Here is a 57,671-nt window from a genome sequence, read left to right as displayed (position 1 = left end):
GATCGCTCGATTCGTCGCCGCGTTGCGCAACCGCGGCGCTTGCGGGATTGCGCGCGATGACGAACGTCGGCGTGCCGTCCAGATCGAGCGATTGCTCGACGTGCCGCACGACATCGACGTAGCCCGCGCGTGCGAGCGCCGCATCGAGATCCGCCGGCGCCAGCGGCACCGGCGCGTCGGCTTCCGTCGACGCAGCCTGCGCGCCGAATACGATGTCGGAGAAACGGCCGCGACGCGACTCGGCCAGCAGCAGCAAACCACCCGGCGCCAGCCATGACCGCATCGCGTTCAACGCATCGACCACATCGTGACGGCCGCTCAACGCACGGTTCGCGACGATCAGGTCGTAAGGGCCGGCCTCGTCGACCGCCAGAGACAGCCGCTCGCCCGACTGCAGCGCAACCGTGCGCACCGCCGCTTCCGCATCCGCGTCGAACCCGGCCAGTTGGCCGGCAGTCGCTGCGATCGTGTGATCGCAGCGCGCGGCCGCGAGATGCATGCCGAGCGTCTGCAGCACGTCGCCGTCCGTCGCGCCCAGTTCGAGCACGCGCAACCGGCGTGCCGGCTGCCATCCGTCGACCGCCTGCTCGACGCTTGCGGTCAGCAGCGCGTGCACGTGCTGCCACGTCGGCGATGCGGCCAGGAGTTGTTCAACCAGGCTGTGCCCGGTCGGCGACAGCAGACGGGCGCCGTCTTTCGCGCCGTTCAGTACGTCCGGCAATGCCGCGCCGCAATGCGCGAGCAGCGTCAGCTCGGCCACGTGCCCCGGCGATTCGGCCAGCAGCCCGCGCCACAGCTCGTCGAGCGGCGGCAACGCCGCGCACGCCGCGTCGTCGCGCACGAGCAACGCGCCATCGCGATGCGCGAGCCCATCCTCGACCAGCATGTCGGCGAGACGCGTGGCCAACGCCGCACGCCCGGCCGCCGGCTGCCACGTGCCGGCGAATGCGCCGAGCGCATCGAACGCGCGGAGCGCGTAGAGGCTCGCCAGCACATCGATCAGCGGCAGGATTTCGGTCAGATGCTGCGTCCGGCGGCCTTCGTGCCCGGTCGTTTCGAGCCGCGCGACGGCCTGCGCGAGCAGCGCATCGGGGGCCGGCAAACCGGCCGCGTCGACGTCACCCGGCAGTGGCACTTCTTCAAGGCGGTAGACGAAGCGCGCGGGCAGGTTCTGCCGACGGCCGACGAGATCGACGCGGCGGAACCGGCATGCGCCGAGCCGCGCGACGATCGCACCGCACGCATCGAGGAATTCGAAATGCGCGACGATCGAATGCGGGCTGCGCCGGTCGATCCGCACGAGCACCCGCTCGACCGTGTCGCCGCGCAGATAGTCGACCCGACCGATCTGCACCGGCACGTAAGCCGGATGCTCGCCTTCGCGCGCGTGCGCCGCAAGCAGTGCGAACAGCGGATGAAACCCGCTGTCCATCAGCGCCGGATGCAGCAGGTACGCGGACAACGCCCGCGCGTCGCCGCATGCGGCCGGCGCGGCGATGTCGGCCAGCGCCACGCCGTCATCCGCGGCGATCCGCACGGTGCGGACCCAGCGGAACGCCGGCCCGTAGCTGAGGCCGATTGCTGCCGTGTTTGCGTACAGCGTGTCGCCGTCGGCTGCAGGCAGCGCGAGCAGGCGATCGAGCGCGCCGGACGGCACGACGCTCGCATCGCCGAGCGCGTTGCCGCTTTCCAGCATCCGCCCCGTCACGTTCAGCGTCCATGCGCCGCCGGACATCCGGTCGCGCGTCTCGATCGTGAAGGTTGCCGTGCGCGGCTCGATCACGAGCCGGAACAGCTTCGCCTGCTGCGGCTGGAATACCACCGGCGTGCGGATCTCGACGTTTTCGAGCGCCGCATCCGGCGTATCGAAGAAGGTGCGTGCCGCGGCGAGCGCCATTTCCACGTACCCGGCCCCCGGGAACGCCACGCCGCCGTCGACGACGTGATCGGCCAGCATCGGCAGCTTCGCCGGATCGAGCTGGTTTTCCCACGCGAATGCGTGCTCGTGCAGGCGATAGCCGAGCAGCGGATGCTCGCGACGGCGATTGACGAGACCGTAGCCTTCGACGGTCGGCGTCAGCCAGAAGCGCTCGCGCTGCCACGGATAGGACGGCAATGCAGTGCGCGATTCGCCCGGCGCGAAGCGGTCGGGATCGACACTCGCGCCGTGCGCGATCGCCGTGAGAATCGCTTGCCGCAGCATTGCCGCGCTGCCGTGATCGCGCTTGAGCGTCGGCAGCGCCACGCCGGTCGCGCCGGCCGCCGCGAATGCCTGCTTCACGTAGGTGCGCAGGATCGAATGCGGCGAGACCTCGACGAACAGCCGGACACCCTGCTCGATCAGATGCGCGATGCCGTCGCCGAAGCGCACCGGCTCGCGAATGTTGCGCCACCAGTAGCGGGCATCGAGTTCGGTGCCGGCCAGCGCGCCGCCGGTCACGGTCGACACGAACGTGCCGTTGCCCGGCTGCGGCCGCAGGCTCGCCAGTTCGGCCAGCACGACCGGTTCGATGCGGTCCATGTGGCTGCTGTGGAACGCGTAGTCGAGATCCAGCATCTGGAAGAACTTGCCGCTGCCGCGCAACGCGGCCTCCAGTGCCTGCAGGCCCTGCAGTTCGCCCGCGAGCGTCACCGCATCGGGGCTGTTGATGCCGGCGATCTCGACGCGTCGCGCCAGCCCGTGGCGTGCGATCAGTTCGCGCGCCGCCGCGTCGCCGATGCCGACGGCCGCCATCCGGCCGCTGCCGCGCGTCATCGCCTGCGCGCGGCTGCGGATCTTGATCACGCGAACCGCGTCGGCGAGCGACAGCGCGCCGGTCACCCACGCCGCAGCGATCTCGCCGACGCTATGGCCGATCGCCGCGTCGTAACGCATCCCGCGCGCGTCGATCGCGCGGATCATGCCGACCTGGATCGCGAACAGCAGCGGCTGCGCGTTCTCCGTCGCGGCCAGCCATTCGGCGCCCGCACCGGCCAGCCATTCCGCGCTCGGGCCGCCGCGCATCACGTCGACGAGCGACGGGCTGCCGTCGGCGCACCACAGCGCGTCGACTTCATCGAGCGCCGCGCGGAAGACGGCGTTCTCGGCATAAAGCTCGTTGCCCATCCCGACCCACTGGCAACCGTTGCCCGAGAAGACGAGCGCGGTGCGCACCGCGTCGCCCGGAGCCTGGCCGGTCGCCACGCACGCCGGCAGCCCTTCCGACGCCGGCTGGGCCAGCGCCGCAAGCGCGGCGCGCCCTTCGGCCACGTCGGCCGGCGCGACGATCGCGCGATGCTCGAGCCATTGGCGGCGACGTGCGGCCGCGGCGGCAAGCGCCTGCCAGTCGCCGCCGTTGTCGAGCATCGCCAGATAGCGGCCCGCGAGCGCGCCGAGCGCGTTCGCGCTGCGCGCGGTCAGGACGAGCGGAGACAGTGGCGCGTGCGTCGGTTCGGGCGCGGCCGTCGGCGCCTCGTTTGCACCCGGCGCCTCCGTCAGCACGACGTGTGCGTTCGTTCCACCGAAGCCGAACGATTTGACGCCAACTGTCAGCGGCGCGTCGCCTGCGTCGAGCGGCATGTAGCGATCGACGACGCGCAGACGCCCGCCGTCGAAATCGATCCCGGGATTGGGCGTAACGAAGTGCAGCGAGCGCGGTACCGCGCGATGCTTCAGGCACAGCACGGCCTTCAGCAGCCCGGCCATGCCGGATGCCGTCTCGAGATGGCCGATGTTGGTCTTGACCGAACCGATGAGCAGCGGACGATCCGCCGGGCGCTCGCCCGACACGACGTCGATCAGCGCGCGCGCCTCGATCGGATCGCCGACCGCGGTGCCCGTGCCGTGCGCTTCGAGATAAGCGAGCGACCGCGGGTCGATGCCCGCGCGCTCGTATACGCTGCGCAGCAGCGATGCTTGCGCGGCCGCGCCCGGCACGCTGATGCCGCCCGGCGAATGGCCGACCGAGTTCACGCCGGAGCCGGCGATCACCGCATGGATCGTGTCGCCATCGGCGAGCGCGCGATCGAGCGGCTTGAGCAGCACGAACGCGCCGCCTTCGGAGCGGACATAGCCGTCGCCGGTCGCGTCGAACGCGCGGCAACGGCCACGCGGCGACAGCATCGACGCCTTGGAGAAGCTGACGAAGCCGAACGGGTGCAGCAGCAGGTTGACGCCGCCGGCAAGCGCCACGTCGGCTTCGCCGGACTGCAGCGCCTTGACGGCCTGGTGGAGCGCGACGAGCGACGACGAGCAGGCCGTGTCGACGGACATGCTCGGGCCGCGCAGGTCGAACAGGTAGGACACGCGGTTCGACGCGATGCTCAGGGTGTTGCCGGTCGCCGAATACGGATCGATCACGTTCAGATCGTCCATGTTGCGGTTGCCGTAATCCATGCTGGCGGCGCCGACGAAGACGCCGCAGTTGCTGCCGCGCATGTCGGCCGGACGCACGCCGGCGTCCTCGAAGGCTTCCCATGCGAGTTCGAGCAGCAGGCGCTGCTGGGGGTCCATCTGGGCCGCTTCGCGCGGGGAAATGCCGAAGAACGCGGCGTCGAAGCCGGCGACGTTGTCGAGCACGCCGGCCGAGAACGTGTAGCTCTTTCCCTGTTCGCGCTTGGACGGGTGCTGGTAGAAATCGGTGCCGAAGCGGTCGGCGGGGATTTCGGTGACTGCGTCGCGTTCGCTCTCAAGCAGTTGCCAGTATTCTTCCAGTCCGGAAACTCCGCCCGGAAATCGGCACGAGGCACCGATAATTGCGATCTTGGTGTTAATCATAGCTACGATGTTATCTCCGACGCGCCAGTCGAAACCGCCTGCCCACCCGTCGTCGTCATCGCACGAAGCAACGCGGTGCCAAGATCCTCGACCGCACGGTCCTGCCTTCGTGGAGAGTGTTCTCCGAAATTCCGCCAGATGACGTAATTGCTTTGGTCGGGTATGTTCCCGAACTTCTCGAATATATGCGACAACGCGGGAACATGATCACCGTAGAGACACAGAATCGTATCTCGGCGGCACTGGCGCAGATAGGCGACAAGCCGTCCGATCATTGCATTTGCGTTGGCCACGTGGCGGAGGTACGCCGTAAGGTCACGCCACCTGGAATCGTCACCAAGTGTATGGTAGCGGGCAGCCTCCCCGGCCTCCACCGACTCCAAATGCAACGGGCCATGGTTTTCCATCGTCATCGCAAATACAAAAGCCGGTTGCGTGCGCTTCTCGTCGAGCACCGAGATGATCTGGTCAAGAGTGGCCGCATCTGAAATATACGGTCCGGCACGCGGTGCGTCGCCGAAAGCGCGAATATCGAGGAAGCGGTCAAACTGGAGCAGTGGAAAAACTCGATTGCGGCCGAAAAAATCCGCGTAATAAGGGTGAACAGCCGTCGTTCGGTAACCCGCTCGGCGAAACCAGCCCGCCAGTGAGGCACAAGTGCGCCGCACGAATGCGTAGGGATAGAATCGCGCGTAACCAAGGCGCGATGAGGACAGACCGGTCAGGAATGCAAATTCCGATCGCATCGTGTTCGCCCCCCAGGCAGGCACTGTCAGTTGTCCATGTTCGACGGACTCACAACATACCCGATCGAAATGATCAAGAATCGACGGATCGATCGCAACTGACAACGGGCGCGGGTCGAAGAATGACTCGCTTTGGATCACTATCACGTCAGGATAACCAAGCAAGGCATCTTCACGAGCAAACGGACCAGAGGATGTCAGTCCTGCTATCAAGCGAAACGTAGCCGGTCGCATGCCGTTCAGTAAATATGCGACAAAGACGGCAAAGAATCCGTGACGGCGCTGGTCTTCGAGCGGATCGAGCGTGAGCGGTAAACGCGCGGCGCACAAGTAGCCCATCGCAAGAAAAATCAACGCCACCAGAGCACCTCGCGACGCTGTTTGCACCGATACTGCAGGATCGAGAATGAAACCGACCACGAGGGCAACCGCGCCGAGCACCATTGCCACGACTGTTATCGTACTCAAAAACGGCAAGTAAAGACGCGGGTGCGAAAACAACTGACCGAACAGACTCAAATCGGTAAAGACAAAAGGCTCGCGAAGGGATGTAAATTTCGCATTGCTGACTGCGCTGGCAAGAGCCACCAACGCTAGCGCTAGGAACGCAGCAAAATGCAGGCGACGGGTTAGCGCAAGGATGACACACGCGACGAACAACACGCTCGCGACGTGCAGCGCCAGCGCCAATGCGGGACGGCGAACAGCTGCGCGGGGAATGGCAATCGTATCTGCGGCAAATGACAGGGCAATGGCAAAGACGAACGTGATCGGCATCGACGACGCCACGCTATCGCTCCTCTCGCGGCAAATAGGACAATCGACCGAGAATCGCGTCGGCGATCACCGCAGGCAACAACGGAAGCAGCCGCATGCCCAGCGCGAGCAGACCGGGGAACGCAATTTCAGCCCGTCGGGCGGCAATGCCGCGCTGTATATACTGCGCTGCCTTGTCGGATGACCACAGGAAAGGCTTGTCTCCCGGAAAAACGTCGCTCATCGCTGTCTTGACAAAACCCGGCAAAACAACGGACAGACGAATACCGTCGCGTTTCAGCACCGGACGCACCGAGTCGCCCCATGCCTTCAACGCGGCTTTGCTCGCGCAATAGGCAGGTGAAATCGCCATGCCTCGTAGCGCCGCGAGCGAACTAATCAGCGCCACTTGGCCGTTACCACGCGTACGCATCCGATCTATTGTCGGCAGCACAGCGTTCATCGCGCCGTAGAAATTCGTATCGACGATTGCTGCGGTGCGTTCGCGCGTCTCCCAGTCGCCCACATGCGCGAGTGTACTGGCCGCGCCGGCGTTCGCGATCAACAGGTCGATCGGGTACGTGTCATCGAACTGTTCAAGCCACCGCTGCATCGCACCGGCGTCCCGGACATCAATGGTTGCAAGGAAAACGGTCGCGCCACGGGCACGGCAATCGGCTGCGCTTTCATCAAGGCGCGCCGCGTCACGCCCGCCGAGGCTCAATACCACCCCGGGTCGTGCGTAGGCTCGGGCCAGCGCTCGCCCAAGACCGGCGCTCGCCCCCGTAATAGCGATATGCCGCGGCCCAGCGCTGGCGCTCACGACACCGCCTCGAGCCGACTCACAGCACCGGTGACGCTCATCTCTATACCAGCACGCGTATAAAAGTCGCCGTTAATCTGAGTATGGTGCATCACGTAGTCGAGAAAAGCCTGATAGAGATTCATGTCCGGACCACTAGCCCCTGCCCAAAAGTCCGCCAGGCCTCCCTGCCAGGTCAGCCCCGGCATCGAATAGATCGCTGTGCCCAATGCAACGAGGGGACGTCGGTGGTGAACAGCGGACAGACCGACCGTACTGTTTATCACGACCACGCCACAACACCGATCAAGCAACGTCGGCAAATGGCCCGCATCAATAAAGACCACCCTCTTCTGGATACCGAGCTCGGCGGCAAGTGCCGTCGCAAATTGACGGTACCCGATCAGACCGGTGTCCAACGGGTGATTTTTGATCACGAGCCAACTATCGTCGGGCGCATTTTCGGCGAATGAGTGTAAAACAAACGCAATCGCGTCGCAAATGCCGCCAAAAGGGGAATGATCGACAATCTGGGAGTCGGAATTTAGCTGCAGCGGGAACAGATAGTACTTGCGATTTCTCTCCAGCAAGTCACGGGTAACGCTATCGGCCTCCCTATCGCGCGCTCGTTGCCGAATGGCACGATACGCCAGGCCCGCGTATTCCTCGAAGCCGTTTCTGGGACGGTGAGACTTGTAATGTGGGAAGCGGTGCGCATACAACGCGTTGGCCATGCGGTACCGGATATCGTGACAAGCACGCTCGTAAAGGTTGTAGCCGGTGGGCTTCCCGGGAACTACCGGCGGGATATGCTGGCGTGCGTCGAGATAATAGGCAGGGTCTCGCGGCAACAACGATCGCCCATTGACACCGTGCTCCTCCATCGTTATCCAGTGCGGTCGAACATAACCCTCTTCGAATACGTGGACACCGACCCCCGATGCGCGAGCGATCTCGTGCATCGGCCGATGGATCGCACGGCAATCCCCAAACAGGAGTACATCCGTCACGCCATTGGCCGCAATCACATCGCGATACCACGCGACAAGACCTTCGGTTTCGTCGCGATAGTTCCAAGCGCTTTCCGAACCTTGATACGCTAGATCTCCGCCGCAAAAGTTTACACGCCGAACCTGGTGACCTCGCTGGCTGAGACCGGCAGCAAGTCGACCAAAAAACGGGGAGGCCGTGCCTTGCAGGGCAAGGAAGAAGCGGGACATACAGTTCTTATCTAATTGAGTTACGAAGGCCCAACGCGCCCTAACAAGTCACAACAAGATGACAACGCCACCTTGCTGCTCGACACCCACACCCAAATTTCCGACACCCCGACCTACGGCACTGCGACTTTGGCGAGAATACACGCCATTCTCGGCTGCAACGATACGCATGCAAATACACCTTCGACAACTGTGTACAGCAATCCTCAACGCGAATTTCGGCGGCGCATGCGAGGTCTACCCGGCATCGATCAGGCCACGCACCTCAGGACGGCTTGACTTCCGATTCGCGCCCCGTCAAGAATTGAATGACTTCTCGCGGATTGCGGACGACAGCGTTTGCCATTGTTGTCGCCGCTGGCGATACGCTCTTCTCGCACACAAGGAGAGTCGTCCCGACACCTGCAGTCAATCCCGCCTGAATATCGGACTCCTTATCCCCCACGAGTAATGACGCCCCCAGGTCGAGATCGAAATCACGCTGTGCTGCAAGGATCATCCCCGGATTCGGCTTCCTAAACTCGGACTCGACCTTGTATCGGCCAACGCCGTGTTCAGGATGCGTCGGACAAAAGTACACGCGATCGATCGGAGCACCTTCGGTCGCGAACACGCCCTTCATCCAGTCGGACAAGCGACAAAAATCCGCTTCCGAGTAGTAGCCCCGCCCAATCCCCGCTTGATTCGTCACCACGACACCCAAGTACCCCAACGCCTTGGCGGCACGGGCCAGTTCGAAGACGCCCTCCAGAAAGACAAATTTCTCGATCTCGAAAACATAGCCATCGTCGCGATTGATGACACCATCGCGATCCAGGAACAACGCACGATTCTTCACTTGCAGATTCCAGAGAGCTCGCTTTGAGCGCGGTAAAAGTCCTCGGGGATTCCGATGTCGATAAACTGCCCGCGCGTTACGAAAACGTCAAACCTGCGAGACTGGACAGCGGACGACATGAAGTCGGCTTCGAACGAGAACCTCTCTGCCGTCTCGCCGGCAAGAATATTCTTCGGCAAAACATAGCAACCAGCATTAATCAGGCCTGGTCCCGATATTCCCTTCTCGGCGAACCCGGTCACTCGACCGTCGTCGACAACAAGGCTGCCGTATCGTCCTGTATCCGGCACGTGCCGAGCAACGATTGTCGGGAAGCCTCCTCGCTGCCAATCTGCATCCAACTCGTCAACTTCAAGATCCAGATACGTATCACCGTTGAACACGAAGGCATGATCCCCCTCGCAGTAAGGCAACGTTGCCTTCAGCGCCCCCCCGGTACCCAGCGGATTGAGTTCGATTGAATACGCGAGGTCGATTCCGGCAAAGTGATCACCGAAATAGTCCACGATTTTCTCCGCCATGAAGCCAACAGACAGAACCACCCGAGAAAACTTCTTTGCGCTCAAACGCGTCAAGAGAATTTCAAGAAATGGCCTGCCAGCAACAGGCGCCATCGGCTTGGGAACATCGGAAACAACCGCGCGCAAACGCGTACCGAATCCCCCAGCCAAAATGATCGCTTCCCTCATTTCACTGCTTCCCGAAAATGGCGTTCTCGACCAGCCCACAAACGATATGACCGAGAACCAGATGCCCCTCCTGGATCTTCGGGGTGTCCGGCGACGGGACTTCAAGCAGCAAGTCGCACAGCTCGCGCATTTCTCCACCACGATTGCCGGTGAAGCCGACGCACGTCATCCCTTTTGCTTTTGCTTCTCGAAAAGCCGCCAGTATGTTCGGTGACTTTCCGGACGTCGAATAACCAATCAGGACATCGCCCTTGTTGCCAAGCGCCTGGACCTGACGGGAAAACAGCTTCTCATAGCCATAATCGTTACCGATCGCCGTGAGAATGGACGTGTCCGTCGTCAACGCCACCGCGGCCAGCCCGGGACGGTCGAAAGCAAACCGGCTGACAAACTCCCCAGCAATATGCTGCGCATCCGCAGCACTTCCACCGTTACCAGCGAGCAACACCTTGCCGCCTTGCGTGATGGATGCTACGCAGGTATCAGCGACTTTCTGAACCGTCGCAAGCAACCTCTCATCCGCAAGCATCGCAGCCATTACCCGCTGCGCCTCTGCAATGCTGTCCGTGATGTACGTCAATTCGCGATTCTCCATGCCTGCGTCCCATTCTCCGTAAAGTGACAGTTACTAACTTGTCCGTCGTACTCGCCAAGCGTTCTGATCAAATCCATACGCCGTTCGGTGGGTACAAAAAACAGCATAAAGCCGCCGCCGCCCGCACCCGAAACCTTTCCGGCCTGCGCACCAGAACGCATGGCCGCGTCGTAAATTTCGTCGATATGGGCGTTGGAGACAGTTCGCGCCGAATTCTTCTTGTTATCCCATCCCAGTCGCATCGACGCAACAAAGGCCCTGAAATCGCCTTTCAGCAACGCCTCTTTCATAACTAGCGCTTCGCGCTTGATACCGTGCATTGCCTCGATTGCGGCGGTCTTCTGCGACACCACGTTGTCGCTCTGGTCCTGAATGATTTTTGCGGATTCCCGCGACACGCCGGTGTAAAAAAGAACCAGCGAGGCCTCCAACTCACAAAGAATCCAATTCTTGATTCGCAACGGATTCACGACCGTGCGCTCTTCCTCGTAGAACTCCATGAAATTGAAGCCCCCGAACGTCGCCGAGTATTGGTCCTGACGCCCCCCGGCCAACCCGCAATCGACGCGCTCAATCCGATAAGCCAGTTGCGCAATGGCGTAATCGTCCAGCGGTAGATTCAGCAATTCGACAAACGCCTTGATCATCACGACCACCAGCGTTGACGACGAACCCAATCCAGAACCTGCAGGAGCATCACAGAACGTACTCAATTCAAGCGGAATTGGCTTGCCATGGTTGTAGTTCCGGATCATGTAGTTGTACACCGCCTTATGCAGGTCCAGCGTACCGTTCAGTTCCAGCGGCTCCGAAATGAGCTTGTGTTTTTCTACCTGCTGATCCGTCGAGACGAAACGTACGGCGGGTATCGTTAGCGTCTTGATCACCGCGTATGCGTAGCGATCAATGGTCGCATTCAGGACGTAGCCCCCGAACGTATCGGCGTAGGGAGCTACGTCGGTCCCCCCTCCCGCCAGGCCCAACCGCAGCGGGGCCCGTGCGCGAATGATTGTTGGATTCATTGGTTGTTTATATTTCTATCGGGTCAAGAATTTCTCGCCAGCGGAAATCCTGGCGCGCCAGTAATTCAACAGATCCTCCATCGTCTTCTCGAACGAAATCTCGGGTTTCCAACCCGTGATGGCCTCGAATTTCTGCGTGTTGGGGACCTGCAAATCTGCATCGATCGGGCGCAGTCGCTCCGGATCCGTTTCGACTCGGATGACATCCTTGGAGGTCGACATCGAGACCAGCGTATCCAGCATCTGGCCAACCGTGCAGGAATACGTGCCGCCAATATTGTAATAGGCGCCAGGAATCGGGTTGATCGTCACGAGCATGTAATAAGCCCGTACCGCATCTCGCACGTCCGCAAACGTGCGCAGCGAGTCGAGATTGCCCGTCTTCACGACCGGCGGAATCATTCCGCGTTCGATCATCGCGATCTGCTTGGCAAACGTCGATTCAGCAAACACGTCGCCGCGACGCGGGCCGGTATGCGTAAACATCCGCGTGGTCATAACGGTCATGTTGTACGCTTCAGCGTAGTACCGGCCGATCAGATCTGTACCCACCTTCGAGATTGCATACGGCGATGCCGGATGGAACGTGCATTCCTCATCGATCGGCAGCTTTTCGCGCGGCACCCGTCCAAACACTTCCGACGACGCGCAGACATGCGTTACGGCATCGATATTGTTCTTGCGCAGCGCTTCCAGCACGTTGGCCGTACCTTGGACGTTGGTCTCCAGCGTGTCGAGCGGCGAGTCGAAGCTGGTCTTCGGGTAGCTTTGCGCGGCCAGATGGAATACGAAATCCGGCGTCGACTGCTTGACGGCCTCGTGAATGGAAAGGTAATCGCGCAAATCACCGTAGACAAGACGAATCCTGTTCTTCTCGTTGATACGCGGAAGCAGATGGGAAATATTATCAAGAGGGCTACGCCAACGGCACAGACCATAGATTTCCCAGTCCGTGTTCTCCAGGAGGAAATCGGCCAAATGCGACCCGACCATACCAGTAATACCCGTAATCAAAACACGCTTTGCCATATCACACCGTTAATTAGACAATTCAAGATTAATTGCTTCACCAAGACTGCAAGGACGTCGTCCAAGCAGCCTCTCGAAACGCGCAGAACTTACATTAATTACACGAGGTCGATTTACGAAGAAATCAGCCTCCGGTTCGCTGAACTCATAATCCAGCTCCGGCACCACAAGATTCCGGATCTGTTCGACGAAATTCTCGCGGGCAACCAGCTCCGGCCCGACGAAATTGATAATTCGCTCGTCGACCGCGTCCCAGCGTTCGATCAGGGCGACGACTCCTTCGACGACGTCGCTCATATATACGACACAGCGTGAAAATGGTTTGAATATGTCAGCCCGCCTTCCGTCCTTCGCGCAACCGAGAAGGTACTGCGTAAATCGGTCACGAAGCGAGAATACGTAAGAAAGCCGAATCACCTTAACAGCAGTGTTCTCACCAAGCTCTGCCTCCACCTGACGCTTCATCGCCCCATAAGCACCTGCCGGCGTCAGTTCCGCATCTTCGTCACGTACCTGCTCGCTAGCACCGTAAACCGTATCGCTGGAGAAAAAGATGACACGCGCGCCTCGAGCCGCGACGCCACGGATCAGCGCCAAGGTCCCAGTCACATTAACTTGGAATGCCGCCTCGTAGTCCTTTGCACACGCATCCGGAGACGATATAGCCGCAGCGACGACGACAACATCTCCCGCGCACACTTGCTCGTACGGAAACGCCTCCGCGCGGGCCAACGAGAAAACAATGTCAGCGCCATCTCGCGTCGACGTCCCCAGGGTTCTCCAGCGTCGGCCAAATGCGTCATGCAATACCTTGCCGATGTACCCCGTGCTGCCCACCAGGAATACGTTCATGACTCAAAGGCCCTGCGCAACGCCGTCCGGACCCATCCGCGATTTGCAGCAACACGCTCAAAGAACGCTGAAACTTCGTCCTTCGACGAGCGCCCAAACCACTCGAATTGCTCCAGAAGATATGGTTCGTATGCCTTCTTCTTGTAAAGCACCTGAAACTCGTTCATTCTATCTAATTCATAAAAATCGAAGCAATCTCGATATATCGGATACAAGGATATCTGGGTCACATCCAACGGATCGAGATTCTGATCAAAGCTAATATCCGAATAGGTATAACCAAGCGCCAACATGCATCGCGCCGCAATTTCGCGCATCAATACCGCAGTCGGATGATTCATTGTGTAGAATAGACGCTTCTGTCGGTAGTTAGCCAGAATGAAGTCCGTCACCAAAACATCGATCTGCCTTCCGCCATCATTTTCACCAGCCTCTCTGGACCTCAGCTCATCGGCACACCAATCTTCGATCTTGTCGATGTCGATGTGAAGCGACGCACCAATCTCCTCTAGGCGACGAACGTACGTCCCCTTGTCTACACCCATAACGACGGCCCCCGCGATCAAGACGTCAACGTAACTCTCCGGGTGTGGCGGCAGACCATATGGCATATTAACGGTAGGGTGATAGCCTTCCCAATGCATGTATTGCACAGACAAGGCGACACCGCTTGGCGACAAGCTATTCCGGAGAAATTCCGACGAGAACTTCTCTCCACGATATCCCTTCGAGACTGGTTGATAAAGAAATAGGTCGAGCTTCGGTATCGTTTCTACAAGATGACGATCCATTTGCTCTTCGCTGGCAGCAAAACACTCCTCCATTTCCAGCAACTCCCAGTCGCGGGCGAATGCCGGACAACTGTTCAGCATCTTAGCCAACGCTAACGCCTGACACGAGCCGTAAGCCGAATATTTCTTCCGATGTGCCATCCACCGATCTCCGCAAGTTAGGCGACTTGGGCATCTGCCCAGCGCGTAAGGTTGACGTAGTCGCTACTTTTCCGAATGTCCCCAAAGCGTTCCGCAAACTCTGTGGAGCGGAGCATGGCTAAAATCATTTCCTTCCTCGATATCGCTTCCGACGCCAACTTCTCTGCGTAGTCGCGAAGACCTGCCAGATCCGGATCGCGACACAGTAGCTTCTTGTAGCCGATATAAGCGAAGTGCTCGCTGACCGGGCATTCCAATTTTGTCCAGAACGAGGTATCCAGTACCGGAGCAGATGCGGTCGAATACAATGACATCCCGTCCGCCTCCAGTTCAGTTTCCTGAACATCGCTTGCAGACAATTCCAGCAGACTGTCGACCAACGGCCGATATGGTTGAGTCAAAAAGGACAGGTAATGATGTCGCGCATCCGCAGGGATCAGAGAAAGTGCCTGCGACGACGCGTGGGAAACGAAGCCGTCCAACACACCCCAGATGGATTGCGTCTTCGAATAGTTTTCGGGGTGCCGCATATCGACGGTAGCCCCGGAAACCCCCAATGGTCGCAATGAGTCGAAATTCCTTTGCTGGAACGCCTTCAAATACTCGCGATTCTCAAAGATGAACTCGAACAATTCACGTGCATAACGCGCACAATCATACTCCAATGCCGCCTTACGGCCTCGCAATCCCACATCTCGACGCTCGGCAACTCCGTTCAGGAGCTGCTCGAATACACGTTGAAGTTCGTTGAAATCAGCCGTACTGTGTACTTTATATGCAACATCTTCACTCAGATCGGCATAACAGCCCGTGTCGTAGCAGATCACCGGCTTTCCAGCTGCGAGCTGTTCGATTAATGACCCCGACTGTCCTTCGGTGTTGGGCAGTCGCAGGTTGATAAACACATCAGCTTCGACTTGAAGTGCATACAGTTCGGTATCGCTGACTGAACCGCGAAACTCGACGCAATGACCGAGATCACCATCAGCACACAAGCGTCGCAAATACTGATCATATTCGGGAGAAGCACTACCACAGAGAACGAGCCGCGCTTCCTTCTTGAGGCGCTCCGAATGACCAAAGACGCGGAGGACGCGGTCGATGCACTTGCTGGGCGACATATGACCGAACGCCGCAAAGACGACCTTGCCACCCGCTTTTTCGCGAACCTTGTAGAAGGTGTCAACCACTTCTTCGGAAGGTACGCGTTTGAGATCGTATGGATTCCGTGTCCTTAGAATCGGGCCTGCGAAATGCGGCTTCAACTGACTTTCGAAGAATTTCGAATGCACCACACACGCCGACGCAAGTCCGGAAAAGACTTCGAACATCGGGAACGAGGCCACAGCCGGCGCATCCCACCCGCCACGTACACCTCCCGCATAGCTCAGCGCGCTGGAGTGACACGCTCGAACACCATCCTTTCCGTACAGCGCTGCAAGCAACCAATAGTACAGGTCGGGGCTTTGCTTGCGATTGAAGAGGTCGTTGACGATGCCGTGCTGCATGACAAAATCGTGCAGCACGACGATACCCGGCAATCTCTTCAAACACTGAAATATAGAATAGTGATTCTCTTCGTTATTTCCGAGATTATAAATTACCGCATCGAACTCGCGCGCGACCGCATCCATATCCATATCACTTTCGATGATACGGACGCTGATGTCTTCAACCTCATAAGGCTGATGCACGGCATGCCATTGATAGAAAATCGTGACATCGAAATAGTTTTTCAGATATTCAACGACGGCCTTCGACATGAAGCCCGGGCCGCATGCCGAGTGAAACGGGGTAAAGAATGCAAGCTTCATTGCAGTGCGTCCATCAAAATTTGATCCGGGCTGTATCGTCTCATCTGATAAAGGTGCAGGCTTTCACCGAACGCCTCTGGCGGCAACACACCACTCGCGAACATCTCGGCAATCTGACCAAAATGATCAAGATCATCGGTTTCAAACCCGGTCACTTCGTTGACGAAGTAGCGCTCGTCAATCGACGACCGGTAGAGTACGACAGGTCGCAACAACGCCGCAGCCAAAGACAGGCGTCGAAAGCTGAGTCGCGCATCTAGACCAATTCCGGCGTATAATAGGCCACGAGACAACTCCGCCTCAAAAATGTCAAACTCCTGGATGATCTTCGGCTTCGAGGCGACACGCGCGCTAATTCCAATCAGGTGCTCGCGTACACGATGGTTGGCGGAAAATACCAGCAGATTTTCGATACCGGGTTGATCCAGCGCGTCGAGACAAACAATCAAGTCGTCATCCGTCATGTCGACATCGCCGACTTCCGCTACGATCGTGCGGCCATATTCGCCAGGCAATTCACCAATTTTTTGGGTCAATGGGAACGGCAATACATCTAATCGTTCCACACGGGTGGAAAGATCCCTCTTCGCAACGATGTCGTTCACAAATACCCGCTCGCCGCGAAGCGATCCGACGTTCATTGCACCGGCAAACAGATGTTTGAATCGAACAAACACGTTTGGCACTTCTTTTGCCGTACCCATACTCGATTCATCAAGCCAGTAGACAATCTTCTCCGAAGTCGATGATCGATAACTCGCCGTCAAGGAAATAACCGATTCATTCGATAGAATCGATCGCTCAGCAGCACGGGCATTTCTCGCTTCACTGAGCGAAATGATTCGCACTCGGTGCCCGCTGGCCATGATGCGACCCGCCAAATACGAGGCCACCGCCCCGGAGCCCTCAACGTCCTGGTCTATCACGATTTTTATCATTTTTTTACCTAAATGCTGTACGATTGCAAGCCCAATAGAAGCACTCCAACGTCGCGTGTTCCATCTTCCGCACGCACAAGCGGAGTAGTCAATTTCAGAGTGTGCAGCATTCTGCTGACACGCATGGCGCCGACAGTGAATACCATGCGCAGACGCTGGATCGAGCCCTCCGTGCTGAAGGTGTACTTCACGGCCGACATGTCATTTAACGTGAAGTGCTCGGGAATCAGAGCCTCAAACGATGCACTATCGATATAGTCAACTTCAACTACGACGTGACTGTCGCGCTCCGTGCGAAGCGGAATCTCCCATACAGCCCGAGGCTCAAGTCCTGTCCAACGCCCGACAACGTCCGCGCCGCATGGCAGCCGGATCGACTCGAGAAAGTGCAAACCCCTCGCACCCACTGCATTCGCCATGTCAAACACGTGGAAATCGCCAGCATTGCCATTGTCGCGCGTGTCCTTGTCCGCAAGATATTCAAAGGCACACTCGGCAAGCTTCTGGTAGCTCGCATCGAAACGGCGATTGAACTCCTTGACCGCGAACTCATACAACTCGATATCCATCAAGTTGAAGTCGCGCAAAACATCGGCTTCATCAGGCGTAATATTATAGCCGCTATTGAACGAAGCCTTCTTCGGATTCCGATTAGTCAGCAGCGCCTCGCTTCGCTCCCATGGGCGAATGCCGAGAGTATGCGCAAGGATCAGTAGAGAACGATCAAATTGCTCGGTCAAGCCGAAAAAATGAAAATACTCGACAAGATTCCGCTTTGCTTCCTCGACAAGGGCGGCGTCGTAGTATCCACGCTCCTTCTTCCATTCGACGCTAGGCGCGAGGTAGCGGGTCATCATATTCTGAGCGCTATCGGAAATCACGAGGTTGTCCGAACTGACAAACTCGCAAAGCGACATTTCAGACGCCATCCTCAACGCCTTGATCACATCCGGGTTGGTTTCATTACGACCAACCCAGGCATCCGAGTAACGTGAAGAATCATGCCAGTTGTAGTACTGCGAAATACACCGCTGAACCGGATCACGAAGAAAAGTCAAGCGCGTCGCGCCGTCGAAGTGCCGATGTAGAGCATCGAAACTGAAATGTCCGACAAACAGTCCATAGTGACGCGTCTCATCGGCCATCGCATCGTCGAGTTCGTAGTCCAACGCAGCGTTGCATACCTCGTCGTCGCGATATAGCGTACGAAGTATCTGATTGAACGACGATCCTGCCGTTTTGGGGATGTGATGAAACACAATCTGACCCGACAGGCGTTCACGACTGCCGGCCATCCCGCGAAACGAATAATCAACTGTACGCTCACGCATATATCATTGCCTTCTCGAACCTCAAGGGGCCGAACCAACGCTTTGTATAAACTCGTCCCACCGAGGCGAAATGGCCTCAGTCGTGTACCGGGCCGAAATTCGCTTCGCGCACTGACGGTACTTAGCAAATGTGTCGGCAACGTTGCGCAACGAGATCGCCTCACGTATTCCGCCAACAATCGATTCAACGGAATAGGGGTCGAAGTAGATACAGGCGTCCTCATAGACCTCCCGGTGCACCGGAATATCAGATGCAGCAACAACGCCACCGCTCATCATCGATTCCACGCCGGAATAATCAAAACCTTCCGCGTAACTCGGACAGACAGTTACCGCAGCGTGCTTGTAGAGATCCCGCAAATCCGTGGCTGCCACATTGCTCAACAGGAACAATTCTCCCCTCTCAACCCACGGCACGATTGAATCAACGAATTCGGCGTAGTCCCACCCGAGGTCTCCAACGAGTACAAGCTTCAACGATTCATTGTGACGGGATCGAAGTAATTCCCAGGCTTCAACGAGCGACGCGTGATTCTTTCGCGGCTCGACTGTTGACACCATGAGTAAGTATTCAAAATCCTGCCGATCTGCGCTCAATCGATTTCGTGTAAAAACGTCGACTTGGCCGCTACTAAGAGCCTTATACTTCTTCGCATGCGGCCTAAACAATCTAGAAGAAATAATATTTCCAATTAACTCCCTAGGGGAATCAATTTCGTTATAAATCGGTGATACCGTATTATGAATAACAACCGCACGATCTTCGATTTCGGGAAATATTTTCAGAAGATCACTTCTGGTAGCGGCTGACACGCAAGCAAAGTAAGCACCCGACCGCACATTGCGTGCAAGTGCGTCATAGTGAGCCCCGTGGTGAAAAGCTCGATCTTTGATCGTGTGCGGAAGAAAGATCGGTATCGCATCATGATATCTCACGATGAGTTTAGTATTGCAAGACAAGACGCCGGGGAACGGAGTCTGCGAAATAAAGACATCAAAATCTCGGGTTTCGATTTTTTTGAATCGTTTGACCGGCAACAATCCGGACATCGAAAATTTGAGTCGATGCAACGTCGCCATCGCAAGTGGCAATATACGATACTGCGCCGCCAGGACATGCGGTCGATCGTCAACTGGAAGGGTTTTTGCAAAAAACCGGCGCCAGACGAAATCTTCAAATTCGGCCGGGGCAAAAAATCCAAGTTTCTCGGAAGAACCAGTGATAACAGATACTCGCAGCAAAATCCCTCGCATCAAGATTCCAATTGCACGCGAAACTGCCCCTGCAACTCCCCGACGTCCATCATCGGTAAATGACACGACAATTTTCGACATCGCACGAATCTGGTCGGAAGACCGATCCGGCTCTGACGCGCGCACCATCTTTGCGGTAATATCCCGACCGCCCTGTTGAAGCAAACCGGTAACTGCCATCTCTTTGAGCCCCAGCAGCGTACGAAACAACAAACGTGTTTCCTGCGGAATGCCCGAGTATCCATCCAGCGCAGGCCGAAGCTCAACCAATACACGCACTTTGTTCTTCATTGCGATTCTTCTTTGCCGGCAGATTCGCCACTTTAAGCGCCCTGCGTTTCTCGATAAAAATGGTATGCCTCATCCATTTCCGGAAATTCGTACAGCTTCCCTCCGTGCAAAACCGTCGCCCTCTGACAGTTAGCCCTGATAAATCCCGGATCATGAGAAACAAAAATCATTGCTCGCGCATTACGCTTCTCAAACAACTCAATATGACATTTTTGGCGAAAACGTTCATCGCCGACTGCCGTGACCTCGTCGATGAGGAAACAATCAAAATCCACGGCCATAGAAATAGCAAAGGCGAGTTTTGCTCGCATCCCCGCCGAATATGTTTTGACCGGCTCATTAAGATACTTGCCGAGCTCGGTGAATTCACGCACAAAGGGCAGTTTATCCTCGACGAGTACATCGTAGATTCGACATATAAAGCGAAGATTGTCGATACCCGTGAGTGAATTCTGGAATGCACCACCAAAAGCCAGAGGCCACGAAACACTCATTCCCCGGTACACGCGCCCCGCAGTTGGTCTTTCAGCGCCGCTTATTATACGAATCAGCGTTGACTTCCCCGCCCCATTTCCACCGAGAATGCCAATCTTTTCGCCGCTAGCTATATCTACGTCGACACCATCAAGAACCGTCCGCGGTCCAGATTTCGTCTGATACGTCTTCCTGACTTGGGTAAGTCGAATCATTCCGGTGTGACCTCACGCCCCACGTCGCGAACCAATGCGAGACCAATCAGCGACATGGCTGTGCAAGAGCAAGCCATATATCCAACATCGTAATGTGCCGTGACGAGGCTACCGAAGTAACCCTCGCGAAGCATCTCGACGCCGTGAACCATGGGCAACCACCGGACAATATTTTGAAATGCCGGCGAAAGCCATTCCACCATGAAAATAGCACCCGATAGCGGGAACATGAGATAGGTAACTGGATGCCAAAGCTTCTCGACAAGCTCCGTCTTCTCGCTCAACGCCCCAATGATAAATGCGAGCGATGCACCGAACCAGATAATCATGCCCCAGGCAAACAGAACCTCAAGTATATTTTCCGGGTATTCAACGATCCCCAATGCATGAAATGTAATCATCAGCAGGAAAAACGATGCGGTATTACCAACCACCTCCAACAAAATACGGGCGATGAATATATCAATAACCTTGACATTTCGATGGTACATCAATGCCAAATTCGGCGTAATCGCCATGCTGCATCGACCAGGCATATTTCTCCAAAGCAATACAGTTGAATAGCCGGTCAAAGCAAAGGCAGAAATAGGGAGATTTGATCCATGTGTTGCTCCTGTCGCATTCCAAAGTATCGTAATCCCGACTGTGAAGATCATCGGCTCGACAAACAGCCAAAGGAATCCGATATTGTGGCGTCCGTACCTAGTCAATACTTCCCGCATCAGCAACGCGAATATAACTCTTCGCTGAACCGCCAACGATCGGCCGAATTTTGTCATGGTGAGTTATTCCTGATGTTCCCGGATACCCGCCACCAGCATGCTCAGCACGCCCCAGGCCGCCAGCCCCAATATGAAGCAGGCAAATATGTTCCGAGCACGCTTGGGCTCCATCGCCACGTCAGGCTCGTTCGGTTCAGCAACACGCTCCAGATAAATCTGCTTTCTTTCCGCGTCTGCCCTGGCTTGCTCCAGTGAAGTCAGCGCCGAAGCAAGAAGTTTCTCCCCGAACGATTGCTCCAAAGCCAGTCGCTGGTACTCAACAGAACGGTCCGACAACGAATTCTTCTCACCGGCCACGCCTCCCTTCTCACTCGCAATCGACGCCTCCAACGCACCAATAGACGCAGTCAGGCTCGGGATCTGAGGGTTTTGCGGGCTGAGCATTCGCAATTGCGACAGCTGCGCCTGCTTGGCAATGAGCTCGCCCCGCAATTTCGCAACGAGTTCCAGTTGGATATTGGATTGCCGATCCGGGTCGAACAGACTTGCTTTGCTCCGGAATTTCGACAGCGCCGTCGACGCGGCCTTAACTTTGATTTCGGCTCCAGCAACCTCTGCAAGTGCGTAGCGGAGCGAGTCTTGACGTGAGCGATCGTTTAGCTCATTGACTCGCTTCTCCGCCATTTCAAGCAGGTACCTGTTTATCAAATACGCATCCTTCGGCGTATAGGCTTGAACACGTAATGTAGTTACAGCAGTTGCAGTTCCCGCATCGACAGCAACGTGATTCTTAAAATATCGGTAGAAGTACTCAAAACCGTCTCGCCCGATCACGCCCGGAAACCGGCTGAAAATATCAGCATAGCGACCACTAAACGCGTCTCGCAGAGGCATCTTATTTTCGAGAACGACGAGTGCGTCTCTCGACTTTATATAATCCTGAACGACGCTGGAGTCGTCACTGGTCTTTGATAGGGAGACTCCTTGAAGCAGCGCTCCTAAACCCGGATCACTCGATCGCTTGGGTGTACGCAAGATAAACTGCGATTCAGAGATGTAGACATCCGAAGCAATCAGTCCATAATAGATGGTAGCGATGACGGTCGGCAGTACAACCGTCAGCAGAAACAACGGAGTTAACTTCAGTCGTCCGATCGTCCATACACGTCCAAACCACGAGGATTCCCGCTCCGAAGCTTCAAAGCCTTCCATCGTGGTACGTTTCGGCACTGTAGATTTGGGACTGTCGACCAGATCCGCCACCTCCGCCAAGGGAATCGATGAAGCGGGCAGCAATTCGTCTACGGAAATCGACGATGCGCGCGCATCGGTCAACAAATATCGCAAGACGAGTTGGCGGTGCTCGAGGTCCGCACCTTCAAATTCCGATTGAATACGCAGGCGCACTTGGCCGTCACCGGCCTCCAACAGGAAACGCCACGTCTTGAATACATATCCCAGTGCTGTCGGCGTATCCACCACAGGCGAACAATCCGAATAGCGCTCCCTGGCACGCACGAGTGCGGCTTGCGGGTTCGAAATAGCAATGACCGATTCCAACATCGGCAAGTCATTACCCGAAAAGAAGTCAGCGAATGCAACGCCATTCATAGTGTTACTCGATCACCACCTGAAACAACGAACACATGCCCTTACCGTCGGCAACGGCAACCATCACCTGCAGTGCCGCCATCAGTACCTAGCAGTCTGAACGCCAGTAATCACCGGATACGCCACGGAGAAGACAACGTTCAAGAATTTTTGAAGCTCGGCGATCGGCGCATTCGAGACGTACAACAGATCATTGTTGTCAACCATGAAGCTTTGAGCGACGAAAAATGAATTCGGATCGCGAAGATTCACGCGATACACAACAGGCACCTTTCCGTCCGCCGTCGTACGCACAGGAGCCGTCGGCCATTTCAGCGCTTTGGCGTCTTCAAGTCGGAAAATGAATACGCCCTGCGCATCGGCACGCGAGTCCTGCAAGCCTCCAGCGCGCGCAAGTGCCTGCGCAAGCGTGATGCCCTTCGCTTCAAAATTGATTTCGTCATTCTTGCCAGTCGCGCCGAGCACCGTGAAGCTATAAGGCTGGAACAGCACGGTGACCACATCACCCGCATGCAGGGGAACATTCTGCCTCGGATCACGAATAACCACGTCGAGCGGCAACGAGGCCACCGTCTTACCGCGCGTAATCTGGATCGTAACTTTGTCAACCGGGTGCTTCGCCCCACCCGCACTCGCCAATGCATCGAGGAGACGCTCCCCCCGAGCAGTCAAAGGCATGCGAGCGTTCTCCGTCACATCACCCACAACCGTCACATATGACGTCTCGTTGCGAGAAAGCTTCACAAGCACCTGCGGATCATGCGCCATACCCTTCAATCGCGCAGCAATTTCACGCGCCAACTGTGTAGGCGGACGACCGGCCGCCTTGACCTGCCCCGCAAACGGGATATTGACGTTGCCGTCGCCATCGATCGCCTGATCGGGAAGCACCGTCACGCGTGCGTTTGCTGGCCCCGAACTCCCGTCCGATTGAGCCGCACCAAAAAGCGTCGCAGGCGGCGCCTCCCAAATGGATACTTGAATCGTGTCGCCGACGCCCAACTGCTGACGGAACGACGCACCTCCGCCCAGCGCCGTGACGAAGTCCGACGTATTTCGATCAGTAAACAACTGACGCGCAACATCCTCCGTCACATCGACAACCTGAATCCCCGATGGACTCTCCGGCGCCCGAGCAATTTGGGAGCCGCTGGCGCCCGATGTAGGAATACCTGAACAACCGGCAAGCGTGACCGCGCCCATGACACACGCGATCAAAAGAATTTTGCAGAATGGACGCGACATTATTTACAGTTACTGAACCTATGGGCTCGCGCATTGTCGCATAAGTTGCGGTAGACTGAGCGGCCGCGATAAAATTTACTCAATCAAGCTGACGCTACAAGAACACGCTTTTTGGCCAACGTTCCCTCGAGTCAGTGCATCCTTAATTAACCGTCGCACGCTCCGAAGTTCGCGCTTGTCAACCATCTACCTTGACGTCACTCGTCTCGTTACCCGCCTTTACCAGGGTCTGCTACCAACGGGAGTGGATCGTGTCGGGTTGGAGTACATCCGACACTATGGCAACCGAGCACGCGCCGTACTCAGCGAGCGTGGTTTTTTCGTCATTTTGTCGGAAAGAGATTCGGCTCTTATTTTCGAGTGGCTTACGTCATCCGTACGTAACAAAAATGCGATACGGCGACTCGTCGCGCTCGCCTGCCTGAAATCAATTTTCAACGCAAGATTTAATAAAGGCGTATTGTTGCATACAAGCCACAGCGGAATGGAGTTCCCGCGCTATTACACAAAATTAGCAAGCCTCAGTATTAAACCTGTATTCCTCGTCCATGACCTGATCCCACTGACGCATGCCGAATACACGCGCCCAGGAGTGGAGCACACGCACCGGCAACGAATTCATACGGCAATGAGGTATGCCAGCGGCCTCATCACCAATTCCCGATCGACGTTGGAGTCGCTCGCTGCAGAAGCAACCCGCACATCGCTGCCATTGCCACCCTGCGCAGTCGCACACCTCGCTTCAGGCGTCGAACCGCAGCCGCCTCATCAGCGCCCAATTGAGGCCCCCTACTTCGTGATGCTCGGCACAATCGAGCCCCGCAAGAATCACTGGTTCATCCTGCACGTCTGGCGGCGTCTGATTGAGCAACTGGGGAGCGCGGCACCGAAACTGGTCGTGATCGGGCGCCGTGGCTGGGAATGCGAGAATGTCATCGACATGCTGGAGCGTTGCGCAAACCTGCGAGGCACCGTAATTGAAGAGGCCGACTGCTCCGACGAGCGCCTTCACGCTTGGTTGCAACATGCCCGAGCTCTCCTCTTTCCCTCGTTTGTCGAAGGTTACGGAATGCCTCTTGTCGAAGCACTCGGGCTAGGCGTACCCGTGCTTGCAAGTAACCTAGACGTGTTCCGTGAAATCGCCGCAGAAATACCCGATTATCTCGATCCACTCGACGGCCCCGGCTGGGCTGCCGGCATTCTCAATTACGCTCGACACGACAGCCCCGAACGCACTGCGCAGCTCGCCCGAATCGGACACTTCCGTGAGCCGACGTGGGGCGACCACTTCGAACGCGTCGATTCCTTTCTCGATACGCTAAGCTAAATGCCCCGCTCGACGGCATCACGTCGGAGCTGGTTCGATGCAGTACTGCGTCTGATCAGCATCCCGAACAGACAACGGCCGAAACGCTCGTCAGATACCAGTCGTGAATACGTTTGGATCGACCGAAAAATCGGTCGGATAGCATTGAGCGTAGCGCGTTTCTACGGTGCCCAGACTCACGCAGCATGGCCCGGTCCGATCTGGGCCGTGGGGCCGACCGGGACTCCGCTCCTCTCATGGCTCGCAATACCGGTCGCCAAAGCCGAACCGGAAGCATTCGTGAAAGCGCTCGATACGGCACTCGAAAATCCTGCTGCGGGCACCGCAACGGCCGTCGCCCAATTGATGAGTCGTGTCCTTGTCAATCACGCAATACGAGGCCGCGACGGTGTGTCGGAAATCCGTACGGCACCTCGACTACCCCACGAAATCCGAGTGTTGCTTATCGATGAGCGCAAGTATTCGCAAGGGATTGGCGACATTGCGACGAGCAATAACCGTAGAGCGTTCGAGCGGATGGTCCGAACTGCGTGCACTGCCCATCCAGGCGCCAAGTTCTGGCTCGCCCGCACCAGAGATACTGGCTCCGGCATTTGGCTATCGAAGGCCGTGGTCAGCATCCTCCCTCCGGACACGCAGCATCTCGGTGAACACGAATCGCTATGCGCAGCGCTAGAGCAAGTCGACCACGTCTACACGGTAGGCGCTTCTGAAGGAATGCAAGCACTGCTGGCCGGCAAACGAGTTCATGTGTTCGGTGCGCCGTACTATGCGGGCTGGGGCCTAACCGACGATGCAGTCCAGTTGCCTGGCCGTAACGCGCGACCAACACTCGCGGCATTATTCGATGTCGTCTTTCTGCGCTTTGCACGCTATCTGAATCCTGCCACGCATGCTCCCGGTCGCATCGACGATCTACTCGACGCGATCGAATTGCACAATGCCGTTCGCAATCGATTCGCCGATCTGCAGCAGGTGGCCGGTATACGCTTCCAATGGTGGAAACGTCCATTCGCAACGCCATACCTAACGGCCGGTGATGGAACACTGAGGTGGATTCGCGAGGCAAGTCAACTGCGCGAAGGTGAGCACGCCGCATTCTGGGGAGCACGCAGCGCGAACGACTTGCCACCCGGCGCGCCGATCATACGCATCGAAGATGGATTCCTGCACTCGACTGGCCTTGGCTCGGATCATGTGGCGCCGTACAGTCAGGTCATCGACAGAAGCGGCCTCTATTTCGATCCGAGTCGGCCGAGTGATCTAACAACCATTCTGAACGAAACCGACTTCGCCGCAGCCGAACTTGTCCGGGCGAACATGCTGCGCTGCGAAATCGCTCGCCTGGGGCTAACCAAATACAACCTCGGTCGCTGCAAACCAACATGGTCTGTCCCGCCCGGCAAGTTCGTGGTACTCGTACCCGGTCAGGTAGCAGACGATGCCTCCATCCGACTCGGCACACGCGGCATTTCGACTACGGAAGATCTCCTTCGTGAAGTTCGCGCCAGACGTCCGGATGCCTTCATCATCTACAAGCCTCACCCGGATGTCCTGTCGGGCAATCGTCAGGGAGTGATCGATGTGAATGCGTGGGCCGACGTGATCGAACAGGATTCGGACCTGATCTCCCTGATAGAAGTCGCCGACGAGGTCCATACATTGTCGTCACTGTCCGGATTCGACGCACTTCTCCGCGGAAAGGCCGTGCATACCTATGGCTTGCCCTTCTATGCGGGATGGGGTCTGACACATGACGCTCTCGCACAACCCTGGCGCAAACGTGCACTTTCTCTTGATATGCTGATAGCCGGTGTATTGCTGCACTATCCGATCTACTGGGATTGGACTCTCCGAATGTTTACCTCGCCCGAGTCCATTGTCCGGCGGCTGGCAACTCCTGCTGCGCGACCGCTAATCAGTATCCGGAGCGATCGCCTGCGGCCGTTCAGGAAGGCATCTCGCTGGATTGCGAGCTGCCTGCGACATCTCCTCTGGCGATGCGGAAGATAGGCACGCCAATTCAACCGCGTCGATGCTGGCGTAAGCACCGGCCGCCGATACGACCATTCTTCGACATGACTCAAGAACAAGACGTGGCATCGGTCAGAGTAGAACCGACGCCATGAGCGGCTCTCGATACAGCAAGCGTGAAGTTGTGCGGATCCGCACAGGTGGGAGGCAATCCACAGGGCTATGCGACAATCGTTGCATCACCGTTCAATCGCCCGGCCTATCAAGTACAGACACTGCTGCCCATCCGCTCCTGTGGCAGGCGGCGCAATCACACTATCAACGAGAAGTCGTCGAGATTGCGACGCACAGCAGTGCCTCAGTCGGGAAATCCAGGACCACACACCATGAACATTCATCCGGTCATCCTGTGCGGCGGCAGCGGCTCACGTCTTTGGCCCATGTCGCGCGGCGGCTATCCCAAGCAGTATCTAAAGCTGACTGGCGATAGATCTCTGGTCCAGCAAACTGCGCTACGTCTGCACAGCATTCCAGGCGCATCTGCGCCCATCGTTGTCACCAACAACGATCAGCGCTTTCTGGTTGCGGAACAACTCCGTCAGGTCAATATCACGCCGTCGTCGATAGTACTCGAGCCGGTTGGTCGTAACACCGCACCCGCGATCGCAATCGCCGCGTTGCTCGCCATGCGTGACTCACCCGATTCACTGTTGCTGGTGCTGCCATCGGACCACGTTATCCTCAACGAACCGGCGTTCATCGCAGCAGCGAGTGACGCTGCCGCAATCGCCACAGACAAGCATCTCGTCACCTTCGGCATCATGCCAACTGAAGCGCATACCGGCTTCGGTTACATCCGGCGCGGCCCGGCCCTTGCCGACGATGGAAAAACCTTCAAGGTCGATGCCTTTGTCGAAAAACCCGACGCGGAGACCGCCGAGCGATTCATCAAGGACGGTGGGTACTACTGGAATAGCGGCATGTTTATGCTGAAAGCGTCCACGTACTTGGAAGAACTGCATCGCCATGCACCAGAGATTGCCCGTCAGGTCGAACTCTCCTTTGCTGCAGCCAAGCACGACCACGATTTTCTTCGCCTCGACGCAGATGCATTCTCCGCCTGCCCCAATGTCTCGATCGATTACGCGGTAATGGAGAGGACTGAACGCGCTGCAGTCATCGCAACCGCCGATCTGGGCTGGAGCGACATCGGGTCATGGAGCGCGCTGGCGGAAATCGCGGATACCGACAAGCACGGCAACGCATTTGTTGGCGACGTCTTCACGGACGCGGTGAAAAACTCGTACATCCGAGCAGAACATCGAATGGTTGCCGCCCTCGGCCTCGACAACATCGTGGTCGTCGAAACAGCCGACGCCGTCCTGGTCGCGCATCGAGACAAAGCTCAGGACGTCAAGAAAATTGTCGAATGGCTGAATGCCTCTGGCCGCCACGAATCGGTCACGCACCGTCGAGTCGTGCGTCCGTGGGGCTCCTACGAAGGCATCGATCAGGGCGATCGCTTCCAAGTCAAACGCATCATCGTGAATCCGGGCGCACAGTTGAGCCTGCAAATGCACCACCATCGCGCTGAGCACTGGGTCGTCGTAAAAGGCACAGCGATGGTCACGAACGGCGACAAGGAAATCATGCTGACTGAAAACCAATCGACGTACATTCCGCTCGGCGCGACGCACCGACTGAAGAACCCCGGCAAAATCCCGCTCGAACTTATCGAGGTTCAGTCGGGCTCGTACCTCGGCGAGGATGACATCGTCCGTCTCGAGGATACCTACGGCCGCACAGCCTCGTAAAGTCAACGACATTCGGGGCGTGCGTCTGAGCCACCTCGCACCGAAGCTCCGCCACGGGCAGCACGCACACGCGTCCTGCCCGTTTCTCATTACGTCAAGCAATGTCAGCCGGGTTGCCCGCCCGTCACAGGTCAGGTTATAAAAGCGCCACCCACCCGGTGCATGCGCCGCCCTTTCTACTCTTGACTTCGGAGAACGCATGATCGATCTCGCCACAGCCCAGCAATTCCTGATGACCCGCGGCCTGGACTTCGGCCTCAACCTCCTCGCCGCGATCGTATTGTGGTTCGTCGGCCGCTGGGCGATCCGCATCGCCACGCGCCTGCTCGGCAAGGTCGTGCGCCGCAGCGGCAAGGTCGACCCGACACTGACCGACTACCTGACCTCCGTCGTCAGCGTGCTGCTGACCGTCCTGCTGATCCTCGCGATCCTGCAGATCTTCGGCGTGCAGACGACCTCGTTCGCTGCCCTGCTCGCCGGCCTCGGCCTCGCGATCGGTACCGCCTGGGGCGGCCTGCTCGCGCATTTCGCCGCAGGCGTGTTCATGCAGGTGCTGCGTCCGTTCAAGATCGGCGACGTAATCAACGCAGGCGGCGTCACGGGCACGGTCAAGGAGCTCGGCCTGTTCGGCACGACGATCATCACGCCCGACAACATCGTGACGATCGTCGGCAACAACAAGATCTTCTCGGACAACATCGCGAACTACAGCGCAACGTCGCACCGTCGCGTCGACCTGACCGCGAAGATCGCGAACGGCGTCGATGCGGCCGACGCAATCAACCGCCTGAAGGCGTCGATCCAGCAGATCCCGAACGTGCTGACCAACCCGGCTCCGGACGTCGGCGTGTTCCAGTTCACGCCGGAAGGCCCGTTGCTGTTCGTGCGCCCGTCCACGGCACCCGAGAACTACTGGCAGGTGTACTGCGACACCAACCGCGTGATCCTCGAGACGTTCCGCGACGCCCAGTACCCCACGCCAGAAACCCCGATTTCGCATCGCAACGCGTAACGGCAGCACCGAACGAAAAAAAGCGTGGCAATTCAAATTGCCACGCTTTTTTATTGCACCGGGAAGTAACGAAAGCGCTCCCGCTCAACGCCCGCCCGTCTTCTGCGCGTTATCCGACTGCCGCCCGCGCACGAGCTTCCACACCGCGCCGAGCGCGACCGGCACGACCGCCGCACCGATCCCGGCCAGCACGATCACGTTCAGGTACTGGCGGATGAACGGGATATTGCCGAAGAAATAGCCGAGCAGCACGAGCAGCAGCACCCATACCAGCGCACCAATCACGTTGAAGAGCTGGAAGCGCGCGACGCTCATCGACGAAGCCCCCGCGACGAACGGCGCGAACGTCCGCACGACCGGGATGAAGCGCGCGAGCACGATCGTCTTGCCGCCGTGCTTGTCGTAGAACGAGTGGGTCTTCTGCAGCGCGGCGCGGTCGAGGAAGCGCTCGAGCACCGGGATATGGGTGTTGAACACCTTCGGGCCGATCCAGCGGCCGATCATGTAATTGACCGTGTTGCCGGCGATCGCCGCGACGAGCAGCAGCACGATCAGCACGCCGACATTCATCTCGCCCGTCGCCGCGAACGCGCCGCCGATGAACAGCAGCGAATCGCCGGGCAGGAACGGGAACACGACGAGCCCCGTCTCGCAGAACACGATCAGGAACAGCACGAGATAGACCCATGCGCCGTACTGCCGGATGAAATCGCCGAGGAATGCGTCGATATGCAGGACAAGATTGACGAAATGAAGCAGCGTATCCAAATGCGATTCCTCGAAGGCGAAAGGGCCGGAACGGCCAAATATAGCGGAAGCGCCCGCCGGTCAAGGCCGGGCGTGTTACGAACCCATGATACCGAAACTACCTTAAGGCTCCGTGAAAAAACGTAACCGCCGGTCGCCCCGGCATGCATTCGCCGCCTCGCTATAATTCGGCCATGTCCGATATCACCGAAACGGCCGCGGGCGCCGCGCCCGCCCCCGCTCCGCGCCCGCTGCGCGCGATCCAGCCCCTGCCCGACCAGCTGATCAGCCAGATCGCCGCCGGCGAGGTCGTCGAACGCCCGGCGTCGGTCGTCAAGGAACTGCTCGAGAACGCGATGGACGCCGGCGCCAGCACGCTGCGCATCGTGCTGGAAGAAGGCGGCGTGAAGCGCATCTCGATCACCGACGACGGTTGCGGGATTCCGCCGGACGAGCTGGCGCTCGCGCTGATGCGCCATGCCACCAGCAAGATCCGCTCGCTCGAGGAGCTCGAGGCGGTCGCCACGCTCGGGTTCCGCGGCGAAGCGCTCGCGTCGATCGCGTCGGTCGCCGAGATGTCGATCACGAGCCGGACGGCCGATGCCGCGCATGCGATGAAGATCGACGCGCAGACAGGCGTGCTGTCGCCCGCCGCCGGCGCGACCGGCACGACGATCGAGGTCCGCGAGCTGTACTTCAACACGCCCGCGCGCCGCAAGTTCCTGAAGAGCGAGCAGACCGAGTTCGGCCATTGCCTGGAAATGATCCGCCGCGCGGCGCTCGCGCGGCCGGACGTCGCGATCTCGGTGCTGCACAACGGCAAGGCGGTCGAGCACTGGAATGCGACCGAACCCGCGCAGCGCGTCGCGAAGATCCTCGGCGACAGCTTCGCGACCGCGCACCTGCCGCTCGACGAGCAGGCCGGCCCGCTTGCGGTCTACGGTTGCGCAGGGCTGCCGACCGCGAGCCGCGGGCGCGCCGACCAGCAATACTTCTTCGTCAACGGCCGCTTCGTGCGCGACAAGCTGCTGACGCATGCGGTGCGCGCGGCCTACGAGGACGTGCTGCACGGTGACCGCTACCCGTCGTACGTGCTGTTCCTCGACCTGCCGCCCGAAGCCGTCGACGTGAACGTGCACCCGTCGAAGATCGAGGTGCGCTTCCGCGATTCGCGCTCGATCCACCAGTACGTGTTCCATGCGGTCCAGCGCGCGCTGGCGCGCCACGCGGGCGCGTCTCCGGAAACCACCGCGGGCGGCCATGCCGCGCAACTCTCACCGGCGTCGCGCGGGCCCGCATCGTTCCTGGATACACCGCTCGGCCAGAGCCAGCCGGGCAACGCGATCGGCGGCAGCGGCTTCTCGGCGCCGTCGTCCTCATCGTCAGGCAACACCTGGATGCGCCAGGCGCGGATGACCCAGGGCACGCTGCCCGTCGCGCAGCCGCTCGCGCTCTATGACGCGCTGTTCGGCCGCAAGGACACGGGCGCGGGCACGCCGGACGGCACGACGACCATCGCCCGCGATTCGGTCGACGCGCCGGTCGCGCCTCTGCCGGGCTTTCCGGTTTCGCCGATCGCCGCCACCGCGCACGACGAGCAGCCGCTCGGCTTCGCGCTCGGGCAGATCCACGGCATCTACGTGCTCGCGCAGAACGCGCACGGGCTCGTGATCGTCGACATGCACGCGGCGCACGAGCGGATCCTGTACGAGCAGTTCAAGAACGCGCTTGCCGACCGCTCGGTCGCCGTGCAGGCGCTGCTGCTGCCGATCTCGATGACGGCCACGCCGGTCGAGATCGGCACGGTCGAGGAGGAACGCGACACGCTCGAATCGCTCGGCTTCGACCTGGCGGTACTGTCGCCGACGACGCTCGCGATCCGCGCGGTGCCGGCGCTGCTGAAGGATGCCGACCTGCAGTCGCTCGCGCGCGCGGTGCTCGCCGACCTGCATGCATTCGGCGGCTCGCGTGTGCTCACCGAGCGCCAGCACGAACTGCTCGGCACGCTTGCCTGTCACCACGCGGTGCGCGCGAACCGGCGCCTGACGCTCGACGAGATGAACGCGCTGCTGCGGCAGATGGAAGCGACCGAACGTGCGGATCAGTGCAATCACGGCCGGCCGACGTGGTATCAGCTCACGCTGAACGATCTCGACCGCCTCTTCATGCGCGGCCAATGAGCGCGGCACCGCACGCCAACCCGACGACGATCGCCTGCCTGCTCGGCCCCACCGCATCGGGCAAGACGGCCGCGGCGCTGGCGCTCGCCGCGCGCCGCCCGATCGAGATCGTCAGCGTCGATTCGGCGCTCGTCTATCGCGACATGGATATCGGCACCGCGAAGCCGTCGCGCGAAGAACGCGCGAGCGTGCCGCATCACCTGATCGACATCATCGATCCGGCCGACGCGTATTCGGCCGCGAGCTTCCGCGCGGACACGCTGCGCCTGATCGGCGAGATCGCCGCGCGCGGCCGCACGCCGCTGCTCGCGGGCGGCACGATGCTGTACTACAAGGCGCTGACGCAGGGGCTCAACGACCTGCCGGGCGCCGATCCGGACGTGCGCGCGGCACTCGATGCCGAAGCCGAGCGCGATGGCTGGCCCGCGCTGCACGCGCGGCTCGCGCAAGTCGATCCCGACACGGCCGCACGGCTCGCGCCGAACGATTCGCAGCGGATCCAGCGTGCGCTCGAAGTGTTCATGCTGAGCGGGCAGCCGATGTCGGTGCTGCTCGCCGCGCCGCGGCGCACGGACGATGCGGCCGCCGCTTACCGCTTCGTGCCGGTCGCGCTCGAACCGTCGGATCGCGCGGTATTGCACAAACGGATCGCGCAGCGCTTCGACGCGATGCTCGACGCAGGCTTCATCGACGAAGTCGAGCGGCTGCGCCGTCGCGAAGACCTCCATCCCGACCTGCCGTCGATGCGCTGCGTCGGCTACCGGCAGGCGTGGGAGTTCCTCGACGGCGACACCGACTACCGGACGATGCGCGACAAGGGTATCTTCGCGACGCGCCAGCTCTGCAAGCGCCAGATCACCTGGCTGCGCGCGATGCCGGAGCGGATCGTCGTCGACTGCATCGCGCCGGACTCGACGGCCCGCGCACTCGACGCGCTCGAACGCGTGCTCGACGGCCGCATGCCGGGCTGAACGGGCCGCGTCAGCCGCGCTGGCGCGCCGCCAGATGCGCGCGGGCGCCATCGACGATCAGCGCGACACCATGCTCGAACGCTTCGTCGCCGCCGCGCGCGCGCAGCGCAGCCCAACCTTTCGCGAGCAACGGAAACTCGGCCGCGTCCGGCAGCGGCGCATCGGCTTCGCCGTCCGGCTCCGCCTGCTCTTCCAGCACCCATCCAACCACGAAGCGGCCCAGCGCATACATCACGTCGACCGCCTCGTCCGGCGCGAAACCCGCGTCGCCGAGCAGCGCGACCTTGCGTTCGATCGAGCCGAAATGCAGCGCGCGCGGCCGTGTGCCGGCATGCAGGCGCGCGCCGTCGCGATAAGCCAGCAGCGCCCGGCGGAAACTGCGCGCGTTGTCCAGAAGCCACGCATCCCACGCCTCACCCGGCCGCGGCAGCGACGCATCGTGACGCTCGAGCATGATCGCCTCGGCCATCGCATCGAGCAGTTCGCCCTTGTTCCGGAAATGCCAGTAAAGCGTCGGCGACTGCACGCCGAGCCGCTCGGCGAGCCGCCGCGTCGACAGCCCATCGATGCCGACTTCGTCGAGCAGGTCGAGCGCCGCGCGCAATACCGTGTCGCGCGTCAGCCGCGCCCCTGTGTCCTTCATCTCTATCACCGATAGGGAAGCTGTGGAATAATCGTCACTCTATCACCGATAGAGTCACCCTCTTGAATCCGTCCCTGATTGCCATCCTGGCCACGGTCCTGCTCGACGCGATCGGCGTCGGGATCGTGATGCCGATCCTGCCCGGGTTGCTGCGCGCGCTCGCCGATGCAGGCAGCACCGACACCCATTACGGGATACTGCTCGCGCTGTACGCGTTCGCGCAGTTCCTGTGCGCACCGCTGCTCGGTGCGCTGAGCGATCGCTTCGGCCGCCGGCCTGTCCTGCTCGTGTCGCTCGCGGGCGCCGCGCTCGACTACTTGCTGATGGCGCTCGCGCCGACACTCGCCTGGCTTTACGCGGGGAGGCTGATCGCGGGCATCACCGGTGCGAACGTCGCGGTCGCGACTGCCTATGTCACCGACGTCACCGCCGAACCCGATCGCGCACGACGCTTCGGCCAGCTTGGCGCGATGATGGGCATCGGCTTCATCGCGGGCCCGTTGATCGGCGGCCTGCTCGGCGCGCTGCATGTGCGCGCGCCGTTCGTCGCGGCCGCCGTGCTCAACGCGCTCAACCTCGCGCTCGTCTGGCGCGCGCTTCCGGAATCGCGGCCGGATTCGGCCCGCGAACGCCATGCGGTCGGCGCGCTCAACCCGTTCGCCAGCCTGCGCCGGCTGAGCGGCGCATCGGCGCTCGTGCCGCTGATCGGCATTTACGTGATCGTGGCGCTGGTGTCGCAGGCACCCGCGACGCTGTGGATCCTGTACGGCCAGGAGCATTTCGGCTGGTCGACGCCGATTGCGGGGCTGTCGCTGGCGGGCTACGGCGCGTGTCATGCACTCGCGCAGGCGTTCGCGATCGGGCCGCTGATCGCGCGGCTCGGCGAGCGCCGCGCGCTGGCGCTGGGCCTCGCGGGCGACGCGCTCGGGCTTGCCGCGATTGCGTTCGCGACCGCCGCGTGGGTGCCGTTCGCGCTGCTGCCGCTGTTCGCGGCGGGCGGCATGACGCTGCCGGCGCTGCAGGCGATGCTCGCGCGGCAGGTCGACGATGCGCGCCAGGGCGAACTGCAAGGCGCGCTCGCGAGCGTGGCGAGCCTGATCGGCGTCGCGGGGCCGCTGGTCGTCACCGCGACCTATGCGGCGACCCGCGCGACGTGGCCGGGGCTCGTCTGGGCTGCCGCCGCGCTGCTTTATCTGCTCGTACCGCCGTTGCTGGCCGGTGCGCGGCCAGTGGGCGCGACACGGCCATCCGCATGAGCGCCAGCAGGTACAGTCACGCCCACCGCCGGATTCCATGCGCGAGCGTCACGAGATTCGCGTCGCGCACGAGCTGCCGGCGGACGTCGGCCTTGCGGAAGATCGCAAGCGTGCGGATCGCGCGTTCGTCCTCGGTCATCGCCGCCCCTTCTTCATCCGCGCACGTCCACATGCCGCGCAACGCCCGAAAAAAAACCGCCCGGATCGACTCCGGGCGGCTTTCCTTGCTGCGTCTGCTGCAGGCAGTGCGTCAGACCACGACCGTCTGCGCCTCGCCTTCGCGGGTCGCTCGCACGGTGCCGATCTTCCACACCTGTTCGCCGGCGGCGGTCAGATCGGCGATCGCGGCGTCGGCATCGGCCGCCGAAACGATCACGGCCATGCCGATGCCGCAGTTGAACACGCGGTGCATTTCCGCATCGGCGACACCGCCGTGCTCCTGCAGCCACTTGAACAGCGGCGGCAGCGGCCACGCGTTCTGGTCGAGCTCGGCGGTGAGGCCTTCGCGCAGCACGCGCGGAATGTTCTCGACGAGGCCGCCGCCCGTGATGTGCGCCATGCCCTTCACCGACAGCTTCTGCATCAGCGCGAGCAGCGGCTTCACGTAGATGCGGGTCGGCGCCATCAGCGCGTCGGCCAGCGAGCGGCCATGGAAATCGGCCGACAGGTCGGGGTTCGCGCGCTCGATGATCTTGCGCACGAGCGAGAAGCCGTTCGAGTGGATGCCGCTCGACGCGAGGCCCAGCACCACGTCGCCTTCGGCGATCGTGCTGCCGTCGATGATCTTGCTCTTCTCGACCGCGCCGACCGCGAAGCCGGCCAGGTCGTATTCGCCGTCCGGGTACATGCCCGGCATTTCGGCCGTTTCGCCGCCGATCAGCGCGCAGCCCGACAGTTCGCAACCCTGCGCGATGCCCTTGACGACCGTTGCAGCGGTGTCGACGTCGAGCTTGCCGCACGCGAAGTAGTCGAGGAAGAACAGCGGCTCGGCGCCCTGCACGAGGATGTCATTCACGCTCATCGCGACGAGATCCTGGCCGACCGTGTCGTGTTTGTTCAGATGAAACGCCAGCTTGAGCTTGGTGCCCACGCCGTCGGTGCCCGACACGAGCACGGGTTCCTTGTACTTCTTCGGCACTTCGAACAGCGCGCCGAACCCGCCGATGCCGCCGAGCACGCCGTCGCGCAGGGTTTTCTTCGCAAAAGGCTTGATCTTGTCGATGAGCGCGTCGCCTGCGTCGATGTCGACGCCTGCGTCACGATAGGACAGACCCTGAGCGTCGGGAGCGGATTTCGGAGGATTCATGGGGGAATGCGAGAAGGTCGGTAAAATGCGATTTTACCCGAAGCCGGCCCGTTGGCCGGAATTCCCAGCACCGAATCGTCAGGGATTGCATCTTGGTCAACACGTCCCCGTTTTCATCGCCGAGCGAGACGCGCCGAAACCGGCGTGGCGTCGTGCGTGCGGTCGCGCGTGAAGCCCGTGAAGACGCAGTTCCCGGCGCGTGCCCGGCGTACGGCACGCGTATTTTCAACCGACCCGCATTGTGACTGTTGTGTCCCGTCAACTGACGCTCGATCTCGGCACGCCGCCGCCCGCCACGTTCGACAACTTCATCATGAACGAGGAGAACGACGAGCTCATCTCGCGCCTGCAGAAGCTCGACCTCGCCCTCGCGGCGGGCCCCGTGCCGGATCGGTCGTTCTACATCTGGGGCGAGCCCGGCTGCGGCCGCACCCATCTGCTGCAGGCGCTCGTGAGCGACGCGTCGTACGGCTATGCGCGCTACCTGACGCCGCAGAGCCCGCTCGGCGCGTTCACGTTCGACCCGCGCATCGGCATCTACGCGATCGACGACTGCGACAAGATGAGCGATACCCAGCAGGTCGCGCTGTTCAACCTGTTCAACGAAGTGCGCGCGCACCCGTCGAGCGCGTTCGTCGCGGCGGGCCCCGCGGCGCCGCTCGCGCTCGACGTGCGCGAGGATCTCCGCACGCGCCTCGGCTGGGGGCTCGTGTTCCACCTGTCGCCGCCGTCCGACGCCGGCAAGATCGCCGTGCTCAAGCTCGCGGCGAAGGAGCGCGGGATCGCGCTCACCGACGACATCGCCGCCTACCTGCTGACCCATTTCCGCCGCGACATGCCGAGCCTGATGGCGCTGCTCGACGCGCTCGACCGCTTTTCGCTCGAGCAGAAACGCGCCGTCACGCTGCCGCTGCTGCGCCGGATGCTCGCGCGTCCCGGCGATGACATCACACCACCGGGCACGGGCCCGAACCGCTTCGAGTAAAATGCCCCTCCATGACTAATCTGGCACTCTTTGACCTCGATCACACGCTGATTCCGACCGATAGCGACCACGAATGGGGCCGCTTCATGGTGAAACTCGGCATCGTCGACGCGGAAAGCTTCTCGCGTCAGAACGATCAGTTCTTCGCCGACTACAAGGCCGGCAAGCTCGACATCCACGCGTACCTCACGGCGATGCTCACGCCGCTCGCGAAGTATTCACGCGCGCAGCTCGCGCAATGGCACGATCAGTACATGCACGAGGTGATCCGGCCCGCCATGACACCCGCCGCGCTCGAGCTCGTGCGCAAGCACCTCGATGCGGGCGACCTGTGCTGCGTCGTGACGGCCACCAACGAATTCATCACGCGCCCGATCGCGACCGCGTTCGGCGTCGATACGCTGATCGCGTGCGAGGTCGAAACGACCGACGGGCATCCCGATTCGCCGTACACGGGCCGGCCGACCGGCACGCCGAGCTATCGCGAAGGCAAGATCGTGCGGACCGAAGCATGGCTCGCGTCGCGCGGCAAGCACTGGGACGATTTCGCGCACAGCTACTTCTACAGCGACTCGCACAACGACATCCCGCTGCTCGAGAAAGTCACCGACCCGATCGCGACCAACCCTGACGACACGCTGCGTGCGCATGCAAGCAACCGCGGCTGGCGTATCCTCGATTTATTCTGAACGTCGTGATCAAAAAATTCATCCGCAAGCTGCTCGGCCAGGACGAAGCCCAGCAAACGCCCACTGAAGCGGCTCCGGCCGACGAAGCGGCCCCTGCTGCCCCGCGCACCGCAAAAGACACCCGCGGCAACGGCGCGAAGAAACCGCGCAGCAACCATGAGCCGACCGTCGTGCCGGCCAGCGTGCACCAGATCGATCCGTCGCTGATCTCCAGGAATGCCGTGCGCGTGACCGACACGCTGCAGCAGGCAGGCTTTCGCGCGTTCATCGTCGGCGGCGCGGTTCGCGACCTGCTGCTCGGCATCGCGCCGAAGGACTTCGACGTCGCGACCGACGCGACGCCGACCGAGGTGCAGCGCCTGTTCCGCCGCGCGCGCCTGATCGGCCGCCGCTTCCAGATCGTCCACGTGCAGTTCGGCCAGGAACTGATCGAGGTATCGACGTTCCGCGCGCTGGTCGACGCGCCGGCCGAGGCCGCCGCGTCGGCCGAGCCGCCGAGGCGCCTGAAGCGCGACGAACTCGATCGCCGCACGCACGCGGTCGACGCGAGCGGCCGCGTGCTGCGCGACAACGTGTGGGGCGATCAGCACGAGGACGCCGCGCGCCGCGACTTCACGATCAACGCGATGTACTACGACCCGTCGACGCAGACGGTGCTCGACTACCACGAAGGCATGGCCGACGTGCGCGCCCGCCTGCTGCGGATGATCGGCGACCCGGCCACGCGCTTCCGCGAGGATCCGGTGCGGATGCTGCGCGTCGTGCGCTTTGCGGCCAAGCTCGGCTTCGAGATCGAGCCGCATACGCGCGAACCGATCAACGCACTCGCCGACCTGATCAACAACGTGCCGGCCGCACGCCTGTTCGACGAAATGCTGAAGCTGCTGCTGTCGGGCCACGCACTCGCGTGCCTGCAGCGGCTGCGCAAGGAAGGCCTGCACCACGGGCTGCTGCCGCTGCTCGACGTCGTGCTCGAACAGCCGCAAGGCGAGAAGTTCATCACGCTCGCGCTGAACAATACCGATGCCCGTGTGCGCGCCGGCAAGCCGGTCTCGCCGGGCTTCCTGTTCGCGACGCTGCTGTGGCACGACATGCGTCAGCGCTTCGAGCAATACACGGCCGAAGGCGAAATCCCGGTGCCGGCGCTCCATCGCGCGATGGACGACGTGCTCGACATGCAGACCGAGAAACTCGCGATCCACAAGCGTTATTCGGCCGACATGCGCGAGATCTGGGGCCTGCAGCTGCGCCTCGAGAAACGCTCGGGCCGCAGCGCGATGCGGCTGCTGGAACACCAAAGGTTTAGAGCGGGGTATGATTTCCTCCTGTTACGCTGCGAATCCGGCGAGCTCGATGCGGAAGTCGGACAGTGGTGGACGGATTTCATCGAAGGCGACGCGGCCGCTCGCGAGGCATTGCTCACGCAGGGCGGCTCGAAGGAAAAATCGCCCCGCAAGCGGCGCCGCCGCGGCGGCGTGCGAAACCGCAAGCCGGGTGAAGGTGCCGCCGAGCAGGCACCGGACACCTCGGGCGGTTCCGACGACTGACGCGCTCGCCGGCGAACGACGTAGGAAGTGATGCCATGACGGTTGCATATATCGGACTGGGGGCGAATCTCGGCGATGCGCGCCAGACCCTGAAGGACGCGGTGGTGTGCCTCGCGCAGCAGCGCACCATCTCGATCCTCGGCAAATCGAGCCTGTATCGCACGGCGCCTTTCGAAGCGGGCGGCGACGACTACTACAACTGTGTCGTCAAGCTCGACACGACGCTGTCGGCGCGCGAACTGCTCGCGCTCTGCCAGAAGATCGAACATCATTTCGGCCGCGAGCGCCCGTATCGCAATGCGCCGCGCACGCTCGACCTCGACATCCTGCTGTTCGGCGCCGATTCGATCGACGAGCCCGACCTGATCGTCCCGCACCCGCGCCTCACCGACCGTGCGTTCGCGCTCGTGCCGCTCGTCGAGATCGAGCCGGCACTCGACATCCCCGCGCGCGGCCGAGCCGAAGCCTTTCTCGCCGCCGTCGCGGATCAGCGTGTCGAGAGGGTGCAGACCTGCCAGTGCCCGATGCAGAAGGCGCTCGCTGCCAGCGAAGACGCCGACAAGAGCCGCTGCCGATGACCCCGACTCCCCTCACCGTCACCGCACCCGACCTGCGCGCCCCGCACCGCTATCTCGTGATCGAAGGCCCGATCGGCGTCGGCAAGACGACGCTTGCGCGCCTGCTCGCGGAACGCTGGTCGATGCAGACGCTGCTCGAACGCCCGCAGGACAACCCGTTCCTCGAACGCTTCTATCGCGACACCGCGCGCTACGCGCTGCCCGTGCAGCTGTCGTTCGCGCTGCAGCGCGCGCAGCAGGCGCGCGAGCTGATCGGTGCGCTCGAAACGGGCCGCCCGGTGATCGCCGATTTCATGCCGCAGAAGAACGACATCTTCGCGCGGCTGAACCTGCCGGAAGACGAGTGGCAGCTCTATCGCTCGGTCGCGACGCACGTGGACGTGCCGCAGGCGCCGTCGCCCGACCTCGTCGTCTACCTGCAGGCGAGCCCGGAAGTGCTGTTCTCGCGCATCCAGAAGCGCGGGCTGCCGATGGAGCTGCAGATCAGCGATGCGTACCTGCGCTCGCTCGTCGACGCGTACAACGAATTCTTCTACCACTACGACCGCACGCCGGTGCTGACGGTCGCCGCGGAACACCTGAACCCGCTGGATTCCCCCGAAGATCTCGCTCTGCTGGTCGAGCGCATCGAGACGATGCGCGGCCGCAAGGAATTCTTCGTCAAGGGCGAGACGACGCGCTGACGCGTCCTCGCCTGTCGTTCCTCACCCATTCGAACCGGATTTCCCATGACCTATCTCCAGGAATCGAGCCGGCCTGCCGTCACGGTGCCCAAGCTGCAGGCAATGCGCGACGCCGGCGAGAAGATCGCGATGCTCACCTGCTACGACGCGAGCTTTTCCGCACTGCTCGACCGTTCGGGCGTCGACGTGCTGCTGATCGGCGATTCGCTCGGCAACGTGCTGCAAGGCCACACCACCACGCTGCCCGTGTCGCTCGACGACATCGCTTATCACACTGCCTGTGTCGCCCGCGCACAGCCGCGCGCGCTCGTCGTCGCCGATCTGCCGTTCGGCACGTACGGCACGCCGGTCGAGGCATTCGAAAGCAGCGTCAAGCTGATGCGCGCCGGCGCACAGATGGTCAAGCTCGAAGGCGGCGAATGGCTCGCCGAGACGATCCGCTTCCTCGTCGAGCGCGCGGTGCCCGTGTGCGCGCACGTGGGCCTCACGCCGCAATCGGTGCACGCGTTCGGCGGCTTCAAGGTGCAGGGCAAGACCGAAGCCGGCGCCGCGCAATTGCTGCGCGACGCGCGCGCGGTCGAGGACGCGGGCGCGCAGCTCGTCGTGCTCGAAGCGGTGCCGACGCTCGTCGCGTCCGAAGTCACGCACATGCTGAAGATTCCGACGATCGGCATCGGCGCGGGCGTCGACTGCTCGGGCCAGGTGCTGGTGCTGCACGACATGCTCGGCATCTTCCCCGGCAAGCGGCCGCGTTTCGTGAAGGATTTCATGCAGGGGCAGCCGAATATTCAGGCAGCCGTCGAGGCCTACGTGAGCGCGGTGAAGGACAGCACGTTCCCCGGCCCGGAACATTCGTTCTGACGCAGCGCCGGCTGCCGGTTCGCCAGCCCGGATGCGAAAAAGCGCGGCGCCCCGCAAAGGGCGCCGCGCTTTTTGTTGGCACGCCGCATCGGCGCACGACTTCTCGACACCGGCGCGAGCGCGGTGCCCGAGCCGTCGCTTCGTCGCGTGCTAGTCACTTCAACACCGCGTCGATCGCTCCCCGCAGCGCATTGGTCAGCAGCAGCGCCTGCGCACGCGCAAGATCGTCGCGGGTCACGATTCGCTCCGTCGCGCCGAACGCGCGATCGTCGAGCAGTACGCCGCGCATCACGCCCGGCAGCACGCCAGACTCGAGCGGCGGCGTCACCCACTGGCCATCGAGCTTCACGAACAGGTTCGAGCGCCCGCCTTCCGTCACCTCGCCGCGCTCGTTGACGAACAGCATGTCGAAACCGCCGAGCGCCTCGGCCGCCTGCCACGCGCGGTCGTATTCGGCGCGGCGTGTGGTCTTGTGCAGCAGCAGCGCATCGCTCGCACGGGTCGGTGCGAAGCCGTGCGCGGACGCCAGCAGCACGCCGACCGGCCCCGCCGGCAGCGGCTTCAGCGGTGCCGCGACGATCTCGATCGTGCCGTCCTTCGCGAGCGAGAGCTTCATCCGGTACGGGCCGTCGCCGTCGAGCGCCGCGCAGCGCGCGTCGATCTCGCGACGCAACGCCTGCGCGTCGAACCGGAAGCCGAGCGCATCCGCGCTGCGCTGCAGCCGCGCGAGATGACGATCGAGATGCCGGATGCCGTCCGCACGCGTGGCGGCGGTCGTTTCGAACAGCTGGAAGCCGGGATCGGCATCCGTCAGGAATCGCGCTTTCAATTCGCACTCCGCATATTCGTCGGCCGCTACACTGTCGAGCACGATGCCCGCGCCGACGCCCATCGTGCCGCGGCGCCGGCCGGCGATTGTCGTTGCCGGATTGTGTGCTTCGGAATCGGCTCCGGCCGCACCTTCGCGGTCAGCGCCTTCGCCGGCTGCGTCGAGCGTCAGCGTACGGATCGCGACCGACAGGCAGAAATCGCCGCAACCGGCCGAGCGATTGCCGGGCGCGTCATCATCGGAACCGGCGCCTTGCTTCGCAGCGTCCAGCCAGCCGATCGCACCCGTATATAGCCCGCGCGGCGTCGACTCGATCGCATCGATCAGCTGCATCGTCTTGTGCTTCGGTGCGCCCGTGATCGATCCGCACGGAAACAGCGCACGCAGCATCTGCGCGAACGTCGTGCCGTCGCGCCAGCCGGCCTCGACCGTCGACGTCATCTGCCACACCGACGCATACGGCTCGACGGAGAACAGTGCCGGCACGCGAACCGTCCCGGTGCGCGCGATCCGCGACACGTCGTTGCGCAGCAGATCGACGATCATCACGTTTTCCGCTCGGTTCTTCGGATCGTTTGCGAGGAACGTGGCCGCCGCCGCATCGTCGCGAGGGTCGGCCAAACGCGGTGCCGTGCCCTTCATCGGCCGCGCACGCAGCACGTCTGCGTGCTTCTCGACGAACAGTTCGGGCGAGCACGACACGACCCACGTACCGTCGTGCAACGCGATCAGCGCGCCGTAGCGCACGGGCTGGCGCGCACGCAACCGCCGGTAAAGCGCGAGCGGCGTGCCGAACACGTCGAAGTTCAGCCGGTACGTGTAGTTGACCTGATACGAATCGCCCGCGCGCAGCGCGTCGTGCACCGCGGCGATCGCCGCGTCGAACGCATCGCGCGACACGCTCTTCTCGACATGCGCGACGCCCGCGATCGACGGCGTACCGCCGCCGTCCTGCTGCGCGAGCCACGCGTCGACTTCGTCGCGCGACAGGCGCTCGCAGCGCGCATACAGCAAAAAGCGCAGCGGGGCATGGCCCGGCTGCGCTCGTTGCAGGTTGCGCCCGAATTCGTAATCGCCGACGACGACCGCATGCAGCCCGTCGCGCAGATCCTGCGCCACGGCCGCGTCGACCTCGTCGAGCCGGGCCGGATCCGTGCACACACGTTCGCGCACGAACCCCGAATACAAACGACTCGACCGCGCGAGCGCGGTCGAGTCGCAATCGTCCAAGAGCGCGAACGACGCGCTCTCGCTGCCTTCAGTCATGCTGTTACTCGAGTTACTCGAAGAAGCTCTTCACACGGTCGAACCAGCTCTTGCTCTGCGGGCTGTGACGCGCGCCGCCCTCGGCCAGCGATTTCTCGAACTGCTTGAGCAGGTCGCGCTGGTTGTCGGTCAGCTTCACGGGCGTCTCGACCTGCACGTGGACGTACAGATCGCCCGCGATGCTCGAACGCAGCCCCTTGATGCCCTTGCCGCGCAGGCGGAACGTCTTGCCCGACTGCGTGCCTTCCGGCACCGGGAACGACGCGCGGCCGGCCAGCGTCGGCACCTCGATCTCGCCGCCGAGCGCAGCGGTCGTGAACGGGATCGGCATCTGGCAGTGGAGATCGTCGCCGTCGCGCTCGAACACCGCGTGCGGCTTGATGTGGATCTCGACATACAGGTCGCCCGGCGGCCCGCCGTTGATGCCCGGCTCGCCGTTGCCGGCCGAGCGGATCCGCATCCCGTCGTCGATCCCGGCCGGGATCTTCACTTCGAGCGTCTTGGTTTCCTTCACCTTGCCCGACCCGTGGCAGTGCACGCACGGCTCGGGGATGTAGGTGCCCGTGCCATGGCACTTCGGACAGGTCTGCTGGATGCTGAAGAAGCCCTGCGACATGCGCACCGTGCCCTGGCCGTGACAGGTCGGGCAGGTTTCCGGCTTCGTGCCGGGCTTCGCGCCCGACCCGTGGCACACCTCGCACGACACCCAGCTCGGCACGCGGATCTGCGTGTCGTAGCCGTGCGCGGCCTGCTCGAGCGTGATTTCCATGCTGTAGCGCAGGTCGGCGCCGCGATACACCTGCGGGCCGCCACGGCCGCCGCGCGCGGCGCCGCCCGCCGCCTGGCCGAAGATGTCGCCGAAGATGTCGCCGAATGCGTCCGCGAAGCCGCCGAAGCCCTGTGCCCCCGCACCGCCCATGTTCGGATCGACGCCCGCATGGCCGTACTGGTCGTAAGCGGCCCGCTTCTGGCTGTCCGACAGCATTTCATAGGCTTCCTTCGCCTCCTTGAAATGCTCTTCCGCATCCTTGCTGTCCGGATTGCGGTCAGGGTGATACTTCATCGCAAGCTTGCGATACGCCTTCTTGATTTCGTCGTCGCTCGCATTCTTCGCGACGCCCAGAACCTCGTAGTAATCCCGTTTCGCCATATCGATTCACTGTGCCGTCCGCACCACATGCGCGCGGCGGCTCCTTTCGCTCGCAGTAAAGTCTCTCGACTCGTCTGGCGCTGCGCCCGTCCGCGGACGGCGCGTGCAGCACCCGCCAAAAAACAAATGTGCCCGGAGGGCCGCGAAGCCCGCCAGGCGTGGAGTCGATCCGGCCATCCGGAAGGAAAGACAGACCGCTTGCCAGCCAACCCGTCAGCCGCGCCGCGCGCGTGTTGCGCGCGCGGCGTGCGGCACCGGGGCAACCCGGCTTAGTCCTTCTTCACTTCCTTGAACTCGGCGTCGACGACATCGTCGGCAGCCTGTTGCGCACCGCCCGCGTGGGCCGCGCCTTCCGCCGCACCCGCTGCGCCGGCCGCACCCGCCTGCTGGGCCTGCATGTCGGCATACATCTTTTCGCCGAGCTTCTGCGAAACCTTGCCGAGCTCCTCGACCTTCGCGTCGATCGCGGCCTTGTCCGCCGACGTATCCTTCAGCACGTCCTCGAGCGACTTCAGCGACGCTTCGATCGCTTCCTTCTCGCCCGCGTCCAGCTTGTCGCCGTACTCGGTCAGCGCCTTCTTCGTGCTGTGGACCAGCGCGTCGCCCTGGTTGCGCGAATCGGCCAGCTCGCGCAGCTTGTGGTCTTCCGCTGCGTTTGCTTCCGCGTCCTTGATCATCTGGTCGATTTCAGCCTCGGACAGACCCGAGTTGGCCTTGATCGTGATCTTGTTTTCCTTGCCGGTCGCCTTGTCCTTCGCGCCGACGTGCAGGATGCCGTTCGCGTCGATGTCGAAGGTCACTTCGATCTGCGGCACGCCGCGCGGTGCCGGCGGGATGCCTTCGAGGTTGAACTCGCCGAGCAGCTTGTTGCCTGCCGCCATTTCGCGTTCGCCCTGGAACACCTTGATCGTCACGGCGCCCTGGTTGTCGTCCGCCGTCGAGTACACCTGGGCGTGCTTCGTCGGGATCGTCGTGTTCTTGCTGATCATCTTCGTCATCACGCCGCCGAGCGTCTCGATGCCGAGCGACAGCGGGGTCACGTCGAGCAGCAGCACGTCCTTGCGGTCGCCCGACAGGACCTGGCCCTGGATCGCCGCGCCGACTGCGACGGCTTCGTCCGGGTTCACGTCACGGCGCGGATCCTTGCCGAAGAATTCCTTCACCTTCTCCAGCACCTTCGGCATGCGCGTCTGGCCGCCGACCAGGATCACGTCGTCGATGTCCGACACCTTGACGCCCGCGTCCTTGATCGCGATACGGCACGGCTCGATCGTGCGCTCGACGAGGTCTTCCACCAGCGCTTCCAGCTTCGCGCGGGTGATCTTCAGGTTCAAGTGCTTCGGGCCCGACGCGTCCGCCGTGATGTACGGCAGGTTGATTTCGGTCTGCTGGCTCGACGACAGCTCGATCTTCGCCTTTTCAGCCGCTTCCTTCAGGCGCTGCAGCGCGAGCACGTCCTTCGACAGGTCGACGCCCTGCTCCTTCTTGAACTCGCCGATGATGTAATCGATGATGCGCTGGTCGAAGTCTTCGCCGCCGAGGAACGTGTCGCCGTTGGTCGACAGCACTTCGAACTGCATTTCGCCGTCGACGTCCGCGATTTCGATGATCGACACGTCGAACGTACCGCCGCCGAGGTCATACACGGCGATCTTGCGGTCGCCCTTCTCGGCCTTGTCGAGGCCGAACGCGAGTGCAGCTGCGGTCGGCTCGTTGATGATCCGCTTGACTTCGAGGCCCGCGATGCGGCCGGCGTCCTTGGTTGCCTGGCGCTGGCTGTCGTTGAAGTACGCCGGCACCGTGATCACGGCTTCCGTGACCGGCTCGCCGAGGTAATCTTCGGCCGTCTTCTTCATCTTGCGCAACACTTCCGCCGACACCTGCGGCGGCGCGAGCTTCTCGCCGTGTGCTTCAACCCATGCATCGCCGTTGTCGGCCTTGATGATGGTGTACGGCATCAGGCCGATGTCCTTCTGGACTTCCTTCTCTTCGAAGCGGCGGCCGATCAGGCGCTTCACCGCGAACAGCGTGTTCTTCGGGTTGGTCACCGACTGACGCTTGGCCGGCGCGCCGACCAGCACTTCGTTGTCGTCCATGTAGGCGATGATCGACGGCGTGGTGCGCGCGCCTTCCGAGTTCTCGATGACCTTGACCTGGTTGCCTTCCATGATGGCAACGCACGAGTTCGTGGTGCCGAGGTCAATACCGATGATCTTTCCCATTTTTCCTAATCTCCAGAAATGCTTGTTTGCTGCGCAAAACCCCGCGTTTTGGGGCGGTTTCGCGCGCCAGAATTCAACTCTGTTCCCGAAATGCGTCCGTCCGATCCGTTTTCAAGACCCGACGAGCGATGCGGATATTAAATTTTTTCAATCGCCGCCGGCTAGCGGATCGCCACCTGCCGCGGCGATTTTCGCGCGTGCCGCCGACACCGCTGCCTGGAACTGCGCGAGGCCATGCCAGCCCGTCGCGCGGCCCAGCCGCTTGCCGCGGTGGAAAAAGAACCACGTCGGCACGCCGTGCAGCCCGAAGCGGCGGCCCAGCTGGTGGTGTTCGTACACGTTGCAATGGAACCACTTCAAGTCCAGCGCGCGGATCGCATCGGGCTGGGCGAGCATCGCCTTCTTCGCGATCTCGCAGTTGAAGCAGTCGACGCCCCAGAAGAACACCACCGCGAGCGCATCGCCCGCGCCGTCGATCGCCGCGTCGAACGTGCCGGCGTCCAGTGCCCGCATGTCGAACGCGTCGAACGCGGCCGGATCGACGCCGGCAGGCAGCATCGCGACGGCCTTACTTCGGCTGCGCGACGGTGACGAGCGCCGGACGCAGCACGCGGTCGGCGATCGTGTAGCCCTTTTGCAGCACCGTGACGACGGTGTTCGGCTCCTGCTCGGCCGGCACCATCGAAATCGCCTGGTGCTGGTGCGGATCGAACTTCTCGCCGACCGGGTTGATCGCGACGACGCGGCCCTTCTCGAGCGCGCTCGTCAGCTGGCGCAGCGTCAGTTCGACGCCTTCGCGCACCTTCGCGATGTCGCCGGACGTATCGTTGACGGCCGCTTCCAGGCTGTCCAGCACGGGCAGCAGGTGCTCCGCGAAGCTCTCGATCGCGAACTTGTGCGCCTTCGAGACGTCGTCCTGCGCGCGGCGGCGGACGTTCTCGGTCTCGGCCTTCGCCCGCAGGTAGCTCTCCTGCAGCTCGGCGACCTTGGCTTGAGCCTCCGCGAGCGCCGCGTCGGCTGCTTCGGCGGCGGGGGCGGCGCCTTGCGCCGCCGGCTTCTCGCTGCCGATATCTTCGGCCGATTGGGGTGCCGGGTTCTCTTGCGTGTTTTCCATGTCGCTGAAAGTCGATTAGAGGTTAAAGCCAAATCGGCAACCACCGGACCGTATATCCGGCGGCACCGCACATTGCTGGTGCAAATAAGGGTGATTACGACGATTTCAAGGGGGTGATTCGCCGGCATTCTCCAATGCAGCGAAACAACCGCGCGTCACGCCGGGGCATCGCCCGCATGGTCCGTCAGATCAGGCGAAACGGGCTGTAACAACGCTTACCTGGCGGGTACTAGCTTGGCACAGGCCCACTGCACTACACTGCACTCAAGCGTAGGAAAAGCGTGTTTACCCCTAGCTGACCGCCGCCTGACATTCACCTGGCGCCGCATTCACCCGTCTTCTCGAGGGGAGTACCGTGAAACTGACCTTTGCGATATCGGTGGTCGCGCTGGTACTCATTGCCGGCACCACCACCATCTGCCTGTCGGGAGCCGTTACCGACCGCACGACCGAATACGGAAGCGCGCGGGCGACGTTCGACCAGATGTTCAGCTCCCACCAGAAAATCTGTCGATGATGCGCCGGTCGCGCTTCGTCGGCCGGCCGTGCAATTCGGCTGCCGGCTCGCGATACGTGCGACGCCGCTCCAGTTCGGCGAGCCGCGCGGCCCGCCCCGCTCCCGTTTCCTCGTAAAGCGTCTGCGCGACGCTCGCCGGCCCGCGCACGTCGCACACGCCAAGCACGGCAATGTGCCAGACGATGCCGTCGATCGCAATCTCGACTTCGTCGCCCACGCGCACTTCCTTCGCCGGCTTGACTGCCGCGCCACCGATCTTCACGTGCCCCTTGTCGACCGCATCGGTCGCGAGCGAGCGCGTCTTGAAGAACCGCGCCGCCCACAGCCATTTGTCGATGCGCAGCTTCGCGCCCGGTTCGGTCGAGATCTTGTAATTCATCGCGCTTAACTCACCATTTCGGGCTGCGCGGCCCTGACCGGCCAGCCCTGCAGATTCTCGGCGACGATCTCGCCGAGCGCACCGATCCACGCGGGCGCGCCGTTCAGGCACGGAATCCGGTGGAACGCCTTGCCGCCGCCGGCGAGGAATTCGTCGCGCACCTCCATGCCGATCTCCTCGATCGTCTCCAGGCAATCGGCCGTGAAACCGGGACAGAACACGTCGGCCCGCCGCACGCCGGCCTCGCCGAACTCGCGCAGCGTAGGCGCGGTGTAGGGCTGCAGCCATTCGGCCTTGCCGAACCGCGACTGGAAGGTGATGCGGCATTCGGTCGTCGACAGCCCGAGCGCGGCCATCAGCAGCGCGCCCGTCTGCTGGCACTGGTCGTGGTAGGGGTCGCCGAGGTCGAGCGTGCGCTTCGGCACGCCGTGAAAGCTCAGCACGAGTTTGTCGCCGGCCGCGAAGTCGGGCCGGCCGTGCTGCGCCCAATACTGGCGCACCTGCTCGGCCAGCGCATGGATATAGGCCGGATGGTCGGCGTAGTGCCGCACCGTGCGCACCTCCGGCTGGTTGCGCATGCGCGCGAGCGCGTTGAACGCGGCGTCGAAGGCCGTGGCCGTGGTCGACGCCGAGTATTGCGGATACATCGGCATCAGCAGCACGCGCTCGACGCCCGCACGCTTGAACTGCGCGAGCGCGTGCGAAATGTTCGGGCTGCCGTAGCGCATCGCGTAGTCAACCTGCACCTGATAGCCGTTCGACGCGAGCAGGTGCCGCACGGCATCGGTCTGGCGCTCGGTGTACACGCGCAGCGGCGAGCCCTCGGGCATCCAGACGGCCGCGTATTTCTTCGCGGACGCGCGGCCGCGCAGCGGCAGGATCAGCGTGCGCAGCAGCACCTGCCAGACGGCCTGCGGAATCTCGACGACCCGTGGATCCGACAGGAATTCGGCCAGGTAGCGCCGCACCGCGCGCGGCGTCGGGGCGTCGGGTGTGCCGAGATTGATCAGCAGCACACCGATGCGATGGGCAGCCGCGGTGCTCGAAGACGGCTCAAGATCGAAACGCATGGGCAATAACGTGCTCGGGGCACGGGACCGGACGGCTCTCAATTATAGCGGGCCGCCCCGCGCCGGTCGGCCAGGGCCTGTTCCCGCTCATGACGAGCTTGCGCCGGACGCCAGAAGGCCGACTGCAACGCGCATGGCGCCGCGATCGGCGCTTCTGGCGGCCAGCCCGACAAAAGATCGATTCCAATCAGGGGAGCGAGCGTTGCCGGCCGCATTGCGGCGGCGCGCGTCGCTTGTTTGGCTCGGCCAAATGGTGCGCCTTGCTTCCTGCACGGCGACCGGCAACGCTCGTTCGCAAGCCCGTCATGAGCGGAACCGGCCCTGTCGTTCGGCCGACTGCCGGCACGCGCGGTGCCGAGGCAAGATGACGGGGCGGGATCGGGCCGGCGACGGCAGGCTACTGCTGGCTCAGCGTGAGCGACAGCAGGCGCGCGGTGATGTCGACGATCGGTATCACGCGGTTGTACGCCATGCGGGTCGGGCCGATCACGCCGAGCGTGCCGACGATCTTCCCGTTCACCTCGTAAGGCGCGGTCACGACGCTCATTTCCTCGATCGGCACGAGCGTCGATTCGCCGCCGATGAAGATCTGCACGCCCTGGGCGTGGCTCGACACGTCGAGCAGTTGCAGGAGGCCCGTCTTTTGGTCGAATACGTCAAACAGCTTGCGCAGCCGCGCCATGTCGGACGAGAGATCCGCCACTTCGAGCAGGTTGCGCTCGCCGGAAATCAGCACGGTGTCCTCGGTGTCGGGCACCTCGGTGCTGGCCGTCACGGCCGCATGCATCAGCGCGGTCATGTCGCCGCGCAGCTGGTCGATCTCGTCGCGCAGGCGGCGGCGCACCTCGTCGAACGACAGTCCGGCGAAATGCGCGTTGATGTAATTGGACGCCTCGGTCAGTTGCGACGGCGAGTAATCGCGCGGCGTCGCGAGCATCCGGTTCTGCACGTCGCCCTCGGGCGTGACGATGATCAGCAGGATGCGCTTGTCCGACAGGCGCATGAACTCGATCTGCTTGAACACGTGGCTGCGGCGCGGCGTCAGCACGACGCCCGCGAACTGCGACAGGTTCGACAGCACGCTCGCGGCGGCCGCCACGACCCGCTGCTGCGGCTCGCCGGCCTGCAACGTGTTCTGCACCTGCCGCGCGACGGCATCGGCGTCGATCGGCACCTCGACCGTCAGCATGGTGTCGACGAACAGCCGGTAGCCGCGCGGCGTCGGCACGCGGCCGGCCGACGTGTGCGGGCTCGACACGAGGCCGAGCTCCTCCAGGTCGGACATCACGTTGCGGATCGTCGCCGGGCTCAGCTCGAGCCCGGAGTAACGGGACAACGTGCGCGATCCGACTGGCTGACCGTCGGCGATATACCGTTCGATCAGGGTTTTCAGGAGGGTTCGTGCGCGAGGATCTAGCATGGTGGAAAATTTTAGCGCAACCGCGCGACCGCGGCGAGTGGCGTCGGCTACCGTTGCGCGGGTTGGCCCGATCCGGCCCCGCCCGCTCACAGCCGGTTCTTTTCGTCAACGAGCTATGGTGTAATGCCGGCATGAAAACCGGTAATCAGTTCAACACTGTCGCGCTCGTCGGCCGGAGCAACACGCCCAACATCGCCGAGCCGCTCGCCACGCTGGCCGCCTGCGTCGCCAAGCAAGGCTTCGAGGTCGTCTTCGAAGCCGAGACCGCGCGCGAGATCGGCATCACCGGCTACCCGGCGCTGACCCCGGCCGAAATCGGGGCGCGCGCCGACGTGGCGGTCGTGCTGGGCGGCGACGGGACGATGCTCGGCATCGGCCGCCAGCTCGCGCCGTACAAGACACCGCTGATCGGGATCAACCACGGGCGGCTCGGCTTCATCACCGATATCGCGGCAGCCGACATGCAGGCGCTCGTCCCGGTGATCCTGTCGGGCAAGTTCGAACGCGAGGAGCGCGCGCTGCTCGAGGCCCGGATCATGCGCGACGGCGAACCGATCTACCATGCGATCGCTTTCAACGACGTCGTCGTGAACCGCAGCGGCTTCTCCGGGATGGTCGAGCTGCGCGCGTCGGTCGACGGCCGGTACATGTACAACCAGCGTTCGGACGGCCTGATCGTCGCCACGCCGACCGGCTCGACCGCTTACGCGCTGTCGTCGGCCGGCCCGATCCTCCATCCGCAGCTGGCGGGTATCGTGCTCGTGCCGATCGCGCCGCACGCGCTGTCGAACCGGCCGATCGTGCTGCCCGACGATTCGAAAATCGCGATCCAGATCGTCGGCGGGCGCGACGTCAACGTGAACTTCGACATGCAGTCGTTCACCGCGCTCGAGCTGAACGACACGATCGAGGTGCGCCGCTCGAAGCACACGGTGCCGTTCCTGCACCCGATCGGCTACAGCTATTACGCGACACTGCGCAAGAAGCTGCACTGGAACGAACACGCCTCGAACGAAGACGACAACGCGTCCTGACGCCGCTCCGCCCGACACCATGCTCCGCCACCTCTCGATCCGCGACTTCGTCATCGTCGCCGCGCTCGATCTCGAATTCGACAGCGGCTTTTCCGTCTTTTCCGGCGAAACCGGCGCCGGGAAATCGATCCTGATCGACGCCCTTGCCCTTGCGCTCGGCGAACGCGCCGACGCGAGCGTCGTGCGCACCGGTTGCGGCCGCGCCGACATCACCGCCGAATTCACGCCGCATGACCGCGTCGCGCGCTGGCTCGACGAACACGCGTTCGACACCGAGGACACCGTGATGCTGCGCCGCGTGATCGATGCGAACGGCCGGTCGCGCGCATTCATCAACGGCACCAGCGCGACGCTCGCGCAGCTGCGCGAGCTCGGCGAAATGCTCGTCGACATCCACGGCCAGCATGCGCACCAATTGCTCATGCGGCCCGACGCGCAGCGCGAGCTGTTCGATACGCACGCGGGGCTCGTTGCCGACGCCGCGAACGTCGCACGCGCATGGCGCGTGTGGCGCGACGCGACGCAGGCGATCGACGCGGCAAAAGCGCACGAGCGCGAGCTGCAGCTCGAACGCGAAAAGCTCGCCTGGCAGCTCGCCGAGCTCGACAAGCTCGCCCCTCAGCCCGGCGAATGGGACGAAGTCAGCAACGAGCACAAGCGCCTGTCACATTCGGCGAACCTGATCGAAGGCGTGCGCGGTGCGCTCAACGCGCTGTCCGAGTCCGACGACGCGATGCTCGCGCAGCTCGGCGCGATCGTGTCGAAGCTGCGCAGCCTCGCCGACTACGACACCGCGCTCGGCGACGCGCTCGCGTCGCTCGAACCGGCCGAGATCCAGCTGCAGGAAGCGGTCTACTCGCTGTCGCACTACGCGCAGCGCATCGATCTCGATCCCGAGCGGCTCGCGCAGGTCGAAACGCGCCTCGATGCGCTGCACTCGACCGCCCGCAAGTTCCGCTTGCCGCCCGACACGCTGCACGAAGAACACGCGGCACGCCGCGCGCAGCTCGCCGCGCTCGACGCGGCCGCCGATCTCGGCGCGCTCGAGGCGGTGCAGGCCAAGGCGCGGGAAGCCTATCTCGCCGACGCGAAACACCTGTCCAAGGCCCGCGCGCAGGCCGCCAAGGCGCTCGGCACGGCCGTCACGGCCGGCATGCAGGAACTGTCGATGGCGGGCGGGAGCTTCGAAGTCGCGCTCGTGCCGCTCGCCGACGGCGGCCCGCACGGGCTCGAGCAGGTCGAATTCCGGGTCGCCGGGCACCCTGGCGTGCCGCTGCGGCCGCTCGCGAAGGTTGCGTCGGGCGGCGAGCTCGCACGCATCAGCCTCGCGCTCGCCGTGATCGCCAGCGCGGCAAGCCCGACGCCGACGCTGATCTTCGACGAAGTCGATACGGGGATCGGCGGCGGCGTCGCCGAAGTGGTCGGCCGCCTGCTGCACCAGCTCGGGCGCGATCGCCAGGTACTGTGCGTGACGCACCTGCCGCAGGTCGCCGCGCGCGGCGACCACCACTTCCAGGTCGCAAAGGGCGCCGACGACCGCGGCGGCACGGTGTCGACCGTGGTCGCGCTCGACCGCGCCAACCGGATCGAGGAAGTCGCGCGGATGCTCGGCGGGCTCGAGATCACGGCCACGACGCGCAAGCACGCGAAGGAAATGCTGGCCGCCTGACGCCGGCCGCCCGTTAGCCGTTCATCGAATGCAACAAGACCGGCGCACGCGCCGGTCTTTTTCGGGCACGGCGGCGCGATCGCTCGCCCTGCCGCACCGCATCGAACGGTCGTTTCACCTATCCGTTTCAACCGCCCCGAACACGCGCGTCCACAGCGCCGTCACGGCCGCCCGCTCGTCGGCCACCACGGCCGGATCGACCCGCGCCTTCTCCATCCCGTCGAGCCGCAGCTTGTGCTGCAGCTTCCGGTACTTCCGGTACGCCGCCCCGACCCGCTCGGCCTCGTCCTCGCCCATCAGCCCGAAGCGCGCGACCTCGCGCAGCAGCGCGATATTGCCGGTGTTGCGGATCAGCTCGGCGTCGCTCGACGCGTGCAGCAACACCCAGTACTGGACGATGAACTCGATGTCGACCATCCCGCCGCGATCGTGCTTCAGGTCGAACAGCTCGGTCTGGTTCGGGTGTCCGGCAAACACCTTGCCGCGCATGTCGACGATTTCCTTCGCGAGCACGCCGCCGTCGCGCGGCGTCGTCAGCACCTGCTGGCGGATCGCCTCGAAGTCCGCGCCGATCTGCGCGTCGCCCGCGCTGTAGCGGGCACGCGTCAGCGCCTGGTGCTCCCAGACCCACGCAGTGTTCGCGGCGTCGCCCTCGCGCAGCTGGTAGCGGCGGAACGCGTCGAGATCGGTGACCAGCAGCCCGGCCTCGCCGTTCGGCCGCAGCCGCAGGTCGATGTCGAACAGCGCGCCCGCCCCGGTCGCCGTGGTGAGCCACGTGATGAGCCGCCGCGTGAAGGTCGTGTAGACGTCCGCCGAGCGCTCGTCGGCGTCGTCGTACAGGAAGATCAGGTCGAGATCCGATGCGTAGCCGAGCTCCTTGCCGCCCAGCTTGCCGTACGCGATCACCGCGAACTTCGGCACGTCGCGATGGCGCTTCGCGAGCTGCGACCAGACCACTTCGATCGTCACGTCGAGCACTGCGTCGGCCAGTTCGGACAGCCGGTCGCTCACGTGCTCGACCGACAGTTGCCCGGCGAGATCGATCAGCAGTATCCGGAACACCTCCGCGTGCTGTGCGTGCCGCAGCAGGTCCATCTGCTGCTCGGGGCCGTCGGCCGCGGCGAGGCGCGCGCGCAATGCGTCCTTGAACGCGGGCCAGTCGAACGGGCTCGCGATCGCCTCGTCGTCGAGCAGTTCGTCGAGCAGCTGCGGATGGCGGATCAGGTAGCCGCCCCCCCAGCGCGTCGCACCGAGCACCGACAGCACGCGATCGAGCGCGGCCGGATATTCGGTCAGCAACGCGAGATAGACACCGCGCCGGCTGACCGTCTCGAGCAGGTCGAACAGGCGGATGATGGTTTCGTCGCGGCGCGCGGCGTCGATCCGCGGCGCGGCCTCCAGCGCGCGCTGCGCGACGCGGTCGAAGCGATGCCGGCTCTTTTCCGGCAGGCCGGTGTAGCGCGACGATTGCCAGACCGCGCGCAGCCGCGCGAGCACCGTCGCCGGATCGGCGAAGCCGAGGCCGTCGAGACGGGCCGCGAGCGCATCGTCCTCGCCGTCGTCGGCGAGCGCACTGCTCCAGATCCACGCGGCGGCCGTCTCTTCGCCCGCGCCGCAGGGCGCGCCGTTCACCTTGTCGGCGAAGATCTGGTCGAACTGCGCCTCGACGAAGTTCCGGTGCGCGTCCAGCACCGTCATCAGCGCTGCGTAGTCGGCAAAGCCCAGCGACGCGGCCAGCGCCGCGCGTTCGTCGGGCTCGACCGGCATCGCATGCGTCTGCGCGTCGTTGCGGTACTGCAGCCGGTGCTCGAGCGTGCGCAGGAAATTGTAGGCATCGGTCAGGCGCGCGCGCACGTCCTCGCCGATCAGCCCGCGCGCCTGCGCATGGCGCAGCACCGCGAGCGTCGGCCGCACGCGGAATTCCGCATCCTGCCCACCACGGATCAACTGGAACACCTGCGCACTGAACTCGATCTCGCGGATCCCGCCGCGCCCAAGCTTGATGTCGTCGGCCTTGTCGGGCCGCATCGACGCGCGACGCGCGGCTTCCTGCCGGATCTGCTGGTGCAGCGAGCGGATCGCGCCGATCACGCCGAAGTCGAGGTAGCGGCGGTACACGAACGGCTTGACGATCGACTCGAGCTGCGACTCCAGCCGCCGCGCCGCGTCGCTGTCGCCTTCCGACACGAGCCGCCCCTTGATCCACGCATAGCGCTCCCACTCGCGGCCCTGCACGTAGAAATACTCTTCGAGCATGCCGAGGCTGCAGACGAGCGGCCCCGAATCGCCGTTCGGA

48 protein-coding genes (2 of these 48 running past the window's edge) are annotated in these 57,671 nt (G+C 62.4%); 16 read left to right on the top strand and 32 right to left on the bottom strand.

All coding sequences use genetic code 11. The features are described 5' to 3' along the window. The 19 genes from HWX39_RS07575 to HWX39_RS07485 all read right to left on the bottom strand — a co-directional run. Window positions 1–4,756, bottom strand: the 5' portion of a protein-coding gene (locus tag HWX39_RS07575; RefSeq protein WP_175966666.1) for a type I polyketide synthase. 2,879 nt of this gene lie to the left of the window's left edge; the window shows 4,756 of its 7,635 coding nt (coding positions 1–4,756); its start codon is at window positions 4,754–4,756; its stop codon lies beyond the left edge, outside the window. Between the two features lie 2 nt (window positions 4,757–4,758). Continuing rightward, the gene (locus tag HWX39_RS07570) at window positions 4,759–6,291 is read right to left on the bottom strand and encodes an LTA synthase family protein (RefSeq protein WP_175966664.1); all 1,533 of its coding nucleotides are present in this window, start codon (window positions 6,289–6,291) and stop codon (window positions 4,759–4,761) included. A 1-nt stretch (window position 6,292) separates the two neighbouring features. Then, complete coding sequence (locus HWX39_RS07565; protein WP_175966662.1) at window positions 6,293–7,081, bottom strand: SDR family NAD(P)-dependent oxidoreductase; 789 nt, start codon at window positions 7,079–7,081, stop codon at window positions 6,293–6,295. Beyond that, window positions 7,078–8,280, bottom strand: a complete 1,203-nt coding sequence (locus HWX39_RS07560; RefSeq protein WP_175966660.1) for a capsular biosynthesis protein — start codon at window positions 8,278–8,280, stop codon at window positions 7,078–7,080. Before HWX39_RS07560 ends, HWX39_RS07565 begins: the two co-directional genes overlap by 4 nt. Before the next feature lie 265 nt (window positions 8,281–8,545). Then, on the bottom strand, window positions 8,546–9,118 hold the full coding sequence (locus tag HWX39_RS07555) for an HAD family hydrolase (RefSeq protein WP_175966658.1): 573 nt from the start codon (window positions 9,116–9,118) through the stop codon (window positions 8,546–8,548). Beyond that, on the bottom strand, window positions 9,115–9,807 hold the full coding sequence (locus HWX39_RS07550) for a nucleotidyltransferase family protein (protein ID WP_175966656.1): 693 nt from the start codon (window positions 9,805–9,807) through the stop codon (window positions 9,115–9,117). The genes HWX39_RS07555 and HWX39_RS07550 overlap by 4 nt, the downstream gene beginning before the upstream one ends. A gap of 1 nt (window position 9,808) precedes the next feature. Further along, window positions 9,809–10,402 (bottom strand): D-sedoheptulose 7-phosphate isomerase, encoded by a 594-nt coding sequence (gene gmhA, locus HWX39_RS07545; RefSeq protein ID WP_175966654.1) that lies wholly within the window; start codon window positions 10,400–10,402, stop codon window positions 9,809–9,811. Beyond that, window positions 10,384–11,424 (bottom strand): dehydrogenase, encoded by a 1,041-nt coding sequence (locus tag HWX39_RS07540; RefSeq protein ID WP_175966652.1) that lies wholly within the window; start codon window positions 11,422–11,424, stop codon window positions 10,384–10,386. The genes gmhA and HWX39_RS07540 overlap by 19 nt, the downstream gene beginning before the upstream one ends. A 15-nt stretch (window positions 11,425–11,439) precedes the next feature. Next, complete coding sequence (locus HWX39_RS07535; RefSeq protein ID WP_175966650.1) at window positions 11,440–12,453, bottom strand: GDP-mannose 4,6-dehydratase; 1,014 nt, start codon at window positions 12,451–12,453, stop codon at window positions 11,440–11,442. 9 nt (window positions 12,454–12,462) lie between these two features. After that, window positions 12,463–13,305 carry a sugar nucleotide-binding protein gene (locus HWX39_RS07530; protein WP_175966648.1) on the bottom strand — a complete coding sequence of 281 codons (843 nt, stop codon included), beginning with the start codon at window positions 13,303–13,305 and terminating at the stop codon, window positions 12,463–12,465. Next, window positions 13,302–14,237: a WcbI family polysaccharide biosynthesis putative acetyltransferase gene (locus HWX39_RS07525; protein ID WP_175966646.1), complete on the bottom strand. Its 936-nt coding sequence runs from the start codon at window positions 14,235–14,237 to the stop codon at window positions 13,302–13,304. Before HWX39_RS07525 ends, HWX39_RS07530 begins: the two co-directional genes overlap by 4 nt. Before the next feature lie 17 nt (window positions 14,238–14,254). After that, window positions 14,255–16,051 (bottom strand): DUF4214 domain-containing protein, encoded by a 1,797-nt coding sequence (locus HWX39_RS07520; RefSeq protein WP_175966644.1) that lies wholly within the window; start codon window positions 16,049–16,051, stop codon window positions 14,255–14,257. Beyond that, window positions 16,048–16,899, bottom strand: coding sequence for a capsular biosynthesis protein (locus HWX39_RS07515; protein WP_175967633.1), 852 nt, complete (start codon window positions 16,897–16,899; stop codon window positions 16,048–16,050). Before HWX39_RS07515 ends, HWX39_RS07520 begins: the two co-directional genes overlap by 4 nt. A 98-nt stretch (window positions 16,900–16,997) precedes the next feature. Then, window positions 16,998–18,320: a sulfotransferase family 2 domain-containing protein gene (locus tag HWX39_RS07510; protein ID WP_175966642.1), complete on the bottom strand. Its 1,323-nt coding sequence runs from the start codon at window positions 18,318–18,320 to the stop codon at window positions 16,998–17,000. 21 nt (window positions 18,321–18,341) lie between these two features. After that, complete coding sequence (locus tag HWX39_RS07505) at window positions 18,342–19,865, bottom strand: glycosyltransferase family 1 protein (protein ID WP_175966640.1); 1,524 nt, start codon at window positions 19,863–19,865, stop codon at window positions 18,342–18,344. A gap of 32 nt (window positions 19,866–19,897) precedes the next feature. Next, on the bottom strand, window positions 19,898–20,554 hold the full coding sequence (locus HWX39_RS07500) for an ABC transporter ATP-binding protein (RefSeq protein WP_175966638.1): 657 nt from the start codon (window positions 20,552–20,554) through the stop codon (window positions 19,898–19,900). Next, complete coding sequence (locus HWX39_RS07495; protein ID WP_175966636.1) at window positions 20,551–21,333, bottom strand: ABC transporter permease; 783 nt, start codon at window positions 21,331–21,333, stop codon at window positions 20,551–20,553. The genes HWX39_RS07500 and HWX39_RS07495 overlap by 4 nt, the downstream gene beginning before the upstream one ends. A gap of 6 nt (window positions 21,334–21,339) precedes the next feature. Then, window positions 21,340–22,887 carry a capsule biosynthesis protein gene (locus HWX39_RS07490; protein WP_175966634.1) on the bottom strand — a complete coding sequence of 516 codons (1,548 nt, stop codon included), beginning with the start codon at window positions 22,885–22,887 and terminating at the stop codon, window positions 21,340–21,342. Between the two features lie 81 nt (window positions 22,888–22,968). Further along, entirely contained in the window at window positions 22,969–24,132 is a 1,164-nt protein-coding gene (locus tag HWX39_RS07485) for a polysaccharide biosynthesis/export family protein (RefSeq protein WP_175966632.1), read from the bottom strand. Window positions 24,133–24,307: 175 nt separating this feature from the next. Here HWX39_RS07485 and HWX39_RS07480 point away from each other — a divergent pair, with 175 nt between their 5' ends. The 4 genes from HWX39_RS07480 (at window position 24,308) to HWX39_RS07465 (ending at window position 30,259) form a co-directional block, all read left to right on the top strand. Then, window positions 24,308–25,459, top strand: a complete 1,152-nt coding sequence (locus HWX39_RS07480) for a glycosyltransferase family 1 protein (RefSeq protein WP_175966630.1) — start codon at window positions 24,308–24,310, stop codon at window positions 25,457–25,459. Further along, entirely contained in the window at window positions 25,460–27,472 is a 2,013-nt protein-coding gene (locus HWX39_RS07475; protein ID WP_175966628.1) for a capsular biosynthesis protein, read from the top strand. Window positions 27,473–27,819: 347 nt separating this feature from the next. Next, window positions 27,820–29,247: a mannose-1-phosphate guanylyltransferase/mannose-6-phosphate isomerase gene (locus tag HWX39_RS07470; RefSeq protein ID WP_175966626.1), complete on the top strand. Its 1,428-nt coding sequence runs from the start codon at window positions 27,820–27,822 to the stop codon at window positions 29,245–29,247. 199 nt (window positions 29,248–29,446) lie between these two features. Continuing rightward, window positions 29,447–30,259 (top strand): mechanosensitive ion channel family protein, encoded by an 813-nt coding sequence (locus HWX39_RS07465; protein WP_175966624.1) that lies wholly within the window; start codon window positions 29,447–29,449, stop codon window positions 30,257–30,259. Window positions 30,260–30,343: 84 nt separating this feature from the next. On the opposite strand, the gene HWX39_RS07460 is transcribed toward HWX39_RS07465, so the two are convergent. Continuing rightward, complete coding sequence (locus HWX39_RS07460) at window positions 30,344–31,027, bottom strand: DedA family protein (protein ID WP_175966622.1); 684 nt, start codon at window positions 31,025–31,027, stop codon at window positions 30,344–30,346. Between the two features lie 173 nt (window positions 31,028–31,200). On the opposite strand from HWX39_RS07460, the gene mutL reads away from it, so the two are divergent. Both mutL and miaA read left to right on the top strand, forming a co-directional pair. Then, the gene (mutL, locus tag HWX39_RS07455; protein ID WP_175966619.1) at window positions 31,201–33,186 is read left to right on the top strand and encodes a DNA mismatch repair endonuclease MutL; all 1,986 of its coding nucleotides are present in this window, start codon (window positions 31,201–31,203) and stop codon (window positions 33,184–33,186) included. After that, window positions 33,183–34,157 (top strand): tRNA (adenosine(37)-N6)-dimethylallyltransferase MiaA, encoded by a 975-nt coding sequence (miaA, locus tag HWX39_RS07450; RefSeq protein ID WP_175966617.1) that lies wholly within the window; start codon window positions 33,183–33,185, stop codon window positions 34,155–34,157. The genes mutL and miaA overlap by 4 nt, the downstream gene beginning before the upstream one ends. Before the next feature lie 10 nt (window positions 34,158–34,167). Here miaA and tetR read toward each other — a convergent pair whose 3' ends face one another. Beyond that, the gene (gene tetR / locus HWX39_RS07445) at window positions 34,168–34,800 is read right to left on the bottom strand and encodes a tetracycline resistance transcriptional repressor TetR (RefSeq protein WP_175966615.1); all 633 of its coding nucleotides are present in this window, start codon (window positions 34,798–34,800) and stop codon (window positions 34,168–34,170) included. 62 nt (window positions 34,801–34,862) lie between these two features. Between tetR and tet the strand changes: the two genes are divergently transcribed. Next, entirely contained in the window at window positions 34,863–36,056 is a 1,194-nt protein-coding gene (gene tet, locus HWX39_RS07440; protein ID WP_175966613.1) for a Tet(A)/Tet(B)/Tet(C) family tetracycline efflux MFS transporter, read from the top strand. A 16-nt stretch (window positions 36,057–36,072) separates the two neighbouring features. On the opposite strand, the gene HWX39_RS36630 is transcribed toward tet, so the two are convergent. Beyond that, complete coding sequence (locus HWX39_RS36630; protein ID WP_279613067.1) at window positions 36,073–36,195, bottom strand: hypothetical protein; 123 nt, start codon at window positions 36,193–36,195, stop codon at window positions 36,073–36,075. Window positions 36,196–36,306: 111 nt separating this feature from the next. Beyond that, window positions 36,307–37,362, bottom strand: coding sequence for a phosphoribosylformylglycinamidine cyclo-ligase (gene purM, locus HWX39_RS07435; RefSeq protein ID WP_006484927.1), 1,056 nt, complete (start codon window positions 37,360–37,362; stop codon window positions 36,307–36,309). 250 nt (window positions 37,363–37,612) lie between these two features. Between purM and hda the strand changes: the two genes are divergently transcribed. From hda to panB, 6 genes are read left to right on the top strand one after another with little or no spacing between them, the layout of a single operon-like run. Next, entirely contained in the window at window positions 37,613–38,347 is a 735-nt protein-coding gene (hda, locus tag HWX39_RS07430) for a DnaA regulatory inactivator Hda (RefSeq protein ID WP_244134944.1), read from the top strand. Between the two features lie 11 nt (window positions 38,348–38,358). Beyond that, a complete protein-coding gene (locus tag HWX39_RS07425) occupies window positions 38,359–39,036 on the top strand; it encodes an HAD family hydrolase (protein ID WP_175966608.1) in 678 nt (225 codons plus the stop codon). Window positions 39,037–39,041: 5 nt separating this feature from the next. Next, on the top strand, window positions 39,042–40,583 hold the full coding sequence (pcnB, locus tag HWX39_RS07420) for a polynucleotide adenylyltransferase PcnB (RefSeq protein WP_175966606.1): 1,542 nt from the start codon (window positions 39,042–39,044) through the stop codon (window positions 40,581–40,583). A gap of 35 nt (window positions 40,584–40,618) precedes the next feature. Continuing rightward, window positions 40,619–41,161: a 2-amino-4-hydroxy-6-hydroxymethyldihydropteridine diphosphokinase gene (gene folK, locus HWX39_RS07415; protein ID WP_175966604.1), complete on the top strand. Its 543-nt coding sequence runs from the start codon at window positions 40,619–40,621 to the stop codon at window positions 41,159–41,161. Then, window positions 41,158–41,844 carry a deoxynucleoside kinase gene (locus HWX39_RS07410; protein ID WP_085041792.1) on the top strand — a complete coding sequence of 229 codons (687 nt, stop codon included), beginning with the start codon at window positions 41,158–41,160 and terminating at the stop codon, window positions 41,842–41,844. The genes folK and HWX39_RS07410 overlap by 4 nt, the downstream gene beginning before the upstream one ends. 45 nt (window positions 41,845–41,889) lie before the next feature. Then, window positions 41,890–42,705, top strand: a complete 816-nt coding sequence (gene panB / locus HWX39_RS07405; RefSeq protein ID WP_175966602.1) for a 3-methyl-2-oxobutanoate hydroxymethyltransferase — start codon at window positions 41,890–41,892, stop codon at window positions 42,703–42,705. A 154-nt stretch (window positions 42,706–42,859) separates the two neighbouring features. On the opposite strand, the gene HWX39_RS07400 is transcribed toward panB, so the two are convergent. The 5 genes from HWX39_RS07400 to grpE all read right to left on the bottom strand — a co-directional run bounded on the left by HWX39_RS07400 (window position 42,860) and on the right by grpE (window position 49,286). Then, complete coding sequence (locus tag HWX39_RS07400) at window positions 42,860–44,800, bottom strand: bifunctional anthranilate synthase component I family protein/class IV aminotransferase (protein WP_175966600.1); 1,941 nt, start codon at window positions 44,798–44,800, stop codon at window positions 42,860–42,862. A 13-nt stretch (window positions 44,801–44,813) separates the two neighbouring features. Continuing rightward, the gene (gene dnaJ / locus HWX39_RS07395; RefSeq protein ID WP_175958225.1) at window positions 44,814–45,950 is read right to left on the bottom strand and encodes a molecular chaperone DnaJ; all 1,137 of its coding nucleotides are present in this window, start codon (window positions 45,948–45,950) and stop codon (window positions 44,814–44,816) included. 269 nt (window positions 45,951–46,219) lie between these two features. Then, on the bottom strand, window positions 46,220–48,172 hold the full coding sequence (dnaK, locus tag HWX39_RS07390; RefSeq protein WP_175958224.1) for a molecular chaperone DnaK: 1,953 nt from the start codon (window positions 48,170–48,172) through the stop codon (window positions 46,220–46,222). Between the two features lie 147 nt (window positions 48,173–48,319). Beyond that, window positions 48,320–48,730 (bottom strand): thioredoxin family protein, encoded by a 411-nt coding sequence (locus HWX39_RS07385; RefSeq protein WP_175958223.1) that lies wholly within the window; start codon window positions 48,728–48,730, stop codon window positions 48,320–48,322. Window positions 48,731–48,740: 10 nt separating this feature from the next. Continuing rightward, window positions 48,741–49,286 carry a nucleotide exchange factor GrpE gene (gene grpE / locus HWX39_RS07380; protein ID WP_175966598.1) on the bottom strand — a complete coding sequence of 182 codons (546 nt, stop codon included), beginning with the start codon at window positions 49,284–49,286 and terminating at the stop codon, window positions 48,741–48,743. A gap of 355 nt (window positions 49,287–49,641) precedes the next feature. Here grpE and HWX39_RS07375 point away from each other — a divergent pair, with 355 nt between their 5' ends. Continuing rightward, a complete protein-coding gene (locus HWX39_RS07375; RefSeq protein ID WP_006476841.1) occupies window positions 49,642–49,803 on the top strand; it encodes a hypothetical protein in 162 nt (53 codons plus the stop codon). Here the strand turns inward: HWX39_RS07375 and HWX39_RS07370 are convergent. From HWX39_RS07370 to hrcA, 3 genes are all read right to left on the bottom strand, one after another. Beyond that, the gene (locus tag HWX39_RS07370) at window positions 49,775–50,182 is read right to left on the bottom strand and encodes an RNA-binding S4 domain-containing protein (RefSeq protein ID WP_175966596.1); all 408 of its coding nucleotides are present in this window, start codon (window positions 50,180–50,182) and stop codon (window positions 49,775–49,777) included. The two genes, HWX39_RS07375 and HWX39_RS07370, sit on opposite strands and share 29 nt — an antisense overlap. A 5-nt stretch (window positions 50,183–50,187) precedes the next feature. Next, window positions 50,188–51,252: a ferrochelatase gene (gene hemH / locus HWX39_RS07365; protein WP_175966594.1), complete on the bottom strand. Its 1,065-nt coding sequence runs from the start codon at window positions 51,250–51,252 to the stop codon at window positions 50,188–50,190. A gap of 397 nt (window positions 51,253–51,649) precedes the next feature. Then, entirely contained in the window at window positions 51,650–52,672 is a 1,023-nt protein-coding gene (gene hrcA, locus HWX39_RS07360; RefSeq protein WP_175966592.1) for a heat-inducible transcriptional repressor HrcA, read from the bottom strand. A 131-nt stretch (window positions 52,673–52,803) separates the two neighbouring features. Between hrcA and HWX39_RS07355 the strand changes: the two genes are divergently transcribed. Together HWX39_RS07355 and recN are read left to right on the top strand one after the other, a co-directional pair. After that, window positions 52,804–53,706 carry an NAD kinase gene (locus tag HWX39_RS07355; RefSeq protein WP_175958219.1) on the top strand — a complete coding sequence of 301 codons (903 nt, stop codon included), beginning with the start codon at window positions 52,804–52,806 and terminating at the stop codon, window positions 53,704–53,706. A gap of 19 nt (window positions 53,707–53,725) precedes the next feature. After that, window positions 53,726–55,375 carry a DNA repair protein RecN gene (gene recN / locus HWX39_RS07350; protein WP_175966590.1) on the top strand — a complete coding sequence of 550 codons (1,650 nt, stop codon included), beginning with the start codon at window positions 53,726–53,728 and terminating at the stop codon, window positions 55,373–55,375. 114 nt (window positions 55,376–55,489) lie between these two features. Here recN and glnE read toward each other — a convergent pair whose 3' ends face one another. Then, window positions 55,490–57,671: the 3' portion of a bifunctional [glutamate--ammonia ligase]-adenylyl-L-tyrosine phosphorylase/[glutamate--ammonia-ligase] adenylyltransferase gene (gene glnE, locus HWX39_RS07345; protein ID WP_175966587.1), read on the bottom strand. Its footprint extends 620 nt past the window's final position; 2,182 of the gene's 2,802 nt are visible here — the last part of the coding sequence; its start codon lies beyond the right edge, outside the window; its stop codon occupies window positions 55,490–55,492.

Origin of the sequence: Burkholderia sp. BCC0322 (assembly GCF_902833045.1) — a bacterium.
Classification (GTDB): Bacteria; Pseudomonadota; Gammaproteobacteria; order Burkholderiales; family Burkholderiaceae; genus Burkholderia.
Note: the sequence above shows the minus strand (reverse complement) of the source record. Positions and strands in the feature narration are given on the sequence as shown.

What these genes read in the sequence shown, in the direction of transcription:
- HWX39_RS07510 (WP_175966642.1), bottom strand. Translation starts at nt 18,320, where the DNA reads ATGCGTGAGCGTACAGTTGATTATTCGTTTCGCGGGATGGCCGGCAGT.
- HWX39_RS07470 (WP_175966626.1), top strand. Translation starts at nt 27,820, where the DNA reads ATGAACATTCATCCGGTCATCCTGTGCGGCGGCAGCGGCTCACGTCTT.
- HWX39_RS07475 (WP_175966628.1), top strand. Translation starts at nt 25,460, where the DNA reads ATGCCCCGCTCGACGGCATCACGTCGGAGCTGGTTCGATGCAGTACTG.
- HWX39_RS07425 (WP_175966608.1), top strand. Translation starts at nt 38,359, where the DNA reads ATGACTAATCTGGCACTCTTTGACCTCGATCACACGCTGATTCCGACC.
- HWX39_RS07540 (WP_175966652.1), bottom strand. Translation starts at nt 11,424, where the DNA reads ATGAATCCAACAATCATTCGCGCACGGGCCCCGCTGCGGTTGGGCCTG.
- HWX39_RS07525 (WP_175966646.1), bottom strand. Translation starts at nt 14,237, where the DNA reads ATGGCACATCGGAAGAAATATTCGGCTTACGGCTCGTGTCAGGCGTTA.
- folK (WP_175966604.1), top strand. Translation starts at nt 40,619, where the DNA reads ATGACGGTTGCATATATCGGACTGGGGGCGAATCTCGGCGATGCGCGC.
- HWX39_RS07505 (WP_175966640.1), bottom strand. Translation starts at nt 19,865, where the DNA reads ATGAAGAACAAAGTGCGTGTATTGGTTGAGCTTCGGCCTGCGCTGGAT.
- HWX39_RS07355 (WP_175958219.1), top strand. Translation starts at nt 52,804, where the DNA reads ATGAAAACCGGTAATCAGTTCAACACTGTCGCGCTCGTCGGCCGGAGC.
- purM (WP_006484927.1), bottom strand. Translation starts at nt 37,362, where the DNA reads ATGAATCCTCCGAAATCCGCTCCCGACGCTCAGGGTCTGTCCTATCGT.
- HWX39_RS07400 (WP_175966600.1), bottom strand. Translation starts at nt 44,800, where the DNA reads ATGACTGAAGGCAGCGAGAGCGCGTCGTTCGCGCTCTTGGACGATTGC.
- HWX39_RS07495 (WP_175966636.1), bottom strand. Translation starts at nt 21,333, where the DNA reads ATGACAAAATTCGGCCGATCGTTGGCGGTTCAGCGAAGAGTTATATTC.
- HWX39_RS07535 (WP_175966650.1), bottom strand. Translation starts at nt 12,453, where the DNA reads ATGGCAAAGCGTGTTTTGATTACGGGTATTACTGGTATGGTCGGGTCG.
- HWX39_RS07530 (WP_175966648.1), bottom strand. Translation starts at nt 13,305, where the DNA reads ATGAACGTATTCCTGGTGGGCAGCACGGGGTACATCGGCAAGGTATTG.
- hemH (WP_175966594.1), bottom strand. Translation starts at nt 51,252, where the DNA reads ATGCGTTTCGATCTTGAGCCGTCTTCGAGCACCGCGGCTGCCCATCGC.
- HWX39_RS07560 (WP_175966660.1), bottom strand. Translation starts at nt 8,280, where the DNA reads ATGTCCCGCTTCTTCCTTGCCCTGCAAGGCACGGCCTCCCCGTTTTTT.
- HWX39_RS07410 (WP_085041792.1), top strand. Translation starts at nt 41,158, where the DNA reads ATGACCCCGACTCCCCTCACCGTCACCGCACCCGACCTGCGCGCCCCG.
- HWX39_RS07370 (WP_175966596.1), bottom strand. Translation starts at nt 50,182, where the DNA reads ATGAATTACAAGATCTCGACCGAACCGGGCGCGAAGCTGCGCATCGAC.
- miaA (WP_175966617.1), top strand. Translation starts at nt 33,183, where the DNA reads ATGAGCGCGGCACCGCACGCCAACCCGACGACGATCGCCTGCCTGCTC.
- HWX39_RS07550 (WP_175966656.1), bottom strand. Translation starts at nt 9,807, where the DNA reads ATGAGGGAAGCGATCATTTTGGCTGGGGGATTCGGTACGCGTTTGCGC.
- HWX39_RS07500 (WP_175966638.1), bottom strand. Translation starts at nt 20,554, where the DNA reads ATGATTCGACTTACCCAAGTCAGGAAGACGTATCAGACGAAATCTGGA.
- HWX39_RS07520 (WP_175966644.1), bottom strand. Translation starts at nt 16,051, where the DNA reads ATGAAGCTTGCATTCTTTACCCCGTTTCACTCGGCATGCGGCCCGGGC.
- recN (WP_175966590.1), top strand. Translation starts at nt 53,726, where the DNA reads ATGCTCCGCCACCTCTCGATCCGCGACTTCGTCATCGTCGCCGCGCTC.
- dnaJ (WP_175958225.1), bottom strand. Translation starts at nt 45,950, where the DNA reads ATGGCGAAACGGGATTACTACGAGGTTCTGGGCGTCGCGAAGAATGCG.
- HWX39_RS07385 (WP_175958223.1), bottom strand. Translation starts at nt 48,730, where the DNA reads ATGCTGCCTGCCGGCGTCGATCCGGCCGCGTTCGACGCGTTCGACATG.
- hrcA (WP_175966592.1), bottom strand. Translation starts at nt 52,672, where the DNA reads ATGCTAGATCCTCGCGCACGAACCCTCCTGAAAACCCTGATCGAACGG.
- HWX39_RS36630 (WP_279613067.1), bottom strand. Translation starts at nt 36,195, where the DNA reads ATGACCGAGGACGAACGCGCGATCCGCACGCTTGCGATCTTCCGCAAG.
- panB (WP_175966602.1), top strand. Translation starts at nt 41,890, where the DNA reads ATGACCTATCTCCAGGAATCGAGCCGGCCTGCCGTCACGGTGCCCAAG.
- HWX39_RS07485 (WP_175966632.1), bottom strand. Translation starts at nt 24,132, where the DNA reads ATGTCGCGTCCATTCTGCAAAATTCTTTTGATCGCGTGTGTCATGGGC.
- grpE (WP_175966598.1), bottom strand. Translation starts at nt 49,286, where the DNA reads ATGGAAAACACGCAAGAGAACCCGGCACCCCAATCGGCCGAAGATATC.
- tetR (WP_175966615.1), bottom strand. Translation starts at nt 34,800, where the DNA reads ATGAAGGACACAGGGGCGCGGCTGACGCGCGACACGGTATTGCGCGCG.
- HWX39_RS07490 (WP_175966634.1), bottom strand. Translation starts at nt 22,887, where the DNA reads ATGAATGGCGTTGCATTCGCTGACTTCTTTTCGGGTAATGACTTGCCG.
- dnaK (WP_175958224.1), bottom strand. Translation starts at nt 48,172, where the DNA reads ATGGGAAAGATCATCGGTATTGACCTCGGCACCACGAACTCGTGCGTT.
- mutL (WP_175966619.1), top strand. Translation starts at nt 31,201, where the DNA reads ATGTCCGATATCACCGAAACGGCCGCGGGCGCCGCGCCCGCCCCCGCT.
- gmhA (WP_175966654.1), bottom strand. Translation starts at nt 10,402, where the DNA reads ATGGAGAATCGCGAATTGACGTACATCACGGACAGCATTGCAGAGGCG.
- HWX39_RS07465 (WP_175966624.1), top strand. Translation starts at nt 29,447, where the DNA reads ATGATCGATCTCGCCACAGCCCAGCAATTCCTGATGACCCGCGGCCTG.